This window comes from Pseudomonas sp. NFX5 (assembly GCF_049132125.1).
Classification (GTDB): Bacteria; Pseudomonadota; Gammaproteobacteria; order Pseudomonadales; family Pseudomonadaceae; genus Aquipseudomonas; species Aquipseudomonas marginalis.
The window spans coordinates 1-55,998 of sequence record NZ_JAFMZG010000020.1; the positions used below are offsets into that span (position 1 = coordinate 1).

A 55,998-nucleotide genomic window follows, 5' to 3' on the forward strand; every position below is an offset into this window, starting at 1 on the left:
GATTGCGGTGGTTCAGTCAAAGTATTCGCGACTGACACACCGTAATCGGGAGCAAGCCCCCTCCCACATTTTCAGAGCGTGTTGTCTATTAGTTCACCGACAGAATCGGGCTACCCAACTTCTCCAGCAACGTCGCCTGGGCACTGCGCGGGTTCTGGTTGCCGGTCGGCGTGTTACGCACGTAACGGCCATCCGACTGCAGGCTCCAGCTGTGGGTGTTATCGGTGAGGTAGCTTTCCAGCTCCTTCTTGACCCGCATGATCAGCTTCTTGCCCTCGACCGGGAAGCAGGTCTCCACACGCTTGTCGAGGTTGCGCTCCATCCAGTCGGCACTGGAGAGGAACATCTGCTCCTCGCCGCCGTTAAGGAAGTAGAACACCCGCGTGTGTTCCAGGAAGCGGCCGATGATCGAGCGCACATGGATGTTATGCGACACGCCGACAATGCCCGGACGCAGGCAGCACATGCCGCGCACCACCAGGTCGATACGCACGCCGGACTGGCTGGCCTTGTACAGCGCGCGGATGATCTTCGGATCGGTCAGAGAGTTGAACTTGGCGATGATGTGCGCCGGTTTGCCCTCGAGGGCGAACTGGGTCTCGCGGGCAATCATGTCGAGCATGCCCTTCTTGAGGGTGAACGGCGCGTGCAGCAGCTTCTTCATGCGCAAGGTCTTGCCCATGCCGATCAATTGGCTGAACAACTTGCCGACGTCTTCACACAAGGCGTCGTCGGAAGTCAGCAAGCTGTAGTCGGTATAGAGCTTGGCGTTGCCGGCGTGGTAGTTGCCGGTACCCAGGTGGGCGTAACGCACGATCTCACCGGCTTCGCGGCGCAGGATCAGCATCATCTTGGCGTGGGTCTTGAAGCCAACCACGCCGTAGATCACTACCGCGCCGGCCGCTTGCAGGCGGCTGGCCAGTTGCAGGTTGGACTCTTCGTCAAAGCGTGCGCGCAACTCGATCACCGCAGTGACTTCCTTGCCGTTGCGCGCAGCGTCTACCAGCGCGTCGACGATTTCCGAGTTGGCACCGGAACGGTACAGGGTCTGGCGCACGGCCAATACGTGCGGGTCCTTGGCGGCCTGGCGCAGCAGATCGACCACCGGGGTGAAGGACTCGAACGGGTGCAGCAGCAGGATGTCCTGCTTGCTCACCACGCTGAAGATGTTCTCGCTGTTTTGCAGCAGTTTCGGGATCTGCGGGGTGAACGGGGTGTATTGCAGCTCCGGATGGCTGTCCAGGCCGGTGATGCTGAACAGGCGCGTGAGGTTCACCGGGCCATTGACCTGGTACAGCTCGGTCTCGCCCAGGTTGAACTGCTTGAGCAGGTAGTCCGACAGGTGTTTCGGGCAGGTGTCGGCCACTTCCAGGCGTACCGCATCCCCGTAGCGCCGCGAGAACAGCTCGCCGCGCAGGGCACGGGCCAAGTCTTCGACGTCTTCGGAATCCAGCGCCAGGTCGGCGTTACGGGTCAGGCGGAACTGGTAGCAGCCCTTGACCTTCATGCCTTGGAACAGGTCATCGGCGTGGGCATGGATCATCGACGACAGGAATACATAGTTGTCGCCAGCGCCCCCCACCTCTTCGGGTACCTTGATAATCCGTGGCAGCAAGCGTGGCGCCGGGATGATCGCCAGGCCCGAATCGCGACCGAAGGCGTCGATCCCTTCCAGCTCGACGATGAAGTTCAGGCTCTTGTTCACCAGCAGCGGGAACGGGTGCGTCGGGTCCAGGCCGATCGGCGTGATGATCGGCGCGATTTCGTCGCGGAAGTAGCGGCGCACCCAGGTCTTGATCTTGGTAGTCCAGTGGCGGCGACGGATGAAGCGAACCTGATGTTTTTCCAGCTCCGGCAGCAGGATGTCATTGAGGATCGCGTACTGGCGATCCACATGACCGTGCACCAGCTCGCTGATGCGCGCCAGCGCCTGGTGCGGCTGCAGGCCGTCCGCGCCAGCTTGTTCACGGGCGAAGGTGATCTGTTTCTTGAGGCCGGCGACGCGGATCTCGAAGAACTCATCCAGGTTGCTGGAGAAAATCAGCAGGAATTTCAGGCGTTCCAGCAACGGGTAGGACTCATCCAGTGCCTGTTCAAGCACGCGGATGTTGAATTGCAGTTGTGACAGCTCGCGGTGGATGTACAGGCTGCTGTCATCCAGGTTGGTCACCACGGCGGCCACCGGGGCCGGGGCTGGCGCTTCGGCGACCACCACAGGCGCGGCCGGCTCGTGCTCCGGCGGGGTCTCGGTGACTTGTTCCACCACCGGGTGAGCGTCTTTTACGGCAACTTCGGAAAGTCCTTCGGTATTCATCGAATGTTCCTGTGAGGGCTATTGTTGCTCTCTAAGCAATTGGGCGGCGCGGGCGGCGAAATAGGTCAGGATGCCATCAGCCCCGGCACGTTTAAAGGCCGTCAAGGATTCTAGGATTACCCCTTCACTCAACCAGCCATTTTGGATTGCAGCCATGTGCATGGCGTATTCGCCACTGACCTGATACACAAAGGTCGGCACTTTGAATTCCTCTTTGACCCGGTAAAGGATGTCCAGGTACGGCATCCCCGGCTTGACCATCACCATGTCGGCGCCTTCGGCCAAATCCGCCGCCACTTCGTGCAAGGCTTCATGGCTGTTGGCCGGGTCCATCTGGTACGAAGCCTTGTTGGCCTTGCCCAGGTTCAGCGCCGAGCCCACCGCATCGCGAAACGGGCCGTAGTAGGCGCTGGCGTACTTGGCCGAGTAGGCCATGATCCGTACATTGACGTGGCCGGCCAGTTCCAGGGCTTCGCGAATCGCCTGGATGCGGCCGTCCATCATGTCCGACGGCGCAACCACCTGAGCGCCTGCTGCCGCATGGGACAACGCCTGCTTGACCAGCGCATCGACGGTAATGTCGTTCTGAACATAGCCGTCTTCGTCAAGAATGCCATCCTGCCCGTGGGTAGTGAACGGGTCCAACGCCACGTCGGTGATCACCCCCAGCTCCGGGAAACGCTCGCGCAGGGCGCGGGTGGCGCGCTGGGCGATACCGTCCGGGTTCCAGGCTTCGGCAGCATCAAGGGACTTGAGTTCAGACGGCGTGACCGGAAACAACGCCAACGCCGGAATCCCCAGGTCGACCCAGCCCGCCGCCTCTTCAAGCAGCAGATCAATGGTCAGACGCTCTACACCCGGCATCGACGATACCGCTTCCCGGCGATTTTCACCGTCGAGTAAAAACACCGGCAGGATCAGATCATCCGTCGTCAGTACGTTTTCACGAACCAGGCGGCGAGAAAAATCATCACGGCGATTACGGCGCAGGCGGGTAGCAGGGAACAGGCGATTGGCAGGGGTAAAGCTCACGACAGACTCCTGAGCCCGGGTTCACGGGCGAGCGTTGCAGTTATAAGCGGGCATTATGACGAAGGTATGACAGTTGTGCTTAACGATGCGACCTGTAGTCGCATTCGTCGGTTAATGTAGGAATTGTTCACTTCGTGACACATCTCGATACTTTCATGAATGTTCACGAAGGCGTAGGCTGCGCGTTCATTTCGCCAGCACCCAGACCATGCTTCAACAATTTCTGCATGACTTCGGCTACTTTGCCCTCTTCCTAGGCACGTTCTTCGAAGGCGAAACCATCCTGGTTCTCGCAGGCTTCCTGGCGTTCCGTGGGTACATGGATATCAACCTGGTGGTGGTCGTTGCCTTCTTCGGCAGCTACGCCGGCGACCAGCTTTGGTATTACATGGGGCGCAAGCACGGCCGCAAACTGTTGGCGCGCAAGCCGCGCTGGCAATTGATGGGCGACAAGGCCCTGGAACATATCCGCAGGCACCCGGATATCTGGGTGCTGAGCTTCCGCTTTGTCTACGGCTTACGCACGGTAATGCCCGTTGCGATCGGCCTGTCAGGCTACCCGCCACTGCGCTACCTGATCCTCAACGGTATTGGTGCTGCAATCTGGGCGGCGGCCCTGGGCGCGGCGGCCTATCACTTCGGCGCGGTGCTGGAAGGCATGCTGGGCAGCGTCAAGAAATACGAGCTGTGGGTGCTGGGCGCCTTGCTGCTGCTGGGCTTTGGCCTGTGGCTGCGCCGCCGCTTCAAGAATGCCCGTATCGCCCGCCAGGCCTGTGCCGATGCCAAGGCGCGGCTCGCCGCCGCCGAGCCCGTCCCGGTAGAAGCGCCTAAGACACCAGTCGAGTAAGCCGGCCCCTGCAACAGTAGAGGCCAATCACGCTGAGCAGGCTGTAGCTCACCAGGCCCAGCCAGCCCAGGTTGCTGGCCGGCCACAGCCCGACCACCGGCGCCAGCCACACCAACGGCACATTCAGCGCCAGGCGTGTCAGCTCTGCCTTTAACGCCCACGGGCGATTCTCCAGGGCCACCCCCAGGGTAAACAATCCAAACGCCATCGCCCCCCAGCCGACAACCAGCGCTGCACTGGGCAGGCCCTCGCCGACATTCATCAAATAGCTGCCAAACCCCGCATACGCCGCGAACTGCAGGGCAATGTAGACCTGTTGGCGCGCGTCCAGCGGCACGTCGAATTTGCGGAACTGGCTCAAATCCGGCTTGGCCACGGGGTATTTGGCCTTCACGTCCGCCGGGCGCCAACCGGTGCGCATGAACCAGATGCGCAGCTTGTCCCACTTACTTTCGGTACGCCGCGCATCACGCCAAAGCTGTGCATAAAACTGCAGGTTGGCCCATAACGGATTCCAGCTGGCCAAGGGTGTGGTCACGCCGAAGATCACCGGCTCGTTGTCGTCTTCTTCCTGGAAGGTGCCGAACAGCCGGTCCCAAAGAATGAACACACCGCCATAGTTGCGATCCATGTAGAGAGCGTTCTGTGCATGATGGGCCCGATGATTGGAGGGCGTGACGAAAAACCACTCGAACCAGCCAAGCTTGGGCACGTGCCGGGTATGCACCCAGAATTGATACAGGAGGTTGAGGGACGCCACGCTGATAAACACCACCAGCGGCACGCCAAGCACGGCCAGGGGCAGGTAGAAGATCCAGCTCAGCAGGAAGCCGGTGCTGGTCTGGCGCAGGGCGGTGCTGAGGTTGTAGTCCTCGCTCTGGTGATGCACCGAGTGCGCGGCCCACAGGATGTTGCGCTCGTGCCCCATCCGGTGCAGCCAGTAGTAGCAGAAGTCGTAGAACACAAAGGCGAACACCCAGGTCCAGGCGCTGTGGGCAGGCAGTTCGATCAACGCCAGGTGCTTGAGGGCGAACGCGTAGGTCAGCAGCCCCACCCCCTTGGTCAACAGCCCGGTGGTGGTGGACAGCACGCCGGTGCTGAGGCTGTTGATGGCGTCCGCCACCCGGTAGTTGCGCTGACCGCGCCAGCGGTCGGCGAGCAGCTCCACCACAATCAAGGCAATGAAAAACGGTACCGCGTAAGGCACGAAGTCCATGGTCTGGTCCGGTCTATTTTTGTTACATCAAGATTAGGTGCAGCGGCGCGAGATCCCATTGGCAACAGGTGACAAATTAGTAGACATTTAACGCCAAGACTCCAGGAGAAATGCCCATGAGCAAAAAGATTGCAGTGATCCTTTCCGGCTGCGGCGTGTACGACGGCGCAGAGATCCACGAAAGCGTGATCACCCTGCTGCGCCTGGATCAGCGCGGTGCTCAGGTCCAGTGTTTTGCACCCGATATCGCCCAGTTGCATGTGATCAACCACCTGACCGGCGAGGAGATGCCCGAGTCGCGCAATGTGCTGGTGGAGTCGGCCCGCATTGCCCGGGGCGAGATCAAGGATATTCGAGACGCCAACGCCGACGAGTTCGATGCGCTGATCGTACCCGGTGGGTTCGGTGCGGCGAAGAACCTGTCGAACTTTGCCGTCGAGGGCGCGGGTTGCAGCGTCAACCCGCAAGTGCTGGAACTGGCCGAAGCCTTTGCCGAAGCGGGCAAGCCGGTGGGGCTGATCTGCATCTCGCCGGCCCTGGCCGCGAAGATCTACGGCCCGGGCGTGACCTGCACCATCGGCAATGACACCGACACTGCCGCAGCCCTGGACAAGATGGGCGCCACCCACCAGGAATGCAGCGTGGAAGACATTGTCGAGGACACCGCACGCAAGTTGGTCAGTACGCCCGCCTATATGCTCGGCAAGAGCATCAGTGAAGTGGCCTCAGGCATCAACAAGCTGGTGGACCGGGTGCTGGAGCTGACCCACGAGAACGATTAGTGGGGATGCCGGGCTCCCTCTCCAACGGATCAGGACTGGCGCATTAACCGCGTCAGTATCCTGTCGAGTGAGTTGGCAAACGCCTGCTTGTCCTTCTCCCCATGGGGCGGCGGTCCACCGCCCATCTGGCCCTGCTCGCGCAGGTCGGCAAACAGGTTGCGCACCGCCAATCGCTCACTCATGTTCGCCGGGCTGAACTCCTTGCCCCGAGGGTCGAGGGCCGTGACGCCCTTCTTCACCAGGCGGTCGGCCAGGGGCACATCGCTGCAGATCACCAGTTCGCCGGGCACTGCGTGCTCCACCAGATAGTCATCTGCTGCGTCCGGACCGCTGGGCACCACGATCAACTTCACGCACGAGAAGCTCGGCTTGATCTGGCTTTGGCCGGCCACCAGGACGACCTCGAACTGGCGCTTGAGGGCGAACTTCACCACCTGGTCCTTGGCGGCCCGGGGGCAGGCGTCTGCATCGATCCATACGCGCATGTTATGCCGCCACTCGCTGCTTTTCTGCCAGCCGGCTGCGGCCGTAGAGCACCACAATGGCCAGGATCGCCACGGCCTGTGCGCTCAACGAGTACGCATCGGCGTGGATGCCCAGCCAGTCGAAGTCAAAGAACGCCACCGGCCGCGTGCCGAAGATGCCGGCTTCCTGCAACGCCTTGACGCCATGCCCGGCGAACACCACCGACAACGCGCACAGCAGCCCCGCATTGATGCCGAAAAACAGCGCCAGCGGCAGTTTCGCCGAACCGCGCAGGATCACCCAGGCCAGGCCCACCAGCAGCACCAACGCCGTGGCACCACCCGCCAGCACCGCGTTGTGCCCGGCCGGGCCCGCTTGCAGCCACAGGGTTTCGTAGAACAGGATCACTTCGAACAGCTCGCGGTAGACCGAGAAGAACGCCAATATCGCAAAACCGAAACGCCCACCGCCGCCCACCAGGCTGCTCTTGATGTAGTCCTGCCACGCTGCGGCATGGCGGCGGTCGTGCATCCATACGCCAAGCCACAGCACCATCACACTGGCGAACAGCGCCGTGCAGCCTTCGAGCAATTCGCGCTGGGCGCCGCTGACGTCAATCACATACGCCGCCAACGCCCAGGTGGCCAAGCCGGCCAAGAGCGCCAGGCCCCAGCCGACGTTGACGCTGCGCACCGCCGATTGCTGGCCGGTGTTGCGCAGGAATGCCAGGATCGCCGCCAGCACCAGGATCGCTTCCAGGCCTTCACGCAGCAGGATCAGCAGACCGGAAATGTAGCTCAACGACCAGCTCAAGCCATCGCTGCCCAGCAAGCCTGCGGACTCCGTGAGCTTGCCCTTGGCCACGTCCAGGCGCTGCTGCACCTGCTCGATCGGCAGACCGTCCTGTAACGACTGCCGGTAAGCCATCAGGGCCTTCTCGGTGTCCTTACGCACGTTGGCATCGACGTTATCCAGTGAGCTTTCCACCAGCTCAAAGCCTTCCAGGTACGCCGCCACCGACAAGTCATAGGCTTGCTCGTGGTCACCGCTACGGAACGCCGCGAGGCTCTTGTCCAGGGTGCTCGCGGTGTAATCGAGCAACTGCGCCGGGCCACGCTTGACCTGCGGCGGTTGCGCACGCTGGGCGCGGAAGGTCGCGGCAGCGGTTGGGCCGTTTGCGGCCAGCACTTCATTAGGCGTCTGGCGGGCCAGGTCGGCGAGGTTGAAGGGCTGCTCGCTTTTCGCCGCAGCCGGGTCGGCGGTGAAGCCGGCGATGTAGGTGGCCAGATCCCAACGCTGGCGGTCGTCCAGTTGGTCGGCGAAGGACGGCATGTCAGTGCCTTCGACACCCAGGCCCAGGGTGTTGTAGATCGCGTAGAGGCTCAGGCGATCCAGGCGCGCAGCATCCGTCAAGTTGGCCGGAGGCGGCGTCATCCCCACGCCGGCCGGACCATCGCCGGCACCGGCAGTGCCGTGGCACACCGAACAGTGCTGGGCGTAGAGCGGTGCGCCGCGCGTCGGGTCGGGCGTGATGGCCGGGGCTTGGCTGACTTCATACGCGACTGCCAGCTTGGCGCCCAACTGGCGGGCCTGGCGAGCGACGGTCGCGCCGTCTGCATGAGCGGTGACAGCCGCCAGCAGTTCCTCGACCCCCTTCACCAGTTCCGCGCGCTCGGGCTTTTGCGGCAAATCAGCCACCAACCCCTGCAAGACCCCAAGAAACTCCACCTGCTCGCGGTATTCCGAATCATCCACCACCTTGCCCGCCTCTACCGTCGGTGGGTAGTCGGCGCCAATGTAGTCCAGCAGATGCAGGGCTTGTGGAGCGCCCTCGGCAGTCGCGGCCAGCAGGTTGAAGCTGCACGACATCAATGCCGGCAACAGCAGCCAGGCGAGAAAACGGAAGGGCGCAATCATGAATGAATCTCAAGTGGAAATACGAAGTAACACATTGTTAAGCGTTAAAGGGTTTGACTCAAGGCGTTAGTGATTTGTCGTGTGGGCGGACGGGGCATTTTGGAGATGGGTTACTGGCATCGCTGTCAGCTCAATCGAGGCAAAAAGCCATTGTTTTGCCAGTAACGATGCTTATAATGCCGCGCCCTGTTAGTGCGAAAGGGAATTTCGTTCCTCGGTTTTATGAGGAATAACCATATTGGTTGACTACTTTCAGGGAAGAAGTGACATGGTTTTTCGCGCCTTACCTCCGCTCGCGCTCGCGGCAGTCACTTTGCTCAGCGGCTGTTCAATGTTCCGCAGCTACGACGCCGAGCTGCAAGCCACCAACCAGCAACTCGCCACCGGCAATGTCGACGCCGCCCTGACCCTGCTGGAAAAGAACAACACCGGCGAAGACAAAGACCTGCTGTATTTCTTCGAAAAGGGCGAGTTGCTGCGGGCCAAGGGCGACCTGACCGGCAGCCAGACCGCCTGGCGCAGCGCCGACCTGCAAGTCTACAAGTGGGAAGAGTCGGTCAAGTTCGACAGCGCAAAATACCTGTCCCAGTTCGGCAGCTTCCTGGCCAATGACAAGGTGCGTCGCTACGAAGGCTATGACTACGAAAAAGTCATGCTGACCACGCAGATGGCCCTGAACCTGCTGGCCTTGAACGACTTCGACGGCGCACGCACCGAAATCAAGAAGACCCACGAACGCGAAGCGGTGATCGCCGACCTGCGCGACAAGGAATACCTCAAGCGCGAAGACGAAGCCGAGCAACAGGGCGTGACCACCCAGATCAAGGACCTGCACGGCTACCCGGTGCAAGCCCTCGACGCGCCGGAGGTGGTCGGCCTGAAGAACAGCTACCAGAGTGCGTTCAGCCATTACCTGGCCGGCTTCGTCTACGAAGCCCTGGGCGAAAAAGACCTGGCCGCCCCCGGTTATCGCAAGGCCATCGAGCTGCGCCCTAACACGCCACTGCTGGAAAAAGCGCTGCTCGACCTGGACAAATCCAAGGTCGGCAGCGATGAAACCGACGTGCTGATCGTGGTGCAGAGCGGCCTCGCACCCGCCCGCGACTCGATCCGCCTGCCGCTGCCGATCCCGATCAATGGCAACCTGGTGATCACCCCGCTGTCGTTCCCGGTGATCAAGGCCGACACCTCCACGGCGACCGTTGCCCAGATCGGTGTCGACGGCCAGCAACAGAACCTCACGGCGCTCAACAGCACCACGGCCATGTCCCGCCGCGCCCTGCGTGATGACATGCCAGGCATCATCCTGCGCACTACCGTGCGTGCGGTAAGCCGTGGTGTGGCGCAGAACAACCTGAACAAGACCAACCCCATGGCAGGCCTGGTACTGGGTATCGCCTCGGCCGTGACCGAAGGCGCCGACACCCGCACCTGGCGCACCCTGCCGGACATGACCCAAGTCACGCGCCTGCGCCTCAAGCGTGGTGAACACCAGGTCAGCCTGCCCAACGCCCTGGGTGGCACGCTGGTAACGATCAAGGCCGACCAGCGCTACCAGGTGATCACCCTGCGCGTGGTCGGCAACCAAGTGTTCGCCGGTGGCCTCGCCGCCCATGTGCTGCCCGGCACGACAACCCAGGCCATCGCCCTCAAACAACCTTAAGGAGCACCCTATGCGTCACTTTATCCTCGGCGCACTGGCGCTGGTCCTGCTTGCCGGCTGCGCCACCCCGCCACCACCGGAACCTGGCAGCGCCGCGAGCAAGATCGTGGTGATGGGCAAGTTCAAGGGCATCGCGGTCGGCGCCATTCGTGTGGCCCGCGAGAACGGCTTCCTCACCACCAAGGTGCAATTGAGCAACATCACCAGCAGTAACCAGATGATGTATTACCGCTTCGCCTGGCTGGGCGCCGATGGTTTCCCGGTGGGCGATGAAGAGACCTGGAAAGTGCTGAACCTGTACGCCAACCAGGCGACCTTCCTGCCCGCCATTGCCAATGTGCCCCAGGCTGCGGACTTCCGCCTTGAAGTCAAAACCCCTTGAACCGTTCATTCATTTTGCTGCCGAGAGATTTCCCCATGCTTGCACGCTTCTCGATTCTCGCCGTGGTTGCCGTCCTGGCCAGCGGCTGCGCGAATACCTCCCCGGTACTGGGTGGTAAAAACATCAGCTACGGCGACACCAAGGCCGTGGAGCTGGTGACCAACGAGTTCGGCTCCACCGACCTGCAGATGATCGCCGAAAGCATGACCCGCTCCCTCGCCCAGTCCGGCATCCTGCAAGGCCGCCCGGTGGTGCAGGTGTATGACGTGAAGAACAAGACCAGCGAGTACATCGACACCCGTGAGATCACCACGTCGATCAAGACCCAGCTGATGAAGACCGGCACCGCACGCTTCGCCAGTGACAACACCGACATGCAAAGCCAGGTCGACCAGCTCAAGCTGCAGAACCAGAGCGGCTTGTACAAGAAGTCCAGCGTCAGCAAGACCGGCAACATGGTCGCGGCCAAGTACCGCCTGGAAGGCTCCATCAGTTCCATCGTCAAGCGCAGCTCGGACTACAAGGACGTGTTCTACAAGTTCAGCCTGCAACTGATCGACGTCGAGAGCGGCCTGGCCGAATGGATGGACGAAAAAGAAATCCGCAAGACCACGGAGCGCTAGGCAATGCGTGCATGGATTGGTTTGATCGGCCTGTTGTGCGCCTTTGGCGCCTCGGCTGCACCCAAGATCGCGGTGACCGACCTGGCCTACCAGGCGCAGGTCGAGGAGTACATCCACCAGGTTTCGGCCAGCAACAACTTCCAGGCAAGCAGCTACAACGCCAGCGGTGCATCGAACTACAGCGAGTACGAGAGCCGTAGCAGCTACATCGAACAAACCGAACTGCGCAAGTTCAGCGGTGATATCAAGGGGGAGATTCTCAAGTCCCGCCAGTTCCAGCTGGTCCAGGGCACGCCCTACACCGCCGATGCCAAGGGTGACGTCTATGACGTGATCAAGCGCATCAAGGCCGGTCACTTCAAGGGCGCGGACTATGTGCTGTTCGGTACGCTGTCAGACATCGACTTCACCCAGGACATCAACGCCCTGAACCACACCAACAGCTACTCGGCGGTGCTGGGCCTGACGCTGGTGGCGGATTTCAGCCTGATCAATACGCGCACCTACGAAATCACCTCGGCGTTTACCGCCATGGGCGAAGGCCAGGACACCAAGCTGGTGAACAGCCGCGACATACGCGTGAGCCTGAACCGGCCGCGGGTGGTGAAGGAAGTGTCGAAGGCGCTGGGTGAGGACGTCGCCAGGCAGTTGGCGGAACAGTTGGGCGGTGGGTATCAGGACCCGGGCCAGCCGGTGCCGCGCAACCACCTGCCACGGGATGAAGCGCCGAAGATCTTGCACTGAACGGTAATCCTCAAGGCAACACAAAACCAATGTGGGAGGGGGCTTGCCCCCGATAGCAGGGTGTCAGTCAGCCTAGCTGTAGCTGAGACACCGCCATCGGGGGCAAGCCCCCTCCCACACGTTCAAGTACCGAGGTTTACGCCGTTGCGCGATGCAAGCTGGCCAGGAAACCCGCAGCCCCCACGAACAACCCGGCAAACGTCCGGTTCACGCGCTTCTGCTGCTTGGGCGTGCGCAACAGGCGCAGCACTTTGGACGCCAACCCCGTATACCCCGCCATCACGATCATATCGACGCTGATCATCGTCGCACCGATGATCAGGTACTGCACCAGCAACGGCGCCTGGGGATTCACGAACTGCGGCAGCACCGCCAGCATGAACACCAGGGCCTTGGGGTTGCTGGCGTTGACCAGGAAACCACGGAACATCATCGCCATCGGCTTGCCGAGCGGGCGTATCGCCGCGTCATCGGCCATGTCCATGGGCAAGGCACGCCATTGCTTGACGGCCAGGTACACCAGGTACGCCACGCCAAACCACTTGATCGCATAGAACGCGGTCGACGACGCCGCCAGAATGGCACCCAAGCCGCCCGCTACCACGGCAATCTGCATGGCCAGGCCCAGTTGCAGGCCAATGGCGTTCCAGTAACCGCGCAGGAAGCCGTATTGCAGGCCACTGGACATCGAAGCGATGGCGCCGGCGCCAGGGGAAAGGGAGATGATCCAACTGGCCAGGAAAAAGGCCAGCCACGTGTCGAGTGCCATAGCACACCTCGGGGAAGAGTCAGCGATTGTCGGGCCTTAAGCTAACTCCGCCGAGCAGAGGCTGGCTATAGATTTTTACACGCGGTAAATGCTAGCGGTCGCCCGGGAACACATGGGTGCCGGGCCAACGCCGCACCGAGCGCTGGAAGAACAGGCTGTTAGGCACCTGTACGATGGCGCTGTCGGTGCCTGCCGCTTCCACTTCGATCAGTGTGGTGTAGAGCAAGTTGATCGCCACTACCCTGCCCTTCACGCCGGGCTTGTCGACGGTATCCACCAACTCGACGATGTCACCGAGGCGAAACGGCCCCACCGTGAAGATCAGGATCGCGCACAGCAGGTTGGACAACACCGACCACATGGCGAAGAACGCCACTGCCGCCACCGCGACAAACCCCGACAGCGCGGTCCACAACACCGTGGCGGACACACCCAGCCGGCCCAGCACAAAGATCAACGCACTGCCCATGATCAGCCAGCGCAATCCGCCACGCAGGGGCATCAGCAGTTGCGGCGGGAACGGGTAGCGCTCACCCAGGCGCGTCAGGCCCTTGGCGACAAACCGCTGGGCGAGGTAGCCGGCCAGCAGGATCAGCAGGATTTGCACGCCGATCCATACAGGCTCGATCCATTGCGCAGGCAACGGCAGTTGCAAGGCCTCCATCAGGACAGCGCCTCCAGCTCCGCTTGCAGGGTTTCCAGCAGTTCGAGGGCCTCCATCCAGGTTTCCTCCAATTGCCCTTCGCGCACCTTGAGCCTGGCCTGTTCGGCCAGCAGGTCGCGCAGCTCATCCTTGCGCGCAGCCTCGTACACGCCGCTGTCGCCCAGGCTGGTTTCGATCTTGGCCAGGCGCTCGTGGACCTTGCCCAACTCGGCCTCAAGCTTGTCGGCTTCGCGCTTGTGTGGCGCCAACTGTTGGCGCAGGGCGGCAGCGGCCTGGCGCTGGGCTTTCTTGTCGGTCTTGTCCGGGTTGACCGGGGTGTTGCTGACCGGCGCATTGCGCAGGCGGTAGTCCGTGAGCCAGCGTGCGTAGTCGTCCAGGTCACCGTCGAACTCTTCGACCTTGCCATCCGCTACCAGCAGGAAGTTGTCGGTGGTGCTCTTGAGCAAGTGGCGATCGTGAGACACCACCAATACTGCACCGCTGAACTCCTGCAAGGCCATGGTCAGCGCCAGGCGCATTTCCAGGTCGAGGTGGTTGGTCGGTTCGTCGAGCAGCAGCAGGTTCGGGCGGTCCCAGGCGATCAACGCCAGGGCCAGGCGGGCTTTTTCGCCGCCAGAGAAATTCAGCACCGGCTCATCGATGCGCGCGCCACGGAAGTCAAAGCCACCGAGGAAGTCGCGCAGGGTTTGCTCGCGCTCGGTCGGCGCCAGGCGTTGCAGGTGCAGCAGCGGGCTGGCCTTGGCGTCGAGGGAGTCCAACTGATGCTGGGCGAAGTAGCCCACCACCAGGTTCTCGCCACGGGTCAAACGACCGGCCAGGGGTTGCAGCTCGCCCGAGAGGTTCTTGATCAGCGTCGACTTGCCCGCGCCGTTCGGGCCGAGCAAACCGATGCGCGCACCCGGGGTGAGCTGCAGCTTGACCTTCTCCAGGATGGTTTTCTCTCCATACCCCAGGCGTGCATCCGAGAGGTCCAGCAACGGGCTGGAGATTTTCACCGATTCGCGGAACACAAAGTCGAACGGCGAATCGACGTGGGCCGCCGACAGTTCTTCCATGCGCTCCAGGGCCTTGATCCGGCTCTGGGCCTGGCGGGCCTTGGTGGCCTGGGCCTTGAACCGGGCGATGTAGCTTTCCATGTGCGCACGCTGCGCCTGCTGCTTCTCGAACGCCTGCTGCTGTTGGGCCAGGCGCTCGGCACGCGCACGTTCGAACGCGGTGTAGCCGCCACGGTAGAGGGTGATCTTCTTCTGTTCGACGTGGGCGATGTTGTCGACCACGGCGTCGAGGAAGTCCCGGTCGTGGGAAATCAGCAGCAAAGTGCCCTGATAGCTCTTGAGGAAGTCCTCCAGCCACAGGATCGCATCGAGGTCCAAGTGGTTGGTCGGTTCGTCGAGCAGCAGCAGGTCCGAGGGGCACATCAGCGCCTGGGCCAGATTAAGGCGCATGCGCCAGCCACCGGAGAAATCGGCGACCGGACGATCCATCTGTTCGTTGGTGAAGCCAAGGCCGGCTAGCATCTTGCGGGCGCGGGCGTCGGCGGTGTAGCCGTCGGCGCTGTCGAGTTCCGCGTGCAGACGGGCCTGGGCGGCGCCGTCCTGGGCTTTCTCGGCCTCAGCCAGGTCGTGTTGCACCTGGCGCAGACGCAGGTCGCCATCGAGCACGTAGTCGATCGCGATGCGGTCCAGGGTGTCGATCTCCTGGCGCATATGGGCGATACGCCAGTCGGCCGGCAGCAAGCAGTCCCCGGAATCCGGGGTCAGCTCACCCAGCAACAGGGCGAACAACGTGGATTTGCCGGCGCCGTTGGCACCGATCAGGCCGGCTTTGTGACCGGCGTGCAGGGTCAGCTCGGCGTCTTCGAGAAGACGTTGCGGGCCACGCTGTAATGTTAGGCTTTGAAGTCGGATCATAATGGCGGCGGAGTCTACCAGCTTCGTTGGCCGCTGGCTTGGGTGTGAATATGAACGCTGACCTGTGGAGCTTTGCTCTCTCGACTTACGCCCGCCCGGGCGTCGAAGCCGCCTGCCTGCGCTTGCAGGAGCAAGGGGCGGACGTGTGCCTGTTGCTCTGCGGCGCGTGGCTGGAACAGCGGGGCGTGGCACTTGAGCCGGAGCGTATGCGCACCCTGCAACAGCTGGCCCGACCGTGGCAGGCGCAGGTGATCGAACCCTTGCGGCAGCTGCGTGTGCAATGGCGTGCCAAGGCGCAGCAGGATGAGCAACTGGCGACGCTGCGCGAACGGGTCAAAGCCCTGGAACTGGATGCCGAACGGCAATTGCTGACGCGCCTGGAAGCGTTGACGCAGGCATGGCCGAAAGTGGAGATGACTCAACCGCGGTGGCTGGAAGGACTGGCGGCTGAGGATGCCGCCAACCTTGACCATGACGCGCTGCAGCAGCTGCGCGTCATGATCACCGGCACTTAGGAAGCGCTGGTTGGGGTGGTGCTTGGCGCTACCGGTGCAGGGGTGCTGCTGGCCGATGCGGTCGGAGCGGTGGTCGCTGCCGGGGTAGCAGCAGGTGCTGCTGGCTTGGCCGGTGCTGGTTTCGCAGCAGCAGGCTTTGCGGCGGGCTTGGCGGCTGGCTTTGCAGCAGCAGGCTTTGCAGCTGGCTTGGCGGCTGGCTTTGCAGCAGCAGGTTTCGCAGCCGGTTTTGCAGCAGTAGGTTTGGCGGCTGGTTTGGCGGCAGTGGTTTTAGCAGCTGGCTTCGCGGCCGGTTTTGCAGCAGCGGTTTTAGCAACTGGCTTCGCGGCCGGCTTTGCAGCAGCGGTTTTAGCAACTGGCTTCGCGGCCGGCTTTGCAGCAGCGGTTTTAGCAGCTGGCTTGGCAGCTGGTTTTGCAGCAGCGGTTTTAGCAACTGGCTTCGCGGCTGGTTTTGCAGCAGCAGTTTTGGCAGCTGGCTTGGCGGCTGGTTTTGCAGCAGCGGTTTTAGCAACTGGCTTCGCGGCTGGTTTTGCAGCAGCAGTTTTAGCAGCTGGCTTGGCGGCTGGTTTTGCAGCAGCGGTTTTAGCAACTGGCTTGGCGGCTGGTTTTGCAGCAGCAGTTTTAGCAGCTGGCTTGGCGGCTGGTTTTGCAGCAGCGGTTTTAGCAACTGGCTTGGCGGCTGGTTTTGCAGCAGCGGTTTTAGCAACTGGCTTCGCGGCTGGTTTTACAGCAGCGGTTTTGGCAGCTGGCTTGGCCGGTGCTTTAGCAGGTGCACGAGCACCCAGCACTTTCGCTACAGCTTCCTTAACACGACCAACACCCTGGGCCAATTTCAGGCTTTCTTGGGCGTCTTTTTTCAGTTGGGAAATGTAGGTGCGGGTTTCAGCTTGACGATCCTTGAGAGCATCCAGCAGGTCTTCGAGTTCTTTTACCGCGTCTTTGGCTTTGGCTTGTGCCTTGGCCTTGCCGGCAGTGGCGGCGTCTTGCAGTTTGGTGCGGGATTTGTGCAGCTTTTCTTGCGCTTTACCGCGTTGTTTTTCCAGCTTGGCGAGCAGTTTTTCTGCATCGGCCAACGCTTGGGAACATGCGCTTTCCAGATGCTCGAGCAAGCTGCCCGACAATTGTTGGAGTAAATGCAACGGGGTATTTACAGGCTTCTGTTTGGCCGACATGGTTTACCTCCTGGCTGACGTGGGTGCGGCTCATACTAGCCCTCTGCTCTTACCGCCGCTAGGGCATGTTGACAGTATCGTTTGCGTTGCGTTGCAACGTGCGAAAATTCTTATCGATATAACGAAAACACGCGGCACTTTTTACGCACTCGCACTGGCATAATCCGTCGCACTTTCGGCAGGAGAATGCCCATGTCGCGTTACCTTTTCCTTGTGCTGGGCCTGGCGATTTCCGCGGCCAATGCGAGCGAGCAATCACCGTCAAAAACCACGCCCCAAGACCAGCACGACCTCGCCTACAGCCTGGGCGCCAGCCTCGGTGAGCGCCTGCGCCAGGAAGTCCCGGACCTGCAGATCCAGGCCTTGATCGACGGCCTCAAGCAAGCCTATCAAGGCAAGCCGCTGGCGTTGGATAACACGCGCATCGAACAGATTCTTGCCGAGCACGAAGCGCAGGCCGAAGCCGACGCCCAAGCGCCTAAAAGTGAAAAGGCGCTCGCCGCCGAGCAGCAGTTTTTAACCAAGGAAAAAGCCGTGAAAGGGGTGCGCGAGTTGGCCGATGGCATCCTGCTCACGGAACTGACACCCGGCACGGGTAACAAGCCTGGCGCGAATGATCAGGTCCAGGTGAACTACGTTGGACGATTGCCCGATGGCACGGTCTTCGATCAGAGCACACAACCCCAGTGGTTTCGCCTGGACAGTGTGATCAGCGGTTGGAGCAGCGCGTTGCAGCAGATGCCGGTCGGGGCCAAATGGCGCCTGGTGATCCCGTCGGCCCAAGCTTATGGAGGTGACGGTGCCGGCGAGCTGATCCCGCCGTATACGCCACTGGTATTCGAGATCGAATTACTCGGCACCCGTCATTGAGCCAATAAAAAACGGTGCGCCATGCGCACCGTTCTTATCTCGCCCGCAAGGGTCAGGCCTGGGGGACAGCTTCTTCCTTATGGGCGTTGTGGAGCACTTCGATCAGGCAATCTTCCAGTTCGAAACGCTCATGGAGCAGGCCACCCAACTCCTTGAATTTCTCAGCAACGCACTGGCCGGCATCACACAGGTCGGTGAACGCCAGCAGTTTCTCAGTGATGACATCGATACGCGGGTAAAGGGTCTCGGCCAGTTCCAGGCCACGCTTATCATCGAAGGCTTCCGCCTCTTTGGTCAGCTGCTCGTAGACACCGAAATGGCCAGCAGACACATAGTCCACCAACACTTCACAGAACTCCTGCAACGGCTTGCGATTCTCAGCCAGGGCCTCGGGCTTGGCGCCGAGAGCATCAAAGGCCCGAACCAGTTCGTGACGTGCCTTCAACCAGCTGTCGATCAGCTTGTGCACCCCACCCCAGCGTTCCTGAGCATTCTGACAACTTTCCAGCATGATGATCTCTCTTCCCTATAGGGGCGCTGCCGCCTGATGCCCGCGCAACACTTCAAGGATAAAACAGCAGCGGGACAAGGCCGCGTCTGACAAACGGTTTCAATAACGCGTGCGGGCCAGATTATGCCCCCATGACTATGGCTTCAAGGTACGCAGGAGAGAAAGTTCATACAAGTGTTTAATCACGTCCTACAAACTGCGGCCTCCGATCAGCGCCTCGCTGAGCGCAACGGACGGCTCAAGAACAGTCGGGAAAATTGCATGACACCGAGGATCAACATGCCCAGGAAGAACAACAGGCTCCACTCGGGAAGGCTCAGGTCAAATAGCGTCCAGCTTATTTCCATACAGTCGACCGTGCCTTCGACCGTCAATTGCAACGCCTGCCACAGCGACAGGTTCTCGAGCATGTGACTGAGACTGGGCCAGCAATCGGCGGCCTGATCCGCTGCGGCATTTTGCAGCAGCACCTGGCGTACGGCGGTGATGGCACCCAGCAACGAACAGACCATGCTCGTAAACCCGTACAAGTAAAAAGTGGAACGCCTGGGGTTGTGGATGGCGGCGACCAGATTGATCAGCGTGAAGGCAGCCAGAAAGGCCCGTTGCATCTGGCACAGGAAACAAGGACGTAACGAGGCACCGAACTCAAGATAGAAGGACGCACCCAACGTCAGCGCACCCGCCATGAACGCAAGGAAAAACAAGGAGCGTGAAGGGGCCAAAGACATGCTTTATCCGCATCGCGAGAGATAGGTCGTTACGTTAGAGGAAAGGCCTGACCCCTTTCAATACGCGCCAGAGCAGACGATTCCGTGAGAACGTAGGGACATCCCGTCAGAGAATGGAAGACTTGAAGCGCATGAACGTAGGAGTTTGCTTCAAAGCCCCTCAGGGCCGGCATATGCGCAGCATTGAAGGGCTGGTTATCAGAAATATCCGGGCCAACCCTAGACTTCTTCCTGCATCAAACTCGGGCAGAAACTGGCAGCGGAGACGCCAGCAAGCGGTTATCCAATAAGCCCAGGCCTTCCTGGAACAGCTGGTTGCTGCGCTCGGTGTCGCCCAACTGCGCCAACAGCCGCGCCAGTTCGGCACAGGCCTCGGGATTACGTTGCACCTGCAGGCTGCTTTCCAGGTAATCACGCGCCTTGCCCCACAGGCTGTTTTGCAGGCACAGACGACCCAATGTCAACAACAGGCTGGCATCGCCCGGGTGGTCCTTTAGCCAGCCTTCGGCAAACTTCAATTGCCGGGCAGGGTCACTGCCGCGCAGCAGGCCGTAGAGACGAATCAGGTGGCTGTCGTAGCCGCGCTTGATGGCACCGCGCAACGCCTCCTCCGCCTTGGCATCGGCGCCCAATTGACGCAGTTGCTCGGCATAGGCCAGGACCAGTTGCGGCTCCTGGCGCTGGGCGGAAGTGAGCTGTTGCCAGGCCCGCTCAAGAGACTGCAGGCCGGCTTCGCCCTGCTCTTCGCGCTGGGCCGCCAGGCTCAGGTTCTCGCCCCAGGCACGCCGTTCCAATTCTGCCAATTCGCCGGCGGGCAGCACCTTGTCCTTGCGCAGCTCCGGCAACAGGCGGATCACCGCCGACCAGTCGCCACGCTGCTGGTGCAGACGCTGTAATTGGCGCAGCACCTGCCCGTTGTGGGGATGACGCTCGTGCATGGCCTGCAAGGTGGTAAGGGCGCCATCAGTGTCGCCACGGTCCAATTGCAACTGCGCATGGCTCAAGGCAACCGCCAGCTCGGCCTGGGGCTGACGCTCCAGGGCGCGCTCGAGCAAACCGTCCGACTCTTCATAACGGCCCTGCTCATTCGCCGCCCGGGCCGCGCCCAGGTAGTACAGCAATGGCTGGCGCTCGGCTTCGGCGGCACGGTGCAGGTGACGTTCGGCACTGGCCCAACGGCCTTCGGCGAGGTCCATCTGGCCCTGTTCGATGGCGATCTGCACGCGGCGGCTGCGGTTACGTCGCGACCACGGGTTGACCACGCCACCCGAGGTGGTGACCAGGCTCAGCAATACGCGGATCAAGTAGATGGCCAGGCCGAAGACAAACACCGCCACCACGGTAGCCCATAGGCTCGACTCGTAGTGCAGCACATGAGGATAGGTAATCAACACATAGCCGGTGTGTTTCGAAATGCCCACGGCCAGTGCCAGGGCGATTGCAATCGCCAGCACCAGGATCACATAGAAACGCTTCATCGGCTCTACTCCTGCTTCGCCGACGTGGCCGCCGGCGTGGCAGCCGCCTTGGCTTCGTCGGCAGACAGATGACGACGTTCGAGGTACGCCTGTACCGCAGCCAGGCTCGCCGCCAGGTCCGGTGTCACCACCGAGACAGCCTTGGGCTCAAGCTCGGCGATACGCGCCAGCATCGCCTTGCTCTGCGGGTTGTCCTGGTTGAAGTTGTCCTGCAACACGCTGCGTGCCTCACCCAGGGAGCGGCTGTACACCGCCGATTCACCATTAAGCGCCGCCCATTGCGCTTGCTCCAGAGCCAGGCTGAGGGCCAGGCGTACCTGGTTCAGGCCTTGACCGGCGAGCAGTGGACGAATGTTGTCGTCTGGGTTGAAGTCGATGCGAAAGTACCGGGAAATCTGCTCCCACCACTGGCTCCAGCGGCTGTCCGTATCGGTGCTTGGACGCCCCTGGGATGCGGGCTCGGTCAGTTGGTACTCAGGGGCGATGGCCGCCAGTTGCACGACCTGATCACGCAAGGCCGCCAATTGCAGATACAGCCCGGTGCGATCCGGCTGCTCAGTACTGCGCAACGCGGCAAGGCTCTTGGCCAACTGCTCGCGTGCGGCGTAGGAGCCTGGATCGCTTTGCTCGCGAAGAATCTCGTCGGCGCCCTGGACCAGGGCCTGGGCGCTGTTGATGTCCTGCAAGGCAGACAAGCGCAAACTCGCCAGGCGAATCAGGTGCTCGGCCTCAGCCAGGCGCCAATCCTTGCGGCTGGCACCCAGCACGGTTTCCAGGCGCTGGCTCAAGCGCTGCTGGTCACCCTGCAACTGGGCCACCAGCCGACGGCGCTCCTCAAGCTCATCCGCACCCGGCAGTTGCGCCAGGCGTGCAGCCAGTTGTTGCTGGCTTTGCTTGAGGGCCTGGGATTGGTCATCCAGGGTCTGCACTTGACCCAGTTGGTGCTGGCTGCTGGCTTGCAGGGCACGAACCTGCCAGAGACCCCAACCGCCGGCGGCAACACCCGCAGCGCCAAGCAGCAGGGCGACAACTGCCAGGCCATTGCCGCGGCGCGGCGCGGTGACCGGTGACTCAACCGGCGCATCAAGTGCGGGTTGGGTTTCATCTTTAGGCAAGGCTGTTTCGCTCACGTATCCGTCCTTTGCGTATCAGAGAGTGGGAACGGCATGACTCCGTAACGCCACTAACAAAGCCGCGGCACTCGCGCCGCGACAATCCACAACTTTTTCTGCGCCAGCGGCCCGCGCCATCTCGGCGACTCGCGGGCTGGGCACGAACAACGGCAGCTGCGCCACCTGTGGCCAATCGGATCCGGCCAGGGCCTGCAGGTGCAAAAAACCCTGCCCACTGCTGACCACCAGGCCGTTCAAGCGTTCCAACTGGATGCACCGGGTCAGTACACCGGTGTCGTAGGCCGGAAGGAAACGACGATACAACTCCAGGTAGTCGACACTAGCACCTTGCTCGCGCAAACGCTCAGCCAGCAGCTCCCGCCCCCCCTCGCCGCGCAGGATCAACACCCGCGCACCGGGCCGTGCGATAGCCTCGCGCAACGCAGGCAATTGAAGCAAGGCCTCGCTGTCGTCGCCGGTTTGGGGATAGTGAACGGGAAGGCCATGATCAGCCAGGACCTGCGCGGTGGCCGCACCGACGCTGAACCACGGCAGTTGCGGCCAGGCTTGATCCAACTGCTGCACGGCAAGCCGCGCGGCCGGTTTACTCACCACGATCACCGCACAGTAGCGGCCAAGATCATCGAAGACGGCCTGTTGTTCGGGGGTAACGGGTAACGGCTCGATGTCCAGCAAAGGCAAGCTGCTGCTGAAGATACCGGTTTCGGACAACGCCGCCGCCAGGGCCGCCGATTCCTCGGCAGGCCGTGTCAGCAGCACGCGCCAATCGGTCACTGCGGGCCGGCCTCGCCGTAGACCTTTTGCAGGATAGCGCCTGCGCCCTTTTCCAGCAGCTCTTCAGCCACCTGGACACCCAGGGCGATGGCGTCACGTTGCGGGCCACGGACTTCGGCAGTCAGCAGAGTGCCCCCATCCGGATCCCCAACCAGGCCACGCAGCCACAGGTTTTCACCTTCGAGCACGGCGTAGCAGGCGATCGGCACCTGGCAGCCACCGTTGAGGTGCTTGTTCAGGGCGCGTTCGGCCGTGACACGCACTTCGGTCTCATGGTGATCCAGGGGTTTGAGCAGCGCGTGGATTTCACTATCGGCGGTACGGCATTCAATGCCCACGGCGCCTTGCCCGCCAGCAGGCAGGCTGTCTTCGACGCTGATGGCCGAGGTGATGCGGTTTTCGAAGCCCAAACGGATCAGGCCGGCCGCGGCGAGGATGATCGCGTCATACTCACCGGCATCCAGCTTGGCCAGGCGGGTGTTGACGTTGCCGCGCAGGAAACGAATCTGCAGGTCCGGACGACGGGTCAACAGCTGTGCCTGGCGACGCAGGCTGGAGGTGCCGACAATGCTGCCCAGAGGCAAGTCATCCAAAGACGCGAAGGTATTGGAAACGAAGGCGTCACGCGGGTCTTCACGTTCACAGATGCAAAACAGGCCCAGGCCTTCGGGGAAATCCATGGGCACGTCTTTCATGGAGTGCACAGCGATGTCGGCTTCGTTTTCCAGCAGCGCGGTTTCCAGTTCCTTGACGAACAGGCCCTTGCCACCGATCTTCGACAGCGGCGAGTCGAGCAGCTTGTCGCCGCGACTGACCATGGGCACCAGGGTCACCTTGAGGCCGGGATGGGCCTGCTCAAGGCGTGCTTTGACGTATTCGGCCTGCCACAAGGCCAGGGCGCTTTTACGGGTGGCGATGCGGATTTCGCGAGAGGACATGGATCAATCCGTACTGAATAGATACGGCAGATAATAACAGCTCAGGCAAATACGCTTTGATTTGAATCAGCAAGTGCGGGGCCTCCCTGGCCACGTCGCACCGGGATAATGAATGCAGGCTTGCCAAAACCCTCGGGCTAAAGCTGCTGCATCATCTTGCGCACGCCAGCGACATGGCGTCGGCTGACGATCAACGCATCCCCATTAAGCCCTTTGAGGAATAACTGAAAGTGCCCGAGGGGCGTGCGCTGCAGGCGCTCGATTCGCTCACGGGCCACCAGCGCGTTCCGGTGGATTCGCACGAAGCGGTCACCGAATTCATCCTCAAGGGCCTTGAGCGGCTCATCGAGCAACACTTCGCCAGCCTCATGCCGCAGGGTCACGTACTTGTGATCGGCAATGAAGTAGACCACCTGGTCCAAGGGGATCAACTCGATGCCTTTGCGTGTGCGGGCGCTGATATGGCTGCGCGGCCCGTTGCCGCTCTGGGCGGCCGGCTGGGTCAGGGCAGCGAGTTGGGCGCGGTTGGGACGTTCGGCTTTCTTCAAGGCCCTGAGCAAGGCCTCGGCAGTCACTGGCTTGACTACGAAGCTGACACCACTGGCTTCCAGTGCCTGCGCGGCAAACTCTTCTTGAGCGGCGCACAGCACCACGGCGGGTGGCGATTCGCGCTCACTCAGGCGAGCAGCAACTTGCAGGCCATCGAGGCCCGGCATGCGGATATCGAGCAACACCACGTCCGGCTTGAGGCTGTCGATCAACGTCAACGCCTCCTCGCCGCTGGTGGCACTCGGCTCAAGGACTGTATAACCCTCGAGTTCACTGACCAAACGGCTCAGTCGCTCGCGGGCTTGGGGTTCGTCATCAACGATCAGGACATTCATATAGCGCTGGATTCCTGCGTGAGTCTCGCACAAGGATAGCGTAGACAGGTGCGGTGACTTGCGTCACAGCGATCCACGCTAAGACTAGCGCGAGCGGCAAAAAGTGCCCTGACAGCGGCACCCATATTTACCCGGACCTGTTCAATAGCGCCCAAGACCTGCTGCCTTCGGGCATCGTCGTAGGGTTTGCTGATACACAATCCGAATACCCCCCTTTTAAATGGATAGTCAGGCTCTGACCGCATTACCCGACTTTGGTGCATTCACACACTATCAGTCCAACTGTAGACGCTCGCCGAGACGATATTGCTCAATCGTCAAATATCGTATCAATAAGCAGCTGCCTCCAGTCTCGTCCCGGACGCGGTCGGCGGCAAGGCACTTAGCCATCCTTTGCACAAATAAAAATGCCGACGACCCGCAGCACCGCCTCCAAGGGCAACCCTGTTATTATCGCCGCCACACTTTCATGCCTCTTAATAAGCAGACCACGAGCGAACCCATGAGCACCGACAAGACCAACCAGTCCTGGGGCGGCCGCTTCAGTGAACCCGTCGACGCCTTCGTCGCCCGTTTCACCGCCTCCGTCACCTTTGACCAGCGCCTGTACCGCCACGACATCATGGGCTCCATTGCCCACGCGACGATGCTGGCCAAGGTCGGCGTGCTGACCGACGCCGAGCGCGACAGCATCATCGATGGCCTGACCACCATCCGCGGTGAGATCGAAGCCGGTACGTTCGACTGGCGTGTCGACCTGGAAGACGTGCACATGAACATCGAGGCCCGTCTCACCGACCGTATCGGTGTGACCGGCAAGAAACTGCACACCGGTCGTAGCCGTAACGACCAGGTAGCCACCGACATCCGCCTGTGGCTGCGCGATGAAATCGACCTGATCCTGGCCGAAATCACCCGCTTGCAGAAAGGCTTGCTGGAGCAGGCCGAGCATGAGGCGGACACCATCATGCCTGGCTTCACCCACCTGCAAACCGCACAACCCGTGACCTTCGGCCACCACCTGCTGGCCTGGTTCGAGATGCTCAGCCGCGACTACGAGCGCCTGGTGGATTGCCGCAAGCGCGCCAACCGCATGCCGCTCGGCAGCGCAGCCCTGGCCGGCACCACCTACCCGATCGACCGCGAGTACTCCGCACAACTGCTGGGTTTCGACGCCGTCGGCGGCAATTCCCTGGACGGCGTGTCCGACCGCGACTTCGCCATCGAATTCTGCGCCGCCGCCAGCATCGCGATGATGCACCTGTCGCGTTTCTCCGAAGAGCTGGTGCTGTGGACCAGTGCGCAATTCCAGTTCATCGACCTGCCGGACCGTTTCTGCACCGGCAGCTCGATCATGCCGCAAAAGAAAAACCCCGACGTGCCCGAACTGGTGCGTGGCAAGAGCGGCCGTGTATTCGGCGCACTGATGGGCCTGCTGACCCTGATGAAAGGCCAGCCTTTGGCCTACAACAAGGACAACCAGGAAGACAAGGAACCGTTGTTCGACGCCGCCGACACCCTGCGTGACTCGCTGCGCGCGTTTGCCGACATGATCCCGGCGATCAAGCCCAAGCACGCGATCATGCGTGAAGCGGCCCTGCGCGGTTTCTCCACGGCGACTGACCTGGCGGACTACCTGGTGCGCCGTGGCCTGCCGTTCCGCGACTGTCACGAGATCGTTGGCCATGCGGTGAAATACGGCGTCGACACCGGCAAGGACCTGGCGGAAATGAGCCTGGAAGAGCTGCGCCAGTTCAGTGACCAGATCGAACAGGACGTGTTTGCCGTGCTGACCCTGGAAGGTTCGGTGAATGCCCGTAACCACGTGGGCGGTACCGCGCCGGCGCAGGTGAAGGCTGCGGTCGCTCGCGGCCAGGCCCTGCTCGCCAGCCGCTGAAAAAGGTGGGAGGGGGCAACCCCCTCCCACATTTGTTCATTTTTTGGCCGCAACCATCGCCATGAACGCCGGCATCGCGGCCTCCCTGTCCGCCGCCACCTTCTGCGCATTAGGCATGGCATGCAGTCGCTCCAGCAACGCTCTGGCCGCCGGCAATTCAGCCAACAGGTCCAGGCCAAACAGCTTCTCGCCCACCGCACAGGCGAGGTTCACGCTGTACATGAAATACAGATCCGCAATCGTAAAGCCCTCCCCCGCCACATAAGGCGCGAACCTGCCGTGACGGCCTAAAGAGCCGATCCCCAACAGCAACTCAGCCCTGGATTTCGCCTTGATCGCCTCCGGCACCGGCATACCGAAAAACGCCTCGGCAAAACACGCACGGGCGGGTAATTCGATATACAGCTCGATTTCCCTGCACAACGCCAGCACCTGGGCACGCTGGAACGGGTCGGCCGGCAACAGCGACGGGCCTTCCTGGGAGTGCTCGATGTATTCGAGGATCACACTGGTTTCGTTGATAAACCCCTGCTTCACGCCCAGCACCGGCACCTTGCCACGCGGGCTGACCGCCAGGGCCTCAGGGGTTTGCCCGGCATAAAAGGGCACCTCCTCAAAAGCCAGGCCTTTCTCCAGCAGTGCCAGTTTCACCATGTTGTAGTAGTTGCTGACCGAGAATCCGTAAAGCTTGAGCATCGCAAAGCCTCCAGGCCGTGTGCGGGGTTGGCTGCAGGAGTTATAGATCCCCGGGGCCAGCCTGACCAGCAGCATCACCTGCCTGAATGGGGGTAGACTGGCGCCCTTTCCTTGAGGAGCCTGCCATGAGCGAGCCGACCGATATCGACAGCGACGAAGAAGCGTTCACCGAAAACACCTTGATCGAAGCGATCGAAAACCAGATCGAAAGCGACAACCCGCCTGCCGCCAAGGCCACGTTCAATAAACTGACCCTGGTGGGCTATGAACGTGAAGAGATCCTGAATCTCATGGCTCACGTGTTGGCTTTCGAGATCGACGCGATGCTGGATGAGGACCGCGCCTTCAATACCGAATGGTATGAAACAGCGCTGCGGGCACTGCCTGAGCTGCCGCCCGAAAAGGAATAATCCCGGCACACCGCAACACGCTGGACAGTTCGGCAAAGTGCGTTCACCTTATGGCCTGCTAGCCTCTAATAAATTTTAGAAAGTCTGGAGTCCTTATGTCGTATACCCCTGAGTTGGTTGCCGAACTGGAAATCCTTGTACTCTTCCCCTTGGACAGCACCAAGGAAGGTCTGAAAGTCCATCAGACCGCCGCTCCCTCTGCCATCGCCGCTGCCAAGCGTCTCCATGCGAAAGGGCTTATCGACCAACCGGACGGAGGCTACCTGACCAGCCTTGGCCGGGACGCCGCAGAGCAGGCCCAAACCCTGCTGACCATTCTGAGCACCGCCAACACCAAAGAAGCTGCCTGATACCGTATCCCGCCCATGGAGTCCGCCTCTCGCGGATTCCGAGGGCGCTGCTGTGGAATGGCCCGATTTTTGACGCCAAAAACCATTTCCCTCTAAACCTCCTACGCGACTGGCTGTAAACTCCTACATGGCCGCCCGCGTCGGGCCCTGCGAGCCACCGAGTTCGACATGACCCGCACCCATGAAATCCGCCCTGACCTGGACGAAGGCATCGACCGCAAGGTGCTGGCCCAATTGCGTGCGCGCTTCATGGCCCTGAATGAAGGTCGCATGGCTCGTGCCGTCGAAGGGCTGACGCCGCGCCAGCAAAGCGTGCTGACCCTGCTGCCGCTGTTTTTTCACGTCAATCATCCGCTGTTGCCGGGTTATGTATCGGGCAGTACGCCAGCCGGGCTGTCGAATTTCGAGCCCGACGCCCAGGCACTCACGGAAGCCCAGCGTCTGACCCGCTCGTTCTCTTACAAGCCGCGTCCGGTCAATCAACCCAAACCGATCCACGGCCTGTTCCTGATGGGCAGCCTCGGCACCCTCGCCCAGGCCGACCAGAGTGACATGGATGTGTGGGTGTGCCATGCACCCGACCTGGGCGAAAACGAGCTCGCGGAGCTGCGTAAAAAATGCCAACTGCTGGAAGCCTGGGCCCTGGGCATGGGCGCAGAAGCGCACTTCTTCCTGATTGAGCCGACGCGCTTTGTACTCGGCGAGCGCGACACCCAACTCAGCTCCGACGACTGCGGCACGACCCAGCATTACCTGTTGCTGGACGAGTTTTACCGCACAGCCATCTGGCTGGCCGGGCGTACGCCGATCTGGTGGCTGGTGCCGGTGTATGAAGAGGCCCGCTATGCGGAATTCACCCACACGCTGATCTCCAAGCGTTTTATCCGCGCCGATGAAACCCTCGACCTGGGCCACCTGGCGCGCATCCCTCCCGGTGAATTCATCGGTGCCGGGCTGTGGCAACTGTTCAAGGGCATCGAGTCGCCCTACAAGTCGGTGCTCAAGCTGCTATTGACCGAGGTCTACGCCAGCGAGCACCCGAACGTGCACTGCCTGAGCCTGCGCTTCAAGCGCGCGGTGTTCGCCAACCAGATGGACCTGGATGAGCTGGATCCGTACATCGTGGTGTACCGCCGTATCGAGGAATACCTCAAGGCCCGCAACGAACCGGAGCGCCTGGAGCTGGTGCGTCGCGCCCTGTACCTGAAGGTCAATCGCAAGCTCAGCGCCGGTCAGCGCAGCACCAGTTGGCAGCGGCTGTTGCTGGAGCGCCTGGCCCACGAGTGGGGCTGGGACCAACGCCAACTGGCGCTGCTGGACAGCCGCAGCCAGTGGAAAGTGCGTCAGGTGGCCTCCGAGCGCCGTGCCCTGGTCAGCGAGCTGAACTACAGCTATCGCTTCCTGACCCAGTTCGCCCGGACCGAACAGACGGTCAGCCTGATCAACAAGCGCGACCTCAATGTGCTGGGACGGCGCCTGTATGCCGCCTTTGAACGCAAGGCCGGCAAGGTTGAATTCATCAACCCCGGCATCGCCCCGGACCTGGCCGAAGACACCCTGACCCTGGTGCAATCGCCCAACCGCAAGGAGCCCGGCCAGCACCACTGGGGCCTGTACAACGGTAACCTCACGGCCCTGGAATGGGAGCACTTCGCGCCGATCAAGCGCAGTCGCGACCTGTTGGAGATGCTCACCTGGTGCCACCGCAACGGCGTCATCGACAGCAGCACGCGCCTGGCGCTGCACCCCGGCACCAGCGACATGACCGAATTCGAGCTGTTCAACCTGCTGGGCAGCCTGCAGCAGGCTATCGCCCTGCCCCTGGCCAGCGTTGATGAAGCGCGCCTGCTGCGCTCGGCGGTACCCGAGGAAGTGTTGCTGCTGATCAACGTCGGCGTCGACCCGCTCAAGCATCATCGCGACCTGAATATCCTGATGACCACCGAGCGCACCGACTCCCTGAGCTATGCCGGTGTGCGCGACAACCTCGTACTGACCCTGGACCAGGTCACGCTCAACAGCTGGAACGAGGTGATGGTCAGCCGCTACGACGGCCCCCATGCGCTGCTCGACTGCCTGCGCGACTACCTCAACCAATTGCCGTCGGATCATCTGCCTCGGCTGCGGGTGCGCTGCTTCTGTCACAACCGCGCGCAGTTCATTGCCCAGCGAGTGGAAGAAATCTTCGACACCGCACAGAACCTGCTGCTGGGTCAGGGCAATCACCGCTACTTGCTCCAGGTACAGCAGCACTATCACGTGATGGAGTTGATGCCCGGCCAAGCCATCCACGTATCACTGGCGACCCAGGATGCGCTGGTCGCCTACCTCAGCGAAGAATTGGCCAGCTACAGCCCGCTGCACCTGGATGCCATGGCCCTGGAAGACCACGACCTGGCGCTGTTGCTGCCCATGGGCATGGCCGATTGCGTGCAGGTGTTCTACCGGGTCAACGAAGGCTTCGCCGAGCTGTATGTGCTGGATGAATTCAACGCGCTCTGGCAGCAACGCCTGCCGTTTCATGATGAACAGAGCCTGTTGGCGCCGCTGCAGCGCTTTTTGCAGTCGATCATCTACCGCCGGGAAGCGCTATCGCCCCTGGACACGCAACAACCGTTGGGTGAGGTGCAAATCTTGTACTACCAACTGCTGCCGTCGGGCACCACGCGCGCGCGCGGTGTCGAGCCGCGGCCGGCCCCACAGAACCCCGCGAACAAACCGTTTTATGACGTGCAGGCGATTATCGGCAAGGCGGCACCGGGCAAGGTGGGCATTACCCTGTATTGCAATCAGCGGGAGTTTTCCGAGCTGGAGTTTGGCGACCAACTGTTTGCGGTGGTCGCCCAGGAAATCGTCGGGCAACGCCGGGAAACCGAGCGCTACCGCTGCTACATCACCGACCTCGACCTGTCGGGGCTGCTCGGTGATGTGCAAAGCCCAAGCAATTTGTACCTGCGCTACAAGGCCGAGCTGGAGCTCGCGCTGAATGAGGCGCTGAGCCAGGTCTAGAGAGGGAAGGCGCCGCCATCCTCGGGCTGACCATCAACACTGAGCAGCTCAAGCTTGAGGGTCTTGCCGCCCGGTGCCGGCCAATCGATGTGCTGGCCTACCTGCAGGCCAAGCAAGGCACTGCCCACCGGGGCCAGGACCGAAATCTTGCCTTCATCGGCATTCGCATCTTTCGGGTAGACCAGGGTCAGGTGGTAGTCCTTGCCGCTGCCTTGCTCACGGCAATGCACGCTGGAGTTCATGGTCACGACCGTTGCAGGCACTTCATCGTGGCCAACCACTTCTTCGGCGCGGTCGAGTTCGGCTTGCAGTGCAATAACGCCCGGCTGCGTCTCGTCCATACGGTCGATCAATTGCTCAAGACGCTGCACATCAAGACGGGTGAGGATGATGGAAGGTGCGGTCATGATTCAGGCAGACTCCTTTTTTCTGCACAAAAAAGCAAAACCCCGCCAGGAAAAGGCGGGGTTCTCACGGGCCTCGATGAGTTGAGGCGTATCCGGACACTACCACAGCACCGTAAATAAACAAGACGGGCTCAAGGCGCGGCCTTGCGTTGCTCGGCCTGGGCCACGATCACTCGGCGCCGCTGATCATCGGCGGAGCGCCATTCGCGGATGTCTTCCACATGGCGGAAGCAGCCGAGGCAGACTTTTTGCTCGTCCAGGCGACACAAACTGATACAAGGTGACGGCACCGCCGGGCTGACATTACTGAACAGCGGCTTGGGCGGGCGTACGGGCGCAGGCTGGGTCACGGTCAGATCTCGTCGAAATCCAGCTCGGCGCCGGTATATTCGTGGACCAGGCGCGCGAGCATCTCGCCCAGCAACTCTTCACTCTTGTCGCACTGCCATTTGCCGCTTTCTTCGTCGTAGTCGAAGTGGACGCCACCGGAGCGCGCCGCCAGCCACAGCTGACGCAGCGGTTCCTGACGGCTGAAGATCAGTTGCTGGCCGCTCTCGAACTTGACGGTCAACACCCCGGCCGAGTTTTCCAGATCCACGTCCAGGCCGCTGTCGTCGAAAATATCTTCCAGCGCCTGCTGGGTCGCATCCACCAGGTCGTGAAAACGGGCTTCGGTCAAACTCATTGTGGCAACCTCAAAAGTGTCTGGTTTTGCTCAAGCGCCGCACGATACGGGCGAGCCCCGCCGATTGCAAAGGATACCGATTTCAACGCGATTGACGGCGTGAAATATCCTCAACCAGCGTAGTCCGCTTCCCTGCCATCTCGGCAAACCCCCGCCGGACGGGTATTTCAGCGCATAGGCAAGCTGGCGGGTGGTCGGTATACTCGGGCGCAATTAATGCATATTCAAGGATTTCGCCATGAAGCGCCTGATCTCTTCCCTTGCTGCGCTCGTCGCGGTCGCTTGCCTCGTTAGTGCCTGTGGTCAAAAAGGCCCGCTGTACCTGCCCGATGACAGCAAAGACCCGAATGAACAGGCGCAATCGTCGCAAAAGCCCTCCAAAGCGCATAAGCACGACACCTACGAATAAGGGAGCTCCATGGACGCTTTTAACTACCGGGACGGCGAGCTGTTCGCGGAAGGCGTGGCGTTGTCCGCGATTGCCCAGCGCTTTGGGACCCCGACCTACGTGTACTCCCGTGCGCATATCGAAGCCCAATACCGCTCGTTCACCGACCCTCTCGATGGCGTACCGCACCTGGTGTGCTACGCAGTCAAGGCCAACTCCAACCTGGGTGTACTGAATGTCCTGGCGCGCCTGGGCGCCGGTTTCGATATCGTCTCCCGTGGCGAGCTGGAACGGGTCCTGGCCGCCGGCGGCCAGGCTGACAAGATCGTGTTCTCCGGCGTCGGCAAGAGCCGCGAAGACATGCGCCGAGCCCTGGAAGTCGGCGTACATTGCTTCAACGTAGAGTCCACCGACGAGCTGGAACGCCTGCAAGTCGTCGCGGCCGAGATGGGCGTTCGTGCGCCGATCTCACTGCGCGTCAACCCGGACGTCGATGCCGGCACCCACCCATACATTTCCACCGGTCTCAAAGAGAACAAGTTCGGCATCGCCATTGCCGACGCCGAAGACGTGTACATCCGCGCGGCCCAGCTGCCGAACCTGGAAGTGCTGGGTGTCGACTGCCATATCGGCTCGCAACTGACCACACTGCCGCCGTTCCTGGATGCCCTCGACCGCCTGCTGGCATTGATCGACCGCCTGGGCGAATGCGGCATCTACCTGCACCACATCGACCTCGGTGGTGGCGTGGGCGTGCGTTATCGCGATGAAGAGCCACCGGCGATCGCCGACTATATCCAGGCCGTGCGCGAGCGCATCGAAGGCCGCGACCTGACGCTGATGTTCGAGCCGGGCCGTTATATCGTCGCCAATGCCGGCGTGCTGCTGACCCAGGTCGAGTACCTCAAGCACACCGAGCACAAGGATTTCGCCATCGTCGACGCGGCGATGAACGACCTGATCCGCCCGGCGCTGTACCAGGCCTGGATGAATGTCACCGCCGTGACGCCTCGCAACAGCGAAGCACGCGCCTATGACATCGTCGGCCCGATCTGCGAGACCGGCGACTTCCTGGCCAAGGATCGTCAACTGGCCCTGGAAGAAGGCGACCTGCTGGCCGTGCATTCGGCCGGTGCCTACGGGTTTGTCATGAGTTCCAACTACAACACCCGCGGACGTACCGCCGAGGTGCTGGTGGACGGTGATCAAGCGTTTGAAGTGCGTCGCCGCGAGACGGTAGCCGAGTTGTATGCTGGCGAAAGCCTGCTGCCGGAGTAAGCCATGCTGCTGCGTTTTACCAAGATGCACGGGCTGGGCAATGATTTCATGGTCCTCGACCTGGTCAGCCAGCACGCACACATCCTACCCAAGCACGCTAAACAGTGGGGCGACCGGCATACCGGGATCGGCTTCGACCAATTGCTGATCGTCGAGGCGCCAAGCAACCCGGAGGTGGATTTCCGTTATCGGATCTTCAACTCCGACGGCTCCGAAGTGGAACAGTGCGGCAACGGTGCGCGCTGCTTTGCACGCTTTGTGCTGGACAAGCGCCTGACCGCCAAGCGGCAGATTCGCGTCGAGACCAAGAGCGGCGTGATCGAGCTGGATATCCGCAGCGACGGCCAGATCAGCGTCAACATGGGCGCGCCACGCCTGGTGCCGGCGGATATCCCGTTCCAGGCGACCGAGCAGGCCGCCAGCTACCCGCTGGACGTTGACGGCCAGACCGTCGACATCGCTGCCGTGTCCATGGGCAACCCCCATGCGGTGCTACGGGTCAACGACATCAACAATGCCCCCGTGCATGAACTGGGGCCGAAGATCGAACACCACCCGCGTTTTCCGGCGCGGGTCAATGTGGGCTTTTTGCAGGTGATCGACCGTTCCCGTGCGCAATTGCGCGTGTGGGAGCGCGGTGCCGGCGAAACCCAGGCCTGCGGTACCGGTGCTTGCGCCGCTGCCGTGGCCGCGATCAGCCAGGGGTGGATGGATTCGCCCCTGTTGATCGACCTGCCCGGTGGACGCCTGTCCATCGAGTGGGCAGGCCCTGGCCACCCGGTGATGATGACCGGGCCGGCCTCGCGCGTATACGAAGGACAGGTCCGTCTATGAGTGAGCCAAGCCAATGACCGATAAGCCTCAAGTACCCGCACAAGCAACAACCCCGAGCGAAAGTCTGGAGGCCGCTGCCGTCGCGGCGTACCTTGAGGCTAATCCGGACTTCTTCGTCGAACACGAAGAACTGCTCCCGGCCCTGCGCATCCCCCACCAGCGCGGCGACACCGTGTCGTTGGTGGAGCGACAGATGAAGATCCTGCGCGAGCGCAATATCGAAATGCGCCACAAGCTCTCGCACCTGATGGACGTCGCCCGCGACAACGACCGTCTGTTCGAGAAAACCCGCCGCCTGATTCTTACCCTGATGGACGCCACCAGCCTGGAAGAAACGGTCATCGCCGTGGAAGACAGCCTGCGCCAGGACTTCCAGGTGCCGTTTGTCAGCCTGATCCTGTTCAGCGACAACCCGATGCCGGTGGGTCGCTGGGTCAGCGGCGGCGACGCGCAAACCGCGATCGGCGGCCTGCTTTCCGAAGGCAAGACCATCAGCGGCACCCTGCGCGAGCACGAGTTGGACTTCCTGTTCGGCGCCGAACAGCGCAAGCAGATCGGCTCTACCGCCGTCGTCGCCCTCAGCCATCAAGGCCTGCACGGCGTACTGGCCATCGCCAGCCGCGATCCCGCGCACTACAAGAGCTCGGTGGGCACTTTGTTCCTCACCTATATCGCCGAAGTACTGGGCCGCGTCCTACCGCGCCACACCACCGCCCTGCGCGCGGTGCGCTAGCCATGGAACGGCAACTGGACGCTTACTGCGCTCACCTGCGTAACGAGCGCCAGGTGTCACCCCATACCCTGGAGGCTTACCGACGGGACTTGAACAAGGTCCTGGCGTATTGCGAAAAGCAGCAGGTCACCAGCTGGAAGGCCTTGGATATCCAGGGCCTGCGCAGCCTGATCGCACGGCTGCACCAGGCGGGCCAGTCCTCGCGCAGCCTGTCGCGACTGCTGTCGGCGGTGCGTGGCCTGTATCACTACCTCAATCGCGAAGGCCTCTGCGACCACGACCCGGCCAACGGCCTGGCCCCGCCGAAAGGCGAGCGACGCCTGCCCAAGACCCTGGACACCGACCGTGCCCTGCAATTGCTCGATGGCGCCGTGGAGGACGATTTCCTCGCCCATCGCGACCAGGCGATCCTCGAACTGTTCTACTCTTCAGGCCTGCGCCTATCGGAGCTGACAGGCCTGAACCTCGATCAACTGGACCTGGCCGACGGCCTGGTGCAAGTGCTCGGCAAAGGCAGCAAGACCCGGGTGCTGCCGGTGGGCAGGAAAGCCCGCGAAGCCCTGCAACTCTGGCTGCCGCTGCGCGCCCTGGCCAACCCGGTGGACGACGCAGTGTTTATCAGCCAGCAAGGGCGGCGCCTGGGGCCACGCGCCATCCAGATACGGGTCAAGGCTGCCGGCGAGCGCGAGCTCGGGCAGAACCTGCATCCACATATGCTGCGGCACTCATTTGCCAGCCATATGCTGGAATCGTCCCAGGACCTGCGCGCCGTGCAGGAACTGCTTGGCCATTCCGACATCAAGACCACGCAGATCTATACCCATCTGGACTTCCAGCACCTGGCAACGGTCTACGACAGCGCCCATCCACGGGCCAAACGCATCAAGGACGGCGACTCATGAACATCAAGCTGATCACCTTCGACCTGGACGACACGCTCTGGGACAACGTACCCGTCATCATCAGCGCCGAAGCGTCGATGCGCGAATGGCTGGCCACCCATGCCGCCAAGGTGGGCGACCTGCCCCTGGAGCATTTCGCCAGCCTGCGCCAACAAGTGCTGCAACGGCATCCCGAACTCAAACACCGCATCAGTATCCTGCGCCATCGGGTGTTGATACATGCGTTTGAAGAGGCCGGTTATCCACAGCCCGAGGCCACGGAAATGGCCGATGTGTGTTTCGAAGCGTTCATTCACGCCCGCCATCAGCTCACGCCTTTCCCTGAGGCCGAGCCGATGCTGCAAGCGCTGCGCCAGCACTTTCTGCTGGGTGTGATCACCAATGGCAATGCCGATGTACAGCGTGTTGGCCTGGCGGACTACTTTCACTTTGCGCTACGCGCTGAAGACATTGGCATCGCCAAGCCGGATGCCCGGCTGTTCCACGAAGCGCTGCAGCGCGGCGGAGTAGATGCCAGTGCGGCAGTGCATGTTGGCGACCACCCCGGGGACGACATTGCCGGGGCGCAGCAGGCGGGGCTGCGGGCGGTGTGGTTCAACCCGTCGGGCAAGGTGTGGGAAGGGGATAAACTCCCGGATGCACAGATTCGCAGCCTGACGGAGTTGCCGGCGTTACTTCGCAGCTGGCAGTAACACGGGTGAGAAAAATGTGGGAGGGGGCTTGCTCCCGATAGCGGTGTATCAGTCTCCAGATATATTGACTGACCTACTGTAATCGGGAGCAAGCCCCCTCCCACACTTGATTGGGGGTCACTTGTAGCCGGTTATTACAGGCATGAAAAAACCCGCAGCGACGGCGGGCTTTTTCTTACAAGCAGGTGGCTGACCTTAGATAGGTCGGCTGCCGTACTTGTTATCCGGCTTCTTGGGCGGGTCTGCAACCACATTGGGCTCGACTTCGACCACTTTGCCGCCTTTGGCAAGAAACTCTTCCATCGCACGGGCCAGGGCATCGCGCTCTTTGTTCTTGGCCTCAACGCTCGGCAATTCGTCTACCGAAACAGCAGCCTTGGCTTTGCCCTTGGCCGCTGGAACAGGAGCGTCATCACCACCGTCGTCCTCAGCAACGTCTTCCGCCGCCGCTTCAAGACCTTCTTCGGTGTCGTCTTCGTCACCTACTTCGAGTTCGTCGTTTTCCAGATCATCGTCGCTCATGTTCTACCTCATGACTTGCGAAAAGCAGATTAGTTATAGCCCAGCTTCGCCCTCTGTCGAGGTTGCCGGAAAAAAATCAACATCCACCGGATAACCAGTGGCTTATGCCCCATCACCGTGCAGGGTGGCGAGGACTTTACGAGCACCGCCATGATCACGGTGCTCGCCCAGATAAACACCTTGCCAGGTCCCCATCGCCAAGCGGCCGGCCTTGACCGGCAAACTCAGCTGGCAGCCCAGGAGACTGGCCTTGAAGTGCGCCGGCAGATCATCCGGACCTTCGTCGTTGTGTTCGAACCCGGCGCAGCCTTGCGGCACCAGCGAGTTGAAGAAACGCTCGAAGTCACGACGAACCGCCGGATCGGCATTCTCGTTGACCGTCAACGAGGCCGAGGTGTGCTGCAGCCACAGGTGCAACAGGCCCACGCGGCAGGCCTTCAGCTCAGGCAAGCCGGCAAGCAACTCGTCAGTCACCAGGTGAAAGCCCCGGGGCTTGGCCCGCAGGGTAATCAGGGTCTGTTGCCACATACAGTTCTCCGCCCATCGGCGCGCATTCTAGCGCGCTCTGGGAAAAAACAAAGTGCCGAATACGCCTACGTGCCTGTAAGACATTCGCACGCTGGAAAGTGCATGACAAACTCTGCTCAAAAACCGGCACAGCTTGTTATGACTGACAAACGCCAGGCAAAAAAATGCCCGGCAAGCCGGGCATCTTTTTTTCGCGTACTTACAGGTTGTAGCCGCGTTCGTTGTGTTGCGCCAGGTCGAGGCCGACAGCCTCTTCCTCTTCGGTAACCCGCAGGCCCATGACCGCGTCCAGCACCTTGAGGATGATGAAGGTGACGATGGCGGTATAGATCACGGTGAAGCCGACACCTTTGCACTGGATCCAGACTTGAGCTGCGATGTCAGTCACGGTGCCGAAGCCGCCCAATGCAGGGGCTGCAAACACACCGGTGAGGATCGCACCGACGATACCGCCGATACCGTGCACGCCGAATGCGTCCAGAGAGTCGTCGTAGCCCAGCTTGCGCTTGAGGCTGGTGGCGCAGAAGAAGCAGATCACACCGGCCACCAGGCCGATCACCAGGGCGCCCATCGGACCAACAGTGCCGGCGGCCGGTGTAACGGCGACCAGGCCAGCCACTACACCCGAGGCGATGCCCAGTGCGCTTGGCTTACCGTGAGTGATCCACTCGGCGAACATCCAGCCCAGGGCTGCAGCAGCGGTAGCAATCTGAGTCACCAGCATCGCCATGCCGGCGGTGCCGTTGGCCGCAGCCGCAGAGCCGGCGTTGAAGCCGAACCAGCCGACCCACAGCATGGCCGCACCCACCAGGGTGTAACCCAGGTTGTGAGGCGCCATTGGAGTGGTCGGGAAGCCTTTACGCTTGCCGAGCACGATGCACGCCACCAGGCCAGCGACACCGGCATTGATGTGCACCACGGTGCCGCCGGCGAAGTCCAGCACGCCCCAGTCCCACAGCAGGCCACCGTTGCCGCTCCACACCATGTGGGCGATTGGCGCATAGACCAGAGTGAACCAGATAGCCATGAAGATCAGCATGGCGGAGAACTTCATGCGTTCGGCGAACGCACCGACGATCAGCGCCGGGGTGATGATGGCGAAGGTCATCTGGAAGGTGATGAACACGGCTTCCGGGAACAGCGCAGCCGGCCCGGTGATGCTGGCCGGGGTCACACCCGCCAGGAACGCCTTGCCCATGCCGCCGAAGAAGGAGTTGAAGTTGACCACACCCTGTTCCATACCGGTGGTATCGAACGCGATGCTATAGCCGTAGACAACCCACAGGATGCTGATCAGGCCGGTGATGGCGAAGCACTGCATCATCACCGACAGAATATTTTTGGAGCGCACCATGCCGCCGTAGAACAGCGCCAGGCCTGGAATGGTCATGAACAGCACCAGCGCGGTGGATGTGAGCATCCAGGCGGTGTCACCGGAGTTGAGGACTGGAGCAGCCACTTCGTCTGCCGCCATGGCCAGGCTTGGCATTACGATGGACAACAGGGCTCCGAGCCCTGCGAATTTACGCAGAGTCATATTGTTTTCTCCTGGGGCGTTGGGGGTTTGGCGGCTTAGATTGCGTCGGTATCGGTTTCGCCGGTACGGATGCGAATAGCCTGTTCCAGATTGACCACGAAGATCTTGCCATCACCGATCTTGCCGGTGTTGGCGGCCTTGGTTATCGCCTCGATAACCCGGTCAAGATCCTTGTCGTCAATGGCGACATCAATCTTCACCTTCGGCAGGAAATCGACTACATATTCCGCGCCGCGATACAGCTCGGTGTGACCCTTCTGCCGACCGAAGCCCTTGACCTCAGTAACGGTAATGCCCTGCACGCCGATCTCGGACAACGACTCGCGTACATCGTCCAACTTGAACGGCTTGATGATGGCAGTGACTAGCTTCATGAAAACTCTCTCCCGAATTGGTGGACTTGCCCCAGGAAAACAAACCCGTCTCAAGTCTAAGCGCAGTGCCTGGCTTTGTAACGCATCGTCGCAAGGGCAGTTGCCATTGCGACGCCAGCGAACCACTGGTGACGAAACCTGTACCCCTGATCCGTCGGCGCACTGCATTCGTCACAGCGACTGCATCAGTGCATGGGTCATGATCGTCTAAGCAGAAACCTTGCCAGCTCCGTAAAAATCACTGAAATCAGTCCTTTGCTCACCTAGGCCCACCAACGGGGCCATCCGGCGCCTGCAATGCGCACGAAAACGGTGCATCACCGCCCGGCCTGATGCGCGAAAAGCGTGCGACCCAGGCCGTGAAAAAGACTATAGACGCTGCGTGATACACTGCCCGCCAACAGTTTTCCGGAATATTTCCCATGCTCGCGCCCAAAGACCTCCTCGACGCCCTGAGCGGCCACGCCTCTCGCCTGTTCAGCGGCGACACCCCGCTGCCCCGCAATGAAATCGAAAGCCAGTTCAAGGCCTTGCTGCAAAGCGGTTTCAGCAAGCTCGACCTGGTGAGCCGGGAAGAGTTTGATAGCCAGATGGTAGTTCTCGCCCGCACCCGTGCGCGGCTGGAGAGCCTGGAAGCGAAAGTGGCAGAGCTGGAAGCGCGGTTGACCCCTCCTGCCGAATAAATGCGCTCAGTGTGGGAGGGGGCTTGCTCCCGATGGCGGTGTGTCAGCCGGTATCAATGCTGACTGACCCCCCGCTATCGGGAGCAAGCCCCTCCCACATTCGCTCTACCTTTTGCTCTGGATACGTTCTGTAAAACCTCCCCGCCTCGCTCTTCCCTACCTCGTCTACCCTTGAAAAACCGCAGGAAGCGGCCTCCCCTTTCAAGGAACGAGCATGTCCCTCGCCATCGTCCACAGCCGCGCCCAGATCGGCGTCGAAGCCCCTGCCGTCACCGTTGAAGTGCATATGGCCAATGGTCTGCCGTCCCTGACGCTGGTGGGCCTGCCCGAAACCGCGGTCAAGGAAAGCAAGGACCGGGTGCGCAGTGCCATTCTCAACTCTGCGCTGCAATACCCCGCTCGCCGGATCACCCTCAATCTCGCGCCCGCCGACCTGCCCAAGGACGGCGGGCGTTTTGACCTGGCGATTGCCCTGGGGATCCTGGCGGCCAGTGTGCAGGTGCCGGCGTTGACGCTCGATGACGTGGAATGCCTGGGGGAGTTGGCGCTGTCCGGCGAGGTGCGGGCGGTAAAAGGCGTGTTGCCGGCCGCGCTGGCGGCGCGCAAGGCCGGGCGCACCGTGATAGTGCCGCGAGCGAATGCCGAAGAGGCGTGCCTGGCGTCGGGGTTGAAGGTGATTGCGGTGGACCACCTGCTGCAAGTGGTGGCGCACCTGAATGGACATGTGCCGATCGAGCCTTACACGTCCGATGGCCTGCTGTACTTGAACAAGCCCTATCCGGACCTGAGTGAAGTCCAGGGCCAGCTCGCAGCCAAGCGAGCGTTGCTGATCGCGGCAGCGGGGGCGCATAACCTTTTGTTCAGTGGGCCGCCCGGCACCGGCAAGACCCTGCTCGCCAGCCGCCTGCCAGGTTTATTGCCGCCGTTGAGCGAACAGGAGGCGCTGGAGGTTGCCGCGATTCAATCGGTTGTAAGTCTGGCGCCGCTGAGCCATTGGCCCCATCGACCGTTTCGCCAACCGCATCACTCGGCATCCGGCCCGGCACTGGTGGGCGGCGGCTCGAAACCACAGCCGGGAGAAATCACCCTGGCTCATCATGGGGTGCTGTTCCTGGATGAGCTGCCGGAATTTGATCGCAAGGTGTTGGAAGTGCTGCGTGAACCGCTGGAGTCGGGGCATATCGTGATTTCCCGCGCTCGCGACCGAGTGAGTTTCCCGGCGCGCTTCCAACTGGTCGCGGCGATGAACCCCTGCCCTTGCGGTTATATGGGCGAACCCAGCGGGCGCTGTCGTTGTACGCCGGAACAGATTCAGCGGTATCGCAACAAGCTCTCGGGGCCGCTGCTGGACCGGATTGACTTGCACCTGACCGTGGCGAGGGAAACGACGGCACTGAACCCGATCCAACAGGCGGGCGAGGATACCGCCCACGCCTCAGCGCGGGTCGCCCAGGCTCGCGAGCATCAGCAAAAGCGCCAGGGCTGTGCGAATGCCTTTCTTGATCTGCCGGGGCTGCGCGAGCACTGCAAGCTCGCGAAGGTGGATGAAAGCTGGCTGGAAACGGCCTGTGAACGACTGACCCTATCGCTGCGCGCGGCCCATCGACTGCTCAAGGTGGCACGCACGCTGGCGGATCTGGACCAGGTAGAGACCATCACCCGCGACCACCTGAAAGAGGCCCTGCAATACCGCCCGGCGGCGATCACTTAAGCTTGGCGCAAAGCCAAATGTGGGAGCGACAGGCCTCCCACATTGTGTACAGCAGTGGCTCAGCGAAAGCGATCCACCTCATGGCGCAGGCTCGCCGCCAACGTCTCCAGTTCCTTGGCGGTAATCGCCAGGTTGGACACCACTTCGCGTTGCTCACTGTTGGCCAGCGCGATGCTCTGCAGGTTGCTGCTGAGCAGGGTCGCGGTGCTGCTCTGCTCCTGGGTGGCCGTGGTGATGGCCGCGAACTGCTGACCGGCCGAGCGGCTTTGCTCGTCGATACGCGCCAGGGCCGAGGCCACGTCGGCGTTGCGCGACAGGCCTTCCTGCATCAGCGCGTTGCCTTGCTCCATGGTGCTGATGGCGTTGCCGGTTTCCTTCTGGATGCTCTGGATCATGCCGGAAATTTCATCGGTGGCCTCACGGGTACGCGACGCCAGGTTACGTACTTCGTCGGCCACCACGGCAAACCCACGGCCCTGCTCCCCTGCACGGGCGGCTTCAATGGCGGCGTTGAGCGCCAGCAAGTTGGTCTGTTCGGCAATCGAGGTGATCACGCCGACGATCCCGCCGATTTCCTGGGAGCGCTGGCCGAGGGTGTTGATCACCGTGGCCGTGCTGTTCAGGGCGGTGGCAATGTGTTCCAGGGACGACGACGCTTCCTGCATCGAGGTGCGGCCAATGCGGGTCTGCTGGGCGTTTTCCTGGGCCAGGCGTTCGGTATTGCCCATGTTGTCGGCGATATTCAACGACGTCGCGCTGAACTCCTCTACCGCGCCGGCCATGCTGGTGATCTCGCCGGACTGCTGCTCCATGCCCTCATAGGCACCGCCGGACAAACCGGACAAGGCCTGGGCGCGGCTGTTGACCTCTTCGGCTGCGTTACGGATATGGGAGACCATGGTCGACAGCGCTTCGCCCATCTGGTTAAAGCTGCGTGCCAGTTGGCCGATTTCATCATGGCTGGACACGCTCAAGCGTGCGCTCAGATCGCCCGCACCCAGGGCCTCGGCTTGACTCACCAGGTCACTCAGGGGCTGCAACTTGCTGCGCAGCAGCCAGACCGTGGCGCCTACTGCCAGCAACATCGCCAACACACTGCCGATCACCAGGCGGATCCCCACGGCCCAGGTTACCGCGCGGATTTCAGCTTTCGGCATGCTCGCGACCACGGCCCACGGGCCGCCTTCGAACGGTACCGAAACGCTATAGAAGTCTTCGTTCTTGTCGCTCCAGAAGCGGCCTTTGCCGGGGGTCTTGGCCAGGTCCAGCATCACCGGCACCGATTGATCCAACGCCTGCACGCCGGCGGGTGCCACCAGCCAGTGCTTTTGCTCATCCAGCAGTGCAAGGGAGCCGGTCTGGCCAATTCGGAAGCGCTTGAGGTTTTCGAATTGGGCATTCTGCGCATCGGTGTAGTCAAAACCGATGAACAGCACGGCGATAACCTTACCGCCGCTGTCACGCACCGGGCTGTACTGGGTCATGTAGGAACGATCGAACAACACCGCCCTGCCGATGTAGGTCTGCCCACCCACAACGCGCTGGTAGGCCGGGCCCTGACGGTCGAGGACGGTGCCGATGGCGCGGTTGCCATCCTGCTTGGTCAGGGACGTGCTGATACGGATGAAGTCGTCGCCACTGCGCACAAATACGGTGGCCACGCCGCCAGACATTTGCTTGAACTCGTCCACCTCATCAAAGTTGTTGTTCAACACCTCGTTGCCCAGGTACAGGCTGGGCGTCTGAACACCGGCCACGCTCACGGGTTGGTCCACATGCACGCTCAACCCGGCACCGAAACGTTTTTCAAACAGCCCGCTCAAACGCTGGGTGCTCTCGCGCAAGGTGCCGTGGAAGGTATTGAGTTGGTCGGCGAGCAGGCGCGCCTCGCTGGCCAGGTGCTCCTCGCGGGTGTCGAGGTTGGCGGAGTCAAGGGAACGCAAGGCAAACACCGTACTGCCGCTGATAACGACAGCCAGAATCACGGCTAACGCGAGGCCTAACTGGGAGGCAATCCGGGCGCGAGGTTGAGACATGACAGCTCCTGGCCGAGGCCAGGATCATCCTGATCTCATAGCGCTGCTCGGCAAATTATCTGATGGGAAACGTTGGTGCACGATAGTTCCAACACACCTACTTCGGCTGGCAGCAGCAATACTTGAGCGCTTCACAGGGGTATCACGCAAACGGTTGCGAACCAACGCCGCCAAGCATTCAGTCGAGGCGTTCGACCGCAGGCAACACCATCGCCTGCACCTCGCCTTGCAGAAATTCCGCCAGCCGTCGCAAGCGCTCGCCGCCAGGGCGGGTTTTTGGCCAGACCAGGTAGTAATTTTCCCCACTGGCCACCGCCGTCGGCCACGGCAGGCTCAATCGTCCTTGGGCGACGTCCTCGGCCACCATCAGCAAATCGCCCATGGACACGCCATAGCCCCGCGCAGCGGCGATCATGCCCAGCTCCAGGGTGTCGAACACCTGCCCGCCCTTGAGCGACACCTGGGACGACAGCTGCATGCGCGCCAGCCAATTGCGCCAGTCGCGCCGGTCGGGCGTGGGGTGCAGCAATTCGGCGGTGGCCAGGCGCGCGGCGTCCCAAGGCCCATCCTCCAGCAGGTTCGGCGCACCGACAGGAATCAACAGCTCCGGAAACAGGTAACTGGCCTCCCAATCCACTGGAAAACGCCCATCGCTCAGCAGCACCGCACAGTCGAAAGGCTCCTGATTGAAGTCCACCTCGTCCACGCTCATCCAGGCGCTGGTCAGTTGCACCTCATTGCCCGGCTGCAGCGCCCGGAAGCGGCTGAGTCGCGCCAGCAGCCAGCGCATGGTCAATGTGGAGGGGGCCTTCATGCGCAGGATGTCATCTTCGGCATTCAAGGTATGGCAGGCGCGCTCCAGCGCCGCGAACCCTTCGCGCACACCGGGCAACAATAGACGCGCCGCTTCAGTGAGCTGCAAGGTGCGGCCATTGCGCTGGAACAGCCGGCAGGCGAAATGCTCTTCAAGCGTGCGGATATGTCGGCTCACCGCACTTTGGGTGATCGACAACTCCTCGGCCGCGCGGGTGAAAGAACTGTGTCGGGAGGCCGCTTCAAACGCGCGCAAGGCATAAAGAGGAGGAAGACGACGAGACATGAGGAAAGCTCCGACAGCGCAATACTGAAACCCTACCAGAATCAATCAAGCATGAGTTTTAATCATGCAAACGATCGCATTTATCCCTTTGTGCAATGGGCTGAGAGCGCCGAGAATCAACCCTTCCCCAACCCTCTGACTTTTTGAGCGTGATGATCATGCAGCATCCGGCACGTACCGAACTCTGGGCCATTCTGCGGCTGTCAGGGCCGTTGATTGCCTCACAGTTGGCGCACATGCTGATGGTGTTGACCGACACCCTGATGATGGCGCGCCTGAGCCCCGAAGCCCTGGCCGGTGGCGGCCTGGGTGCCGCAAGCTATTCGTTCGTCGCGATTTTCTGCATCGGCGTGATTGCCGCCGTGGGCACCTTGGTTGCGATCCGCCACGGCGCGGGCGATATCGAAGGCGCCACCCGCCTGACCCAGGCCGGGCTGTGGCTGGCCTGGCTGATGGCCCTGGCGGCGGCCCTGCTGCTGTGGAACCTCAAGCCGGTGCTGCTGATGTTCGGCCAGACCGAAACCAACGTGCACTCGGCCGGGCAATTTCTGACCATGCTGCCGTTTGCCCTGCCCGGCTACCTGAGCTTCATGGCCCTGCGCGGTTTTACCAGCGCCATCGGCAAAGCCACTCCGGTGATGGTGATCAGCGTCGGTGGCACGGTGGTCAACTACCTGCTCAACCACGCGCTGATCGAAGGCATGTTCGGCTTGCCCAAGCTCGGCTTGATGGGCATCGGCCTGGTCACGGCGATTGTCGCCAACAGCATGGCGCTGGCGTTGATGTGGTACATCCGCAGCAACCGGGCCTACGCCGCCTACCCGCTGAGTACCGGGCTGCTGCGCCTCAACACCCAATATCTGCGCGAGTTGTGGCGCCTGGGCCTGCCGATCGGCGGCACCTATGCGGTGGAGGTCGGGCTGTTTGCCTTTGCAGCCCTGTGCATGGGCACCATGGGCAGCACGCAGTTGGCAGCGCACCAGATCGCCCTGCAAATCGTATCGGTGGCCTTTATGGTGCCGGCGGGGATGTCCTACGCGGTGACCATGCGCATCGGCCAGCATTATGGCGCCGGGCAGTTGCTGCAGGCACGCATGGCCGGGCGTGTCGGCATAGGCTTTGGCGCGGCGATAATGCTGGGATTCGCGGCGGTGCTGTGGCTGTTTTCCGAGCCGCTCATAGGACTGCTGATCGACCACGACAACCCGGCGTTCCACGACGTGATCGTCCTGGCCGTGAGCCTGCTGGCCGTCGCCGCGTGGTTCGAGCTGTTCGACGGCGTGCAGACCATCGCCATGGGTTGCATTCGCGGGCTCAAGGACGCCAAGACCACGTTCCTGATCGGTGCGGGCTGCTACTGGTTGATTGGCGCACCCTCGGCCTGGCTGATGGCCTTCACGTTGGGCTGGGGGCCAACCGGCGTGTGGTGGGGCCTGGCACTGGGACTGGCCTGCGCCGCGATAAGCCTGACCTGGGCGTTTGAAGCGAAGATGAAGCGGATGATTCGCCGGGAAGGCCCGGCGCCCGAAGCCGACATCGGCTTTCAGGCGGTACAGGCCGACTAGAGCCCCTCGCTCACTCGGGTGTGCTTGCCGTCGCCGAAGGTCAGGTATTCCACCAGCTCCGGCAACGGCAGCGGCTTGCTGATCAGGTAACCCTGGGCCTGGTCGCAGCCGAACAGCCGCAACAGCGCCAGTTGCTCGGGGGTTTCCACACCTTCGGCCACCACTTCCAGATTGAGGTTGTGCGCCAGATTGATCATGGCGTGCACCAGCTTGCGGTTTTCCTCACGCTCTTCCATGCCGCCGACAAAGCTCTTATCGATTTTCAACAACGCAATCGGCAGGCTGTTGAGGTGCACGAACGAAGAAAAACCGGTGCCGAAGTCATCCAGGGAAAACCGCACACCCAGGCGACCAAGGGCGTCCATGGTCTGCTTGACCAGGTCACTGCGGCGCATCACCGCGGTTTCGGTCAGTTCGAACTCCAACCATTGCGCTTCCACGCCGCGCTCGCTGATCAGCCGGCTCAGTGTAGAAAGCAACTGGCTGTCCTGGAACTGGCGAAACGACAGGTTGACCGCCATGTGCAGCGGCGGCAGGCCGCGTTCACGCAGGTCTTGCATGTCACGCAGGGCTCGGGAAATCACCCAGTAACCCAACGGTACAATCAGGCCGCTCTGTTCGGCCAGGGGCACGAATTCACTCGGCGGCAACAGGCCGCGCTCGCCGTGGCGCCAGCGCACCAGGGCTTCCAGGCCGACGATATGCCCGTCGTCGAGGTCGAGGCGCGGCTGGTAGTGCAGCTCCAGCTCATCACGGCGCAAGGCACGGCGCAGCTCGCTTTCCAGGTCGGCCAGGCTGCGCGCGTTGCGGTTGATACGTTCGTTAAAGATATGAAAGGTACAGCCCTGGGTGCTCTTGGCTTGCTGCATGGCGATATGGGCATGCCACATCAGCGGGTCGGCGCCGGCACGGGCGCGGGCATGGGCCACGCCCAGGCTGCAGCCGATCAGCAGGCTTTCGCCATCCACCCAATACGGCTCGGCCATGGCTTCGGTGATGCGCTCGGCCATCCACTCCGCACGCTGGGGCGCGCGGCGCGTATCGATCAGCAGGGCGAATTCGTCGCTGCCCAGGCGCGCCAGTTGATCGCCGGCTTCCAGCTGGCTCTTGAGCCGCGAGACCACTTGCAGGATCAGGCGGTCGCCGGCCTGGTGGCCGAGGGCATCGTTGGCATGGCGGAAATTATCGAGGTCCAGGTGACCGAGGGCCAGGCCGCGACCTTCGTTCTCGGCCAACCGTGCGGCCAGCAGGGTCTGGAAGCCCTGGCGGTTGGCGATGCCGGTGAGCGGGTCCTGCTCGGCCAGGCGTTGCAGGGTGTTTTCCAGCACCCCCCGCTCCCGCACATGGCGCAGGCAACGACGCAACGTGTCGGCGTCCAGCGCATTGCGGATCAGCCAGTCACTGACGCCCAGTGGCGAAACCAGCGGCTCCTGTTCCAACAACAACACGCACGGCAAGCTGCAACGGCCAGGGCCGGGTTGCAGGCTGGGCATGGTCAACAGCACTGCGCTGTCGTCGTCATCGAACAGACGACTCACCGAGTCCCAGTTTGGCGCGCTGATCAGCACAGCCCCATCGCCCATCGGCGCCAGGCACTCGCGCAACAACGCTGCCCACTCAGGCGTATCGGCCAGCAGCAGCAAACGCAAGGGTTCGACAGGCGTAGACAAGCTAGCTCCCTAGACTCTGCAAAAATTCGTTGGCGGTGGGCATTATGACGTGCGGCCTGATAATCACCAATGATAGGGGTTATCAAATACGCAGGCTGTAAGCAATTGTCTAAAAACCCCGACATCCTGCGGCAAAGTAGCAAAACCGGCAAATTTAGATCGAGTGGTACGTCACACCGTCGATCCAGGGCAGCAGAATCTTGCCAGCCTGTTAAAATGCCCGCCCTTTTGAACAACGACTCCCTGAATTCCGTATGTCCCGACTCAATCCCCGGCAGCAAGAAGCCGTGAACTACGTCGGCGGCCCTCTATTGGTGCTCGCCGGTGCAGGTTCCGGCAAGACCAGCGTGATCACCCGCAAGATCGCGCACCTGATCCAGAACTGTGGCATCCGCGCCCAGTACATCGTCGCCATGACTTTTACCAACAAGGCCGCGCGGGAAATGAAGGAGCGTGTCGGCACCCTGCTCAAGGGTGGCGAAGGCCGTGGCCTCACGGTATGTACCTTCCACAACCTGGGCCTGAACATCATCCGCAAGGAGCATGTGCGGCTGGGCTACAAGCCGGGCTTCTCGATCTTCGACGAGACCGACGTCAAGGCCCTGATGACCGACATCATGCAGAAGGAATACGCGGGCGACGACGGCGTCGACGAGATCAAGAACATGATCGGCGCCTGGAAAAACGACCTGATCCTGCCGCCAGAAGCCCTGGAAAACGCGCGCAACCCCAAGGAACAGACCGCTGCCATTGTCTACACCCACTACCAGCGCACGCTCAAGGCGTTCAACGCGGTGGACTTCGACGACCTGATCCTGCTGCCGGTAAAGCTGTTCCAGGAACACGCCGACATCCTCGAAAAGTGGCAGAACAAGGTGCGTTACCTGCTGGTGGACGAATACCAGGACACCAACGCCAGCCAATACCTGCTGGTGAAGTTGCTGATCGGTACGCGCAACCAGTTCACCGTGGTGGGCGACGACGACCAGTCGATCTACGCCTGGCGCGGCGCCCGCCCGGAAAACCTGATGCTGCTCAAGGACGACTACCCGTCCCTGAAAGTGGTGATGCTGGAGCAGAACTACCGCTCCACCAGCCGCATCCTGCGTTGCGCCAACGTGCTGATCTCAAACAACCCCCACGAGTTTGAAAAACAACTGTGGAGTGAGATGGGCCACGGCGATGAGATCCGCGTGATCCGCTGCCGCAACGAAGACGCCGAAGCCGAGCGCGTGGCGGTGGAAATCCTCAGTCTGCACCTGCGCACCGACCGCCCCTACAGCGACTTCGCGATCCTGTATCGCGGCAACTACCAGGCCAAGCTGATCGAGCTGAAATTGCAGCACCACCAGGTCCCGTATCGGCTGTCAGGTGGCAACAGCTTTTTCGGACGCCAGGAAGTGAAGGACCTGATGGCCTACTTCCGCCTGATCGTGAACCCGGACGACGACAACGCCTTCCTGCGCGTGATCAACGTGCCGCGCCGCGAGATTGGTTCCACCACCTTGGAAAAGCTCGGCAACTACGCCACCGAACGCAAGATCTCGATGTACGCCGCCACCGACGAAATCGGCCTGGGCGAACACCTGGATACGCGTTTCACCGATCGCCTGTCACGCTTCAAGCGCTTCATGGACAAGGTACGTGAACAGTGCGCCGGCGAAGACCCGATCAGCGCCCTGCGCAGCATGGTCATGGACATCGACTATGAAAACTGGCTGCGCACCAACAGTTCCAGCGACAAGGCCGCGGATTACCGCATGGGTAACGTCTGGTTCCTGATCGAAGCGTTGAAGAACACCCTGGAAAAAGACGAAGACGGCGAAATGACCGTCGAAGACGCCATCGGCAAGCTGGTGCTGCGCGACATGCTCGAGCGCCAGCAGGAAGAGGAAGACGGCGCCGAAGGTGTACAGATGATGACCTTGCATGCGTCCAAGGGCCTGGAATTTCCCTACGTGTTCATCATGGGCATGGAAGAGGAAATCCTCCCGCACCGCTCCAGCATCGAGGCCGACACCATTGAGGAAGAACGGCGCCTGGCCTACGTGGGCATTACCCGCGCACGTCAGACACTGGCCTTCACCTTTGCCGCCAAGCGCAAGCAATACGGCGAAATCATCGATTGTGCCCCCAGCCGTTTCCTGGACGAGCTGCCGCCGGATGACCTGGCCTGGGAAGGCAATGACGACACCCCGACCGAGGTGAAGGCCGTTCGCGGCAACACCGCCCTGGCGGATATACGCGCGATGTTAAAGCGCTAGAATCGACTACTTTTTAATCTACTTTCGGCGCACAACCCGCCATTAGAGGAAGCTTTCCGTGGAAGCACTGCACAAGAAAATTCGCGAAGAAGGCATCGTGCTTTCCGATCAGGTACTCAAGGTCGACGCCTTTCTGAATCACCAGATCGACCCGGCCCTGATGAAACTGATCGGCGACGAATTCGCCGCGCTGTTCAAGGATTCGGGCATCACCAAGATCGTCACCATTGAAGCGTCGGGCATCGCACCGGCGATCATGACGGGCCTGAACCTGGGCGTGCCGGTAATTTTCGCCCGCAAGCAGCAGTCCCTGACCCTGACCGAAAACCTGCTGTCGGCGACGGTGTATTCCTTCACCAAGAAAGTCGAAAGCACCGTGGCGATCTCGCCGCGCCACCTGACCAGCAGCGACCGCGTACTGGTGATCGATGACTTCCTGGCCAACGGCAAGGCATCCCAGGCGCTGATTTCGATCATCAAGCAGGCCGGTGCGACCGTTGCCGGCTTGGGGATTGTGATCGAGAAGTCGTTCCAGGGTGGCCGTGCGGAGTTGGATGCGCAGGGCTATCGGGTTGAGTCGCTGGCGCGGGTGAAGTCGCTTGAAGGTGGCGTCGTCACCTTCATCGAGTAATCGTTGCCTGCACGCGGTTAAACATGTGGGAGGGGGTTTGTCCCCTCCCACATGTTGACCTGTGTTGATTTTAGTGTGCGGTTGCTTGTAAGCCAGCGAGCAATAGGCGCTGATAGAGATCCTCCTTCAACCCCTCCGGCGAATCCAACCCCATCCGCTTCAGATGCTCGGGAAACGCCTGGGGCTCCGGTGCATCCAGCGCTGCCTTGCCCAGCTCCAGAATCTCCGTCAGCTTGAATTTGCTCTTGAGCCAGTTCAAGGCGCGCAACAGATCCCGCTCTTCGTCGGTGAAGTCGCTGCCCAGCGGATATTCCGGGAACAAACGCCGATGCCGCGCCTGGATACCTTGGAGCCGCTCCGGCGTGTTGTCGCCAAAGCGCGGATCCAGCTGGAAATCCTTGGGCAACTTGCCGGCCTTTTGCGCCTGCTCGATCAAGTCGGCCTGGAAGCGTGAGTCGGTGATGTTGAGCAACGCCTCGATCACCTTGGCATCCGTCTGCCCACGCAGGTCGGCAATACCGTATTCCGTGATGACGATGTCCCTCAGGTGGCGGGGAATGGTGCAATGCCCATACTCCCAGACGATATTGGAACTGACCTCACCCGCCGACTCACGCCAGCTGCGCAGGATCAGGATCGAGCGCGCGCCCTCCAGCGCATGCCCCTGAGCCACAAAGTTGTATTGCCCGCCCACGCCGCTGAGCACGCGACCGTCCTCCAACTGGTCGGCCACGCCTGCGCCCAGCAACGTTACCGTGATCGCACTGTTGATAAACCGTGCATCCTGGCGCTGCAGGCGCTTGAGCTCTTCCTGGCCGTACAGCTCGTTGATATAGCTGATGCGGGTCATGTTGAATTCCAGGCGCTTGGCGTGGGTCATCTCCTGCAAACGCTGGTAAAAACTGCGCGGCCCGAGGAAGAACCCGCCATGGATCGAAACGCCATCGGGTTGTGCCGCATCATCCAGCAAACCGGCGTTGGCTTGTTCCTGGGTGGCCACATCCGGGTAGACCTTGCGCCGGATAATCCCCGCATCCGCCAGCACCAGCAGGCCGTTGACGAACATTTCGCTGCAACCGTAGAGGCCACGGGCGAAGGGCTCGACACCGCCTTCACGGCTGATCAGCGGGGCCCACTGGTATACATCGATGTCCGTCAGCAGCAGTCGATAGGCTTCGTTGTCCGCCTGGCGCGCCAGCAACGCGGCGGTCAGCGCATCGCCCATGGAGCCGATGCCGATCTGCAAGGTGCCCCCGTCGCGCACCAGGGTGCTGGCATGCAAGCCGATGAAATGGTCCTGGAACCCCACCGGCATGTTCGGTGTGGAGAACAGTGTGGTGCTGTCCTTTGCATCGATCAGGTAGTCGAACGCGTCCATGCCCAACTCCGAGTCGCCCGGCATGTAGGGCAACTCGGTGTGAACCTGGCCAACAATCAAGACGGTTTCGCCCGCTTCACGGCGCTTGGCGATCATGGGCAGCAGGTCGAGGGTGATGTCGGGGTTGCAGCTCAGGCTCAGGCGATCCGGGTGTTCGGCGCTGCTCGCGACCAACTGCGCCACCAGGTTCAGGCCGGCGGCGTTGATGTCGCGGGCGGCGTGGCTGTAGTTGCTGCTGACGTAGTCCTGCTGGGCCGACGTGCTGTGGAGCAGACTACCGGGCTGCATGAAGAACTGCTGCACATGGATATTCTTCGGCAGGCTGTCTGAGTGCAGCGCGGCGAGAAACTCCAACTCTGGGTAATCACCAAACACCCGCTCGATAAAGGGTTCGAGGAAACGCTTCTGCAACCCATCGCCCAAGGTGGGGCGGCCCAGGCTCAGCGCGGTGTAGATCGTCAGCGCCCGCTCCGGCAGCTTGGCGATACGCCGGTACAGTGCATTGGCAAACAGGTTGGGCTTGCCCAGCCCCAGGGGCATGCCCATGTGGATATGCGCCGGTAGCCGCGCGAGTACCTCGTCAACTGCTTGCTCGATTGAACACAACTGCACCATCCGACCCTCCTGAACATTCCATGATTAGGGGTTGGACAGAGAATGGCGGGTCTTTGCTGCAAAGAACAGCCTCGAAACACACATCACACCCACAAAAAAGCCGCTCGTAAGCGGCATTTTTGACGAAGATCGGCGGTTACAGGCCGGACATCTTCTTGATCGCGCCCTTCAGGTCATCATCCGAGCAATCCGCACAGGTGCCTTTTGGCGGCATGGCGTTGATACCGGTGATGGCCTTGGCCAGGATGCCATCAAGGCCGCCCTGGTGGTCGGCGCGTTCTTTCCAGGCAGCGGTGTCGCCGATTTTCGGCGCGCCCAGCAGCCCGGTACCGTGGCATGCGTTGCAGTGCTTGGCGATGATGTCGTCGGGCGTCTTCGCAGCGCCCCCGCCCGCAGCTACCGCCACTTCCATGCCCTTGCACTCCTGGCCCTGGACGCACACCTGGCCAACCGGCTCCAGGCGCTTGGCAATGTCATCGTTGGTCGCAGCTTGAGCGCTGACAGCCCATAGGGCCAGTACGGTTGCTGGTGCAGCCAGCATTTTCATAATTAGATTCACGCGTTCACCCTCAATGGTGGCTATTCACGCCTGCGGCCACGGTTTCGCAGGCGGCGAAAGTATAACGGTTAGCCCGTCCGGCCGAAACAACCCTATTAAATAAAGGGAGATTCAGTCTCGCGGAATGCTGCTCGGGAGCCTCTGCAACGCTGGCAGGACGCCTCTTTTGTTAGAAGTTCGCGGGTGTGGCTGCGCTGATTAGTCGCGCCGGCACATCGAACGGATTACGGAAACGATGGGGCTTGGTGCTTTCAAAGTAGTAGCTATCGCCGGCTTCGAGCACAAAAGTTTCAAGACCGACCACCAACTCCAAACGGCCCTCCACCAGAATCCCGGTTTCCTCGCCCTCATGGGTGAGCATTTCTTCGCCTGTATCGGCGCCAGGCGGGTAGATTTCATTGAGAAATGCAATTGCCCGGCTCGGGTGCGCACGGCCCACCAGCTTCATGGTGACGGCGCCGTCAGAGATGTCGATCAGCTCATTGGCTTTATAGACGATCTGCGTCGGTATTTCCTGGAGGATCTCCTCGGAAAAGAACTCGACCATGGACATGGGGATGCCGCCCAGCACCTTGCGCAAGGAACTGATCGAGGGGCTGACGCTGTTTTTTTCGATCATCGAAATGGTGCTGTTGGTGACACCCGCGCGCTTGGCGAGCTCACGCTGGGAAAGACCCTTCAGCTTACGGATGGATTGCAGTCGTTCGCCGACGTCCAATGCGGGAGCCTCCTAGGATTCAGGCGTTGTTGTAATTGAGCGTTATCATGGCGACAGCGTTCAGTATTTACAACACTTGGGCCTAAATCCCAGGGCGCTGTGTTCGTCCCTGACGGTCAAGCGCCGGAATAGAGCCTTGGCACACGACGCAGGTTGCAGAATATCTGGTACGGGATGGTCTCGGCGGCGGCGGCGACGTCACTGGCGAGGATATTTTTGCCCCACAACTCCACCGTAGAACCAAGACCCGCATCCGGGACGTCTGTCAGGTCGATGCACAGCATGTCCATGGACACGCGACCCAGCAATTGGCTGCGCTGCCCCGCCACCAGCACCGGCGTGCCGGTGGGCGCATGGCGCGGGTAGCCGTCGGCATAGCCCATGGCAACCACGCCGATACGCATCGGTTTGGGCGTGATGAACCGGGCGCCGTAGCCCACCGGCTCGCCGGCTGGCAGTTCACGCACACAGATCACTTTCGATTCCAGGGTCATCACCGGCTGCAAACGCGCGGCCAAGGCCTGGTCCTCACCAAACGGTGTGGCGCCATACAGCATGATGCCCGGGCGTACCCAGTCGCTGGATACGCTCGGCCAACCCAGCACCGACGGCGAGTTGCGCAGGCTGACCTCAGCCACCAGGCCCTGGCGCGCCGCATCGAATACCGCCACTTGCTCGTTGCTGCTGACGCAATCGAGTTCATCGGCGCGGGCAAAATGGCTCATCAACACAATCTTTGCGACTTTGCCGCTGGCCAGCAGGCGCTGGTAAGCCTCGTGGTAATCCTTGGGGTGCAGGCCAACGCGGTGCATCCCCGAATCGAGCTTGAGCCAGATGGTCAGCGGCGCGCTCAACCGGGCCTGTTCGATGGCCTCCAGTTGCCACAGCGAATGCACCACGCACCAGAAATCATGCTCGACGATCAGCGGCAACTCGTCGGCTTCGAAAAAACCTTCGAGCAGCAGCACCGGTGCGCGAATACCCGCGGCGCGCAGCTCCAGCGCCTCCTCGATGCACGCCACGGCAAACCCGTCGGCCTCGGCTTCCAGCGCCTGGGCAACGCGTACGGCACCATGGCCGTAGGCGTCGGCCTTGACTATGGCGAGGGCCTTGGCCCCCGTGACTTCACGGGCCAATTGGTAGTTGTGGCGCAGGGCTTGGAGGTCGATCAGGGCACGGGCAGGACGCATGGCGGCAGGCTTCTAGGCGGCAAAGTGAAGAAAAACCGGCGCCGACCAACAGCGTCAGCACCGGGAGAGGGATCGTTGTTTAAGGCAGCGCGGCCACAACGGACAGCTCTACCAGGATTTCCGGTTCGCACAGCTTGGCCTCAACCGTGGCGCGGGCCGGGGCGACGCCTTTGGGCAGCCACTTGTCCCACACCGCGTTCATGCCGGCGAAATCGGCGTCGATGTCTTTCAGGTAGATCGTCACCGACAACAGCTTGGTTTTGTCGGTGCCGGCCAAGTCCAGCAAACGCTCGATATTGGCCAGGG

At 61.6% G+C, this 55,998-nt stretch carries 55 protein-coding genes and 1 pseudogene (1 of these 56 only partly in view); 23 read left to right on the forward strand and 33 right to left on the reverse strand.

The features are described 5' to 3' along the window. Positions 1-88: 88 nt before the first annotated feature. Both ppk1 and hemB read right to left on the reverse strand, forming a co-directional pair. The gene (gene ppk1, locus J1N02_RS12165; RefSeq protein ID WP_027608351.1) at positions 89-2,314 is read right to left on the reverse strand and encodes a polyphosphate kinase 1; all 2,226 of its coding nucleotides are present in this window, start codon (positions 2,312-2,314) and stop codon (positions 89-91) included. A gap of 18 nt (positions 2,315-2,332) precedes the next feature. Further along, positions 2,333-3,346 carry a porphobilinogen synthase gene (hemB, locus tag J1N02_RS12170; RefSeq protein ID WP_092355818.1) on the reverse strand — a complete coding sequence of 338 codons (1,014 nt, stop codon included), beginning with the start codon at positions 3,344-3,346 and terminating at the stop codon, positions 2,333-2,335. A 208-nt stretch (positions 3,347-3,554) separates the two neighbouring features. On the opposite strand from hemB, the gene J1N02_RS12175 reads away from it, so the two are divergent. Continuing rightward, on the forward strand, positions 3,555-4,193 hold the full coding sequence (locus tag J1N02_RS12175) for a DedA family protein (protein WP_092355821.1): 639 nt from the start codon (positions 3,555-3,557) through the stop codon (positions 4,191-4,193). Here J1N02_RS12175 and J1N02_RS12180 read toward each other — a convergent pair. After that, positions 4,174-5,409 carry a sterol desaturase family protein gene (locus tag J1N02_RS12180; protein ID WP_421147380.1) on the reverse strand — a complete coding sequence of 412 codons (1,236 nt, stop codon included), beginning with the start codon at positions 5,407-5,409 and terminating at the stop codon, positions 4,174-4,176. The two genes, J1N02_RS12175 and J1N02_RS12180, sit on opposite strands and share 20 nt — an antisense overlap. Positions 5,410-5,525: 116 nt before the next feature. Between J1N02_RS12180 and elbB the strand changes: the two genes are divergently transcribed. Beyond that, complete coding sequence (gene elbB / locus J1N02_RS12185; protein WP_065926666.1) at positions 5,526-6,191, forward strand: isoprenoid biosynthesis glyoxalase ElbB; 666 nt, start codon at positions 5,526-5,528, stop codon at positions 6,189-6,191. Between the two features lie 29 nt (positions 6,192-6,220). Here elbB and J1N02_RS12190 read toward each other — a convergent pair whose 3' ends face one another. Next, entirely contained in the window at positions 6,221-6,676 is a 456-nt protein-coding gene (locus J1N02_RS12190) for a YaiI/YqxD family protein (RefSeq protein WP_027608346.1), read from the reverse strand. A gap of 1 nt (position 6,677) precedes the next feature. Continuing rightward, positions 6,678-8,573, reverse strand: coding sequence for a cytochrome c/FTR1 family iron permease (locus J1N02_RS12195; protein WP_027608345.1), 1,896 nt, complete (start codon positions 8,571-8,573; stop codon positions 6,678-6,680). 268 nt (positions 8,574-8,841) lie between these two features. Between J1N02_RS12195 and J1N02_RS12200 the strand changes: the two genes are divergently transcribed. The 4 genes from J1N02_RS12200 to J1N02_RS12215 are packed head-to-tail and all read left to right on the forward strand — an operon-like array spanning position 8,842 to position 11,985. Beyond that, entirely contained in the window at positions 8,842-10,236 is a 1,395-nt protein-coding gene (locus J1N02_RS12200) for a COG3014 family protein (protein WP_027608344.1), read from the forward strand. A gap of 10 nt (positions 10,237-10,246) precedes the next feature. Then, on the forward strand, positions 10,247-10,618 hold the full coding sequence (locus J1N02_RS12205) for a YcfL family protein (RefSeq protein ID WP_027608343.1): 372 nt from the start codon (positions 10,247-10,249) through the stop codon (positions 10,616-10,618). 35 nt (positions 10,619-10,653) lie between these two features. Further along, a complete protein-coding gene (gene lpoB / locus J1N02_RS12210) occupies positions 10,654-11,241 on the forward strand; it encodes a penicillin-binding protein activator LpoB (RefSeq protein ID WP_027608342.1) in 588 nt (195 codons plus the stop codon). A gap of 3 nt (positions 11,242-11,244) precedes the next feature. Next, positions 11,245-11,985 (forward strand): penicillin-binding protein activator LpoB, encoded by a 741-nt coding sequence (locus J1N02_RS12215; RefSeq protein ID WP_421147381.1) that lies wholly within the window; start codon positions 11,245-11,247, stop codon positions 11,983-11,985. Between the two features lie 136 nt (positions 11,986-12,121). On the opposite strand, the gene J1N02_RS12220 is transcribed toward J1N02_RS12215, so the two are convergent. The 3 genes from J1N02_RS12220 to J1N02_RS12230 form a co-directional block, all read right to left on the reverse strand. Next, a complete protein-coding gene (locus J1N02_RS12220) occupies positions 12,122-12,754 on the reverse strand; it encodes a LysE family transporter (RefSeq protein ID WP_027608340.1) in 633 nt (210 codons plus the stop codon). Positions 12,755-12,845: 91 nt separating this feature from the next. After that, entirely contained in the window at positions 12,846-13,418 is a 573-nt protein-coding gene (locus tag J1N02_RS12225; RefSeq protein WP_003176850.1) for a mechanosensitive ion channel family protein, read from the reverse strand. Beyond that, on the reverse strand, positions 13,418-15,328 hold the full coding sequence (locus tag J1N02_RS12230; RefSeq protein ID WP_027608338.1) for an ATP-binding cassette domain-containing protein: 1,911 nt from the start codon (positions 15,326-15,328) through the stop codon (positions 13,418-13,420). Before J1N02_RS12230 ends, J1N02_RS12225 begins: the two co-directional genes overlap by 1 nt. A 50-nt stretch (positions 15,329-15,378) precedes the next feature. Between J1N02_RS12230 and J1N02_RS12235 the strand changes: the two genes are divergently transcribed. Continuing rightward, positions 15,379-15,843, forward strand: a complete 465-nt coding sequence (locus tag J1N02_RS12235; protein WP_027608337.1) for a TIGR02444 family protein — start codon at positions 15,379-15,381, stop codon at positions 15,841-15,843. On the opposite strand, the gene J1N02_RS12240 is transcribed toward J1N02_RS12235, so the two are convergent. Next, on the reverse strand, positions 15,840-17,012 hold the full coding sequence (locus J1N02_RS12240) for an AlgP family protein (RefSeq protein WP_098480746.1): 1,173 nt from the start codon (positions 17,010-17,012) through the stop codon (positions 15,840-15,842). The two genes, J1N02_RS12235 and J1N02_RS12240, sit on opposite strands and share 4 nt — an antisense overlap. Before the next feature lie 192 nt (positions 17,013-17,204). Here J1N02_RS12240 and J1N02_RS12245 point away from each other — a divergent pair, with 192 nt between their 5' ends. Beyond that, the gene (locus J1N02_RS12245; RefSeq protein ID WP_027608336.1) at positions 17,205-17,882 is read left to right on the forward strand and encodes an FKBP-type peptidyl-prolyl cis-trans isomerase; all 678 of its coding nucleotides are present in this window, start codon (positions 17,205-17,207) and stop codon (positions 17,880-17,882) included. Between the two features lie 52 nt (positions 17,883-17,934). Here J1N02_RS12245 and J1N02_RS12250 read toward each other — a convergent pair whose 3' ends face one another. The 8 genes and pseudogenes from J1N02_RS12250 to J1N02_RS12285 all read right to left on the reverse strand — a co-directional run. Continuing rightward, entirely contained in the window at positions 17,935-18,393 is a 459-nt protein-coding gene (locus J1N02_RS12250) for an Rsd/AlgQ family anti-sigma factor (RefSeq protein WP_027608335.1), read from the reverse strand. Between the two features lie 209 nt (positions 18,394-18,602). Next, positions 18,603-19,124 carry a disulfide bond formation protein B gene (locus J1N02_RS12255; protein WP_027608334.1) on the reverse strand — a complete coding sequence of 174 codons (522 nt, stop codon included), beginning with the start codon at positions 19,122-19,124 and terminating at the stop codon, positions 18,603-18,605. A gap of 236 nt (positions 19,125-19,360) precedes the next feature. After that, positions 19,361-20,602 (reverse strand): heme biosynthesis protein HemY, encoded by a 1,242-nt coding sequence (locus tag J1N02_RS12260; RefSeq protein ID WP_027608333.1) that lies wholly within the window; start codon positions 20,600-20,602, stop codon positions 19,361-19,363. A gap of 5 nt (positions 20,603-20,607) precedes the next feature. Next, positions 20,608-21,732 carry a uroporphyrinogen-III C-methyltransferase gene (locus J1N02_RS12265; protein ID WP_027608332.1) on the reverse strand — a complete coding sequence of 375 codons (1,125 nt, stop codon included), beginning with the start codon at positions 21,730-21,732 and terminating at the stop codon, positions 20,608-20,610. An 18-nt stretch (positions 21,733-21,750) separates the two neighbouring features. Next, the gene (locus tag J1N02_RS12270) at positions 21,751-22,509 is read right to left on the reverse strand and encodes a uroporphyrinogen-III synthase (protein WP_115485500.1); all 759 of its coding nucleotides are present in this window, start codon (positions 22,507-22,509) and stop codon (positions 21,751-21,753) included. Continuing rightward, positions 22,506-23,447 carry a hydroxymethylbilane synthase gene (gene hemC, locus J1N02_RS12275; protein WP_027608330.1) on the reverse strand — a complete coding sequence of 314 codons (942 nt, stop codon included), beginning with the start codon at positions 23,445-23,447 and terminating at the stop codon, positions 22,506-22,508. The genes J1N02_RS12270 and hemC overlap by 4 nt, the downstream gene beginning before the upstream one ends. Positions 23,448-23,584: 137 nt before the next feature. Next, entirely contained in the window at positions 23,585-24,331 is a 747-nt protein-coding gene (locus J1N02_RS12280; RefSeq protein ID WP_027608329.1) for a LytR/AlgR family response regulator transcription factor, read from the reverse strand. Beyond that, positions 24,328-24,444: pseudogene (locus tag J1N02_RS12285) on the reverse strand (sensor histidine kinase); the annotation flags it as partial. The pseudogene J1N02_RS12285 and the gene J1N02_RS12280, both read right to left, overlap by 4 nt. A 389-nt stretch (positions 24,445-24,833) precedes the next feature. Between J1N02_RS12285 and argH the strand changes: the two are divergent. Then, complete coding sequence (argH, locus tag J1N02_RS12290) at positions 24,834-26,228, forward strand: argininosuccinate lyase (protein ID WP_421147382.1); 1,395 nt, start codon at positions 24,834-24,836, stop codon at positions 26,226-26,228. 36 nt (positions 26,229-26,264) lie between these two features. On the opposite strand, the gene J1N02_RS12295 is transcribed toward argH, so the two are convergent. After that, entirely contained in the window at positions 26,265-26,924 is a 660-nt protein-coding gene (locus J1N02_RS12295) for a glutathione S-transferase family protein (RefSeq protein ID WP_027608327.1), read from the reverse strand. A 125-nt stretch (positions 26,925-27,049) separates the two neighbouring features. On the opposite strand from J1N02_RS12295, the gene J1N02_RS12300 reads away from it, so the two are divergent. The 3 genes from J1N02_RS12300 to J1N02_RS12310 all read left to right on the forward strand — a co-directional run bounded on the left by J1N02_RS12300 (position 27,050) and on the right by J1N02_RS12310 (position 30,693). After that, the gene (locus J1N02_RS12300) at positions 27,050-27,334 is read left to right on the forward strand and encodes a hypothetical protein (protein WP_027608326.1); all 285 of its coding nucleotides are present in this window, start codon (positions 27,050-27,052) and stop codon (positions 27,332-27,334) included. Between the two features lie 95 nt (positions 27,335-27,429). Continuing rightward, the gene (locus J1N02_RS12305; protein ID WP_027608325.1) at positions 27,430-27,684 is read left to right on the forward strand and encodes a TIGR02647 family protein; all 255 of its coding nucleotides are present in this window, start codon (positions 27,430-27,432) and stop codon (positions 27,682-27,684) included. Between the two features lie 168 nt (positions 27,685-27,852). Continuing rightward, entirely contained in the window at positions 27,853-30,693 is a 2,841-nt protein-coding gene (locus J1N02_RS12310; protein WP_027608324.1) for a class I adenylate cyclase, read from the forward strand. Here the strand turns inward: J1N02_RS12310 and rnk are convergent. From rnk to cyaY, 3 genes are all read right to left on the reverse strand, one after another. After that, positions 30,690-31,100, reverse strand: coding sequence for a nucleoside diphosphate kinase regulator (gene rnk / locus J1N02_RS12315; RefSeq protein WP_043293860.1), 411 nt, complete (start codon positions 31,098-31,100; stop codon positions 30,690-30,692). The two genes, J1N02_RS12310 and rnk, sit on opposite strands and share 4 nt — an antisense overlap. Positions 31,101-31,231: 131 nt before the next feature. After that, entirely contained in the window at positions 31,232-31,450 is a 219-nt protein-coding gene (locus tag J1N02_RS12320) for a DUF1289 domain-containing protein (RefSeq protein WP_027608322.1), read from the reverse strand. A gap of 2 nt (positions 31,451-31,452) precedes the next feature. After that, complete coding sequence (gene cyaY, locus J1N02_RS12325) at positions 31,453-31,785, reverse strand: iron donor protein CyaY (protein ID WP_027608321.1); 333 nt, start codon at positions 31,783-31,785, stop codon at positions 31,453-31,455. A 238-nt stretch (positions 31,786-32,023) separates the two neighbouring features. On the opposite strand from cyaY, the gene lptM reads away from it, so the two are divergent. Genes lptM through J1N02_RS12355 form a run of 6 tightly spaced genes read left to right on the forward strand, consistent with a single transcriptional unit; the run spans position 32,024 to position 36,612 of the window. Then, entirely contained in the window at positions 32,024-32,194 is a 171-nt protein-coding gene (lptM, locus tag J1N02_RS12330) for an LPS translocon maturation chaperone LptM (protein WP_010207449.1), read from the forward strand. 9 nt (positions 32,195-32,203) lie between these two features. After that, entirely contained in the window at positions 32,204-33,451 is a 1,248-nt protein-coding gene (gene lysA, locus J1N02_RS12335) for a diaminopimelate decarboxylase (protein ID WP_092355839.1), read from the forward strand. 3 nt (positions 33,452-33,454) lie between these two features. After that, entirely contained in the window at positions 33,455-34,285 is an 831-nt protein-coding gene (gene dapF, locus J1N02_RS12340) for a diaminopimelate epimerase (RefSeq protein WP_027608319.1), read from the forward strand. Positions 34,286-34,298: 13 nt separating this feature from the next. Then, positions 34,299-35,018, forward strand: coding sequence for a DUF484 family protein (locus J1N02_RS12345; protein ID WP_027608318.1), 720 nt, complete (start codon positions 34,299-34,301; stop codon positions 35,016-35,018). A 2-nt stretch (positions 35,019-35,020) separates the two neighbouring features. Then, positions 35,021-35,920, forward strand: a complete 900-nt coding sequence (gene xerC, locus J1N02_RS12350; RefSeq protein ID WP_027608317.1) for a tyrosine recombinase XerC — start codon at positions 35,021-35,023, stop codon at positions 35,918-35,920. Further along, positions 35,917-36,612, forward strand: coding sequence for an HAD family hydrolase (locus J1N02_RS12355; protein WP_027608316.1), 696 nt, complete (start codon positions 35,917-35,919; stop codon positions 36,610-36,612). The genes xerC and J1N02_RS12355 overlap by 4 nt, the downstream gene beginning before the upstream one ends. 195 nt (positions 36,613-36,807) lie before the next feature. Here the strand turns inward: J1N02_RS12355 and sutA are convergent, their stop codons facing one another. The 4 genes from sutA to glnK all read right to left on the reverse strand — a co-directional run bounded on the left by sutA (position 36,808) and on the right by glnK (position 39,573). Further along, complete coding sequence (sutA, locus tag J1N02_RS12360; RefSeq protein WP_027608315.1) at positions 36,808-37,134, reverse strand: transcriptional regulator SutA; 327 nt, start codon at positions 37,132-37,134, stop codon at positions 36,808-36,810. Positions 37,135-37,236: 102 nt separating this feature from the next. Next, positions 37,237-37,662, reverse strand: a complete 426-nt coding sequence (locus J1N02_RS12365; RefSeq protein ID WP_027608314.1) for a secondary thiamine-phosphate synthase enzyme YjbQ — start codon at positions 37,660-37,662, stop codon at positions 37,237-37,239. A gap of 199 nt (positions 37,663-37,861) precedes the next feature. Then, complete coding sequence (locus J1N02_RS12370) at positions 37,862-39,199, reverse strand: ammonium transporter (protein ID WP_027608313.1); 1,338 nt, start codon at positions 39,197-39,199, stop codon at positions 37,862-37,864. Between the two features lie 35 nt (positions 39,200-39,234). Continuing rightward, the gene (glnK, locus tag J1N02_RS12375; RefSeq protein WP_002555808.1) at positions 39,235-39,573 is read right to left on the reverse strand and encodes a P-II family nitrogen regulator; all 339 of its coding nucleotides are present in this window, start codon (positions 39,571-39,573) and stop codon (positions 39,235-39,237) included. Positions 39,574-39,995: 422 nt separating this feature from the next. Between glnK and J1N02_RS12380 the strand changes: the two genes are divergently transcribed. Beyond that, on the forward strand, positions 39,996-40,256 hold the full coding sequence (locus tag J1N02_RS12380) for an accessory factor UbiK family protein (RefSeq protein ID WP_027608312.1): 261 nt from the start codon (positions 39,996-39,998) through the stop codon (positions 40,254-40,256). A 214-nt stretch (positions 40,257-40,470) separates the two neighbouring features. Then, positions 40,471-41,967, forward strand: a complete 1,497-nt coding sequence (locus J1N02_RS12385) for a YifB family Mg chelatase-like AAA ATPase (protein ID WP_027608311.1) — start codon at positions 40,471-40,473, stop codon at positions 41,965-41,967. Positions 41,968-42,026: 59 nt separating this feature from the next. Here the strand turns inward: J1N02_RS12385 and J1N02_RS12390 are convergent, their stop codons facing one another. Next, the gene (locus J1N02_RS12390) at positions 42,027-44,003 is read right to left on the reverse strand and encodes a methyl-accepting chemotaxis protein (RefSeq protein WP_027608310.1); all 1,977 of its coding nucleotides are present in this window, start codon (positions 44,001-44,003) and stop codon (positions 42,027-42,029) included. Between the two features lie 178 nt (positions 44,004-44,181). Further along, positions 44,182-45,102 carry a LysR substrate-binding domain-containing protein gene (locus J1N02_RS12395; protein WP_027608309.1) on the reverse strand — a complete coding sequence of 307 codons (921 nt, stop codon included), beginning with the start codon at positions 45,100-45,102 and terminating at the stop codon, positions 44,182-44,184. A 152-nt stretch (positions 45,103-45,254) separates the two neighbouring features. Between J1N02_RS12395 and J1N02_RS12400 the strand changes: the two genes are divergently transcribed. Then, positions 45,255-46,667 carry a NorM family multidrug efflux MATE transporter gene (locus tag J1N02_RS12400; RefSeq protein ID WP_027608308.1) on the forward strand — a complete coding sequence of 471 codons (1,413 nt, stop codon included), beginning with the start codon at positions 45,255-45,257 and terminating at the stop codon, positions 46,665-46,667. On the opposite strand, the gene J1N02_RS12405 is transcribed toward J1N02_RS12400, so the two are convergent. Beyond that, the gene (locus tag J1N02_RS12405) at positions 46,664-48,337 is read right to left on the reverse strand and encodes a putative bifunctional diguanylate cyclase/phosphodiesterase (RefSeq protein WP_027608307.1); all 1,674 of its coding nucleotides are present in this window, start codon (positions 48,335-48,337) and stop codon (positions 46,664-46,666) included. The two genes, J1N02_RS12400 and J1N02_RS12405, sit on opposite strands and share 4 nt — an antisense overlap. A 254-nt stretch (positions 48,338-48,591) precedes the next feature. On the opposite strand from J1N02_RS12405, the gene rep reads away from it, so the two are divergent. Together rep and J1N02_RS12415 are read left to right on the forward strand one after the other, a co-directional pair. Continuing rightward, the gene (gene rep / locus J1N02_RS12410) at positions 48,592-50,601 is read left to right on the forward strand and encodes a DNA helicase Rep (RefSeq protein WP_027608306.1); all 2,010 of its coding nucleotides are present in this window, start codon (positions 48,592-48,594) and stop codon (positions 50,599-50,601) included. 58 nt (positions 50,602-50,659) lie between these two features. Continuing rightward, positions 50,660-51,232 carry a xanthine phosphoribosyltransferase gene (locus J1N02_RS12415; RefSeq protein WP_025856334.1) on the forward strand — a complete coding sequence of 191 codons (573 nt, stop codon included), beginning with the start codon at positions 50,660-50,662 and terminating at the stop codon, positions 51,230-51,232. Between the two features lie 70 nt (positions 51,233-51,302). On the opposite strand, the gene J1N02_RS12420 is transcribed toward J1N02_RS12415, so the two are convergent. From J1N02_RS12420 to J1N02_RS12440, 5 genes are all read right to left on the reverse strand, one after another. Next, the gene (locus J1N02_RS12420; RefSeq protein ID WP_421147383.1) at positions 51,303-53,225 is read right to left on the reverse strand and encodes an acetyl-CoA hydrolase/transferase C-terminal domain-containing protein; all 1,923 of its coding nucleotides are present in this window, start codon (positions 53,223-53,225) and stop codon (positions 51,303-51,305) included. 136 nt (positions 53,226-53,361) lie between these two features. Further along, entirely contained in the window at positions 53,362-53,772 is a 411-nt protein-coding gene (locus tag J1N02_RS12425; RefSeq protein ID WP_043293857.1) for a c-type cytochrome, read from the reverse strand. 181 nt (positions 53,773-53,953) lie between these two features. Further along, on the reverse strand, positions 53,954-54,502 hold the full coding sequence (locus J1N02_RS12430; protein ID WP_003176893.1) for a cupin domain-containing protein: 549 nt from the start codon (positions 54,500-54,502) through the stop codon (positions 53,954-53,956). A 116-nt stretch (positions 54,503-54,618) separates the two neighbouring features. Continuing rightward, positions 54,619-55,692, reverse strand: coding sequence for an alanine racemase (alr, locus tag J1N02_RS12435; RefSeq protein WP_421147384.1), 1,074 nt, complete (start codon positions 55,690-55,692; stop codon positions 54,619-54,621). Positions 55,693-55,771: 79 nt separating this feature from the next. Then, on the reverse strand, positions 55,772-55,998 hold the 3' portion of the coding sequence (locus J1N02_RS12440; RefSeq protein ID WP_027608302.1) for a RidA family protein. The gene runs 127 nt beyond the window's last position; the window shows 227 of its 354 coding nt (coding positions 128-354); its start codon lies off the right edge, out of view; its stop codon occupies positions 55,772-55,774.

Coding starts and splice junctions, on each gene's coding strand:
- J1N02_RS12425 (WP_043293857.1), bottom strand. CDS start 53,772: ATGAAAATGCTGGCTGCACCAGCAACCGTACTGGCCCTATGGGCTGTC.
- argH (WP_421147382.1), top strand. CDS start 24,834: ATGAGCACCGACAAGACCAACCAGTCCTGGGGCGGCCGCTTCAGTGAA.
- J1N02_RS12230 (WP_027608338.1), bottom strand. CDS start 15,328: ATGATCCGACTTCAAAGCCTAACATTACAGCGTGGCCCGCAACGTCTT.
- J1N02_RS12180 (WP_421147380.1), bottom strand. CDS start 5,409: ATGGACTTCGTGCCTTACGCGGTACCGTTTTTCATTGCCTTGATTGTG.
- J1N02_RS12370 (WP_027608313.1), bottom strand. CDS start 39,199: ATGACTCTGCGTAAATTCGCAGGGCTCGGAGCCCTGTTGTCCATCGTA.
- J1N02_RS12175 (WP_092355821.1), top strand. CDS start 3,555: ATGCTTCAACAATTTCTGCATGACTTCGGCTACTTTGCCCTCTTCCTA.
- J1N02_RS12225 (WP_003176850.1), bottom strand. CDS start 13,418: ATGGAGGCCTTGCAACTGCCGTTGCCTGCGCAATGGATCGAGCCTGTA.
- J1N02_RS12385 (WP_027608311.1), top strand. CDS start 40,471: ATGTCCCTCGCCATCGTCCACAGCCGCGCCCAGATCGGCGTCGAAGCC.
- J1N02_RS12420 (WP_421147383.1), bottom strand. CDS start 53,225: ATGGTGCAGTTGTGTTCAATCGAGCAAGCAGTTGACGAGGTACTCGCG.
- J1N02_RS12400 (WP_027608308.1), top strand. CDS start 45,255: ATGATCATGCAGCATCCGGCACGTACCGAACTCTGGGCCATTCTGCGG.
- ppk1 (WP_027608351.1), bottom strand. CDS start 2,314: ATGAATACCGAAGGACTTTCCGAAGTTGCCGTAAAAGACGCTCACCCG.
- J1N02_RS12280 (WP_027608329.1), bottom strand. CDS start 24,331: ATGAATGTCCTGATCGTTGATGACGAACCCCAAGCCCGCGAGCGACTG.
- J1N02_RS12260 (WP_027608333.1), bottom strand. CDS start 20,602: ATGAAGCGTTTCTATGTGATCCTGGTGCTGGCGATTGCAATCGCCCTG.
- J1N02_RS12380 (WP_027608312.1), top strand. CDS start 39,996: ATGCTCGCGCCCAAAGACCTCCTCGACGCCCTGAGCGGCCACGCCTCT.
- J1N02_RS12300 (WP_027608326.1), top strand. CDS start 27,050: ATGAGCGAGCCGACCGATATCGACAGCGACGAAGAAGCGTTCACCGAA.
- elbB (WP_065926666.1), top strand. CDS start 5,526: ATGAGCAAAAAGATTGCAGTGATCCTTTCCGGCTGCGGCGTGTACGAC.
- sutA (WP_027608315.1), bottom strand. CDS start 37,134: ATGAGCGACGATGATCTGGAAAACGACGAACTCGAAGTAGGTGACGAA.
- J1N02_RS12190 (WP_027608346.1), bottom strand. CDS start 6,676: ATGCGCGTATGGATCGATGCAGACGCCTGCCCCCGGGCCGCCAAGGAC.
- J1N02_RS12255 (WP_027608334.1), bottom strand. CDS start 19,124: ATGTCTTTGGCCCCTTCACGCTCCTTGTTTTTCCTTGCGTTCATGGCG.
- J1N02_RS12205 (WP_027608343.1), top strand. CDS start 10,247: ATGCGTCACTTTATCCTCGGCGCACTGGCGCTGGTCCTGCTTGCCGGC.
- lpoB (WP_027608342.1), top strand. CDS start 10,654: ATGCTTGCACGCTTCTCGATTCTCGCCGTGGTTGCCGTCCTGGCCAGC.
- rnk (WP_043293860.1), bottom strand. CDS start 31,100: ATGACCGCACCTTCCATCATCCTCACCCGTCTTGATGTGCAGCGTCTT.
- J1N02_RS12235 (WP_027608337.1), top strand. CDS start 15,379: ATGAACGCTGACCTGTGGAGCTTTGCTCTCTCGACTTACGCCCGCCCG.
- J1N02_RS12250 (WP_027608335.1), bottom strand. CDS start 18,393: ATGCTGGAAAGTTGTCAGAATGCTCAGGAACGCTGGGGTGGGGTGCAC.
- dapF (WP_027608319.1), top strand. CDS start 33,455: ATGCTGCTGCGTTTTACCAAGATGCACGGGCTGGGCAATGATTTCATG.
- J1N02_RS12245 (WP_027608336.1), top strand. CDS start 17,205: ATGTCGCGTTACCTTTTCCTTGTGCTGGGCCTGGCGATTTCCGCGGCC.
- J1N02_RS12215 (WP_421147381.1), top strand. CDS start 11,245: ATGCGTGCATGGATTGGTTTGATCGGCCTGTTGTGCGCCTTTGGCGCC.
- J1N02_RS12365 (WP_027608314.1), bottom strand. CDS start 37,662: ATGTGGCAACAGACCCTGATTACCCTGCGGGCCAAGCCCCGGGGCTTT.
- glnK (WP_002555808.1), bottom strand. CDS start 39,573: ATGAAGCTAGTCACTGCCATCATCAAGCCGTTCAAGTTGGACGATGTA.
- J1N02_RS12220 (WP_027608340.1), bottom strand. CDS start 12,754: ATGGCACTCGACACGTGGCTGGCCTTTTTCCTGGCCAGTTGGATCATC.
- hemC (WP_027608330.1), bottom strand. CDS start 23,447: ATGTCCTCTCGCGAAATCCGCATCGCCACCCGTAAAAGCGCCCTGGCC.
- J1N02_RS12355 (WP_027608316.1), top strand. CDS start 35,917: ATGAACATCAAGCTGATCACCTTCGACCTGGACGACACGCTCTGGGAC.
- alr (WP_421147384.1), bottom strand. CDS start 55,692: ATGCGTCCTGCCCGTGCCCTGATCGACCTCCAAGCCCTGCGCCACAAC.
- J1N02_RS12295 (WP_027608327.1), bottom strand. CDS start 26,924: ATGCTCAAGCTTTACGGATTCTCGGTCAGCAACTACTACAACATGGTG.
- lptM (WP_010207449.1), top strand. CDS start 32,024: ATGAAGCGCCTGATCTCTTCCCTTGCTGCGCTCGTCGCGGTCGCTTGC.
- J1N02_RS12395 (WP_027608309.1), bottom strand. CDS start 45,102: ATGTCTCGTCGTCTTCCTCCTCTTTATGCCTTGCGCGCGTTTGAAGCG.
- rep (WP_027608306.1), top strand. CDS start 48,592: ATGTCCCGACTCAATCCCCGGCAGCAAGAAGCCGTGAACTACGTCGGC.
- J1N02_RS12240 (WP_098480746.1), bottom strand. CDS start 17,012: ATGTCGGCCAAACAGAAGCCTGTAAATACCCCGTTGCATTTACTCCAA.
- J1N02_RS12195 (WP_027608345.1), bottom strand. CDS start 8,573: ATGATTGCGCCCTTCCGTTTTCTCGCCTGGCTGCTGTTGCCGGCATTG.
- J1N02_RS12310 (WP_027608324.1), top strand. CDS start 27,853: ATGACCCGCACCCATGAAATCCGCCCTGACCTGGACGAAGGCATCGAC.
- cyaY (WP_027608321.1), bottom strand. CDS start 31,785: ATGAGTTTGACCGAAGCCCGTTTTCACGACCTGGTGGATGCGACCCAG.
- J1N02_RS12305 (WP_027608325.1), top strand. CDS start 27,430: ATGTCGTATACCCCTGAGTTGGTTGCCGAACTGGAAATCCTTGTACTC.
- J1N02_RS12390 (WP_027608310.1), bottom strand. CDS start 44,003: ATGTCTCAACCTCGCGCCCGGATTGCCTCCCAGTTAGGCCTCGCGTTA.
- lysA (WP_092355839.1), top strand. CDS start 32,204: ATGGACGCTTTTAACTACCGGGACGGCGAGCTGTTCGCGGAAGGCGTG.
- J1N02_RS12345 (WP_027608318.1), top strand. CDS start 34,299: ATGACCGATAAGCCTCAAGTACCCGCACAAGCAACAACCCCGAGCGAA.
- xerC (WP_027608317.1), top strand. CDS start 35,021: ATGGAACGGCAACTGGACGCTTACTGCGCTCACCTGCGTAACGAGCGC.
- J1N02_RS12200 (WP_027608344.1), top strand. CDS start 8,842: ATGGTTTTTCGCGCCTTACCTCCGCTCGCGCTCGCGGCAGTCACTTTG.